The 55,624-nt window shown below is 73.4% G+C and carries 55 protein-coding genes (1 of these 55 cut by a window edge); 19 read left to right on the forward strand and 36 right to left on the reverse strand.

From position 1 onward, the window contains the following. Positions 1–68 precede the first annotated feature (68 nt). Positions 69–2,126: a phage holin family protein gene (locus tag AC3X7R_RS09430; protein WP_489965377.1), complete on the forward strand. Its 2,058-nt coding sequence runs from the start codon at positions 69–71 to the stop codon at positions 2,124–2,126. On the opposite strand, the gene AC3X7R_RS09435 is transcribed toward AC3X7R_RS09430, so the two are convergent. After that, positions 2,100–2,885, reverse strand: coding sequence for an MBL fold metallo-hydrolase (locus tag AC3X7R_RS09435; RefSeq protein WP_489965378.1), 786 nt, complete (start codon positions 2,883–2,885; stop codon positions 2,100–2,102). The two genes, AC3X7R_RS09430 and AC3X7R_RS09435, sit on opposite strands and share 27 nt — an antisense overlap. 17 nt (positions 2,886–2,902) lie before the next feature. Further along, the gene (locus AC3X7R_RS09440) at positions 2,903–3,238 is read right to left on the reverse strand and encodes a YnfA family protein (protein ID WP_489965379.1); all 336 of its coding nucleotides are present in this window, start codon (positions 3,236–3,238) and stop codon (positions 2,903–2,905) included. 53 nt (positions 3,239–3,291) lie between these two features. Between AC3X7R_RS09440 and AC3X7R_RS09445 the strand changes: the two genes are divergently transcribed. Beyond that, positions 3,292–3,816 carry a DUF2243 domain-containing protein gene (locus AC3X7R_RS09445; RefSeq protein WP_489965380.1) on the forward strand — a complete coding sequence of 175 codons (525 nt, stop codon included), beginning with the start codon at positions 3,292–3,294 and terminating at the stop codon, positions 3,814–3,816. Between the two features lie 164 nt (positions 3,817–3,980). On the opposite strand, the gene AC3X7R_RS09450 is transcribed toward AC3X7R_RS09445, so the two are convergent. Beyond that, positions 3,981–4,973 carry a DUF5926 family protein gene (locus AC3X7R_RS09450; protein ID WP_489965381.1) on the reverse strand — a complete coding sequence of 331 codons (993 nt, stop codon included), beginning with the start codon at positions 4,971–4,973 and terminating at the stop codon, positions 3,981–3,983. A gap of 10 nt (positions 4,974–4,983) precedes the next feature. Further along, on the reverse strand, positions 4,984–5,766 hold the full coding sequence (locus tag AC3X7R_RS09455) for a glycerophosphodiester phosphodiesterase (RefSeq protein WP_489965382.1): 783 nt from the start codon (positions 5,764–5,766) through the stop codon (positions 4,984–4,986). 134 nt (positions 5,767–5,900) lie between these two features. On the opposite strand from AC3X7R_RS09455, the gene AC3X7R_RS09460 reads away from it, so the two are divergent. The 3 genes from AC3X7R_RS09460 (at position 5,901) to AC3X7R_RS09470 (ending at position 8,056) form a co-directional block, all read left to right on the forward strand. Then, on the forward strand, positions 5,901–6,539 hold the full coding sequence (locus AC3X7R_RS09460) for a fasciclin domain-containing protein (RefSeq protein WP_489965383.1): 639 nt from the start codon (positions 5,901–5,903) through the stop codon (positions 6,537–6,539). A gap of 106 nt (positions 6,540–6,645) precedes the next feature. Next, the gene (locus AC3X7R_RS09465) at positions 6,646–7,245 is read left to right on the forward strand and encodes an RNA polymerase sigma factor (protein WP_489965914.1); all 600 of its coding nucleotides are present in this window, start codon (positions 6,646–6,648) and stop codon (positions 7,243–7,245) included. Continuing rightward, positions 7,232–8,056: an anti-sigma factor gene (locus tag AC3X7R_RS09470; RefSeq protein WP_489965384.1), complete on the forward strand. Its 825-nt coding sequence runs from the start codon at positions 7,232–7,234 to the stop codon at positions 8,054–8,056. Before AC3X7R_RS09465 ends, AC3X7R_RS09470 begins: the two co-directional genes overlap by 14 nt. Positions 8,057–8,063: 7 nt before the next feature. On the opposite strand, the gene AC3X7R_RS09475 is transcribed toward AC3X7R_RS09470, so the two are convergent. Next, a complete protein-coding gene (locus AC3X7R_RS09475) occupies positions 8,064–8,498 on the reverse strand; it encodes a hypothetical protein (protein ID WP_489965385.1) in 435 nt (144 codons plus the stop codon). Between the two features lie 101 nt (positions 8,499–8,599). Continuing rightward, positions 8,600–9,814, reverse strand: a complete 1,215-nt coding sequence (locus AC3X7R_RS09480; protein WP_489965386.1) for an ATP-binding protein — start codon at positions 9,812–9,814, stop codon at positions 8,600–8,602. Between the two features lie 96 nt (positions 9,815–9,910). On the opposite strand from AC3X7R_RS09480, the gene AC3X7R_RS09485 reads away from it, so the two are divergent. Continuing rightward, a complete protein-coding gene (locus tag AC3X7R_RS09485; protein ID WP_489965387.1) occupies positions 9,911–10,792 on the forward strand; it encodes an Fpg/Nei family DNA glycosylase in 882 nt (293 codons plus the stop codon). 18 nt (positions 10,793–10,810) lie between these two features. On the opposite strand, the gene AC3X7R_RS09490 is transcribed toward AC3X7R_RS09485, so the two are convergent. Together AC3X7R_RS09490 and aat are read right to left on the reverse strand one after the other, a co-directional pair. Then, positions 10,811–11,260 carry a hypothetical protein gene (locus AC3X7R_RS09490; protein WP_489965388.1) on the reverse strand — a complete coding sequence of 150 codons (450 nt, stop codon included), beginning with the start codon at positions 11,258–11,260 and terminating at the stop codon, positions 10,811–10,813. 83 nt (positions 11,261–11,343) lie between these two features. Next, complete coding sequence (gene aat, locus AC3X7R_RS09495; RefSeq protein ID WP_489965389.1) at positions 11,344–12,030, reverse strand: leucyl/phenylalanyl-tRNA--protein transferase; 687 nt, start codon at positions 12,028–12,030, stop codon at positions 11,344–11,346. Positions 12,031–12,085: 55 nt separating this feature from the next. On the opposite strand from aat, the gene AC3X7R_RS09500 reads away from it, so the two are divergent. After that, entirely contained in the window at positions 12,086–12,766 is a 681-nt protein-coding gene (locus tag AC3X7R_RS09500; protein WP_489965390.1) for an EcsC family protein, read from the forward strand. Here the strand turns inward: AC3X7R_RS09500 and AC3X7R_RS09505 are convergent. Genes AC3X7R_RS09505 through AC3X7R_RS09530 form a run of 6 tightly spaced genes read right to left on the reverse strand, consistent with a single transcriptional unit; the run spans position 12,727 to position 20,899 of the window. Then, positions 12,727–13,989, reverse strand: a complete 1,263-nt coding sequence (locus AC3X7R_RS09505) for a hypothetical protein (protein ID WP_489965391.1) — start codon at positions 13,987–13,989, stop codon at positions 12,727–12,729. The two genes, AC3X7R_RS09500 and AC3X7R_RS09505, sit on opposite strands and share 40 nt — an antisense overlap. Further along, positions 13,986–15,128, reverse strand: a complete 1,143-nt coding sequence (locus tag AC3X7R_RS09510; RefSeq protein ID WP_489965392.1) for a hypothetical protein — start codon at positions 15,126–15,128, stop codon at positions 13,986–13,988. Before AC3X7R_RS09510 ends, AC3X7R_RS09505 begins: the two co-directional genes overlap by 4 nt. Positions 15,129–15,136: 8 nt before the next feature. After that, complete coding sequence (locus AC3X7R_RS09515; RefSeq protein ID WP_489965394.1) at positions 15,137–16,222, reverse strand: hypothetical protein; 1,086 nt, start codon at positions 16,220–16,222, stop codon at positions 15,137–15,139. Then, positions 16,219–17,259 carry a hydroxymethylglutaryl-CoA lyase gene (locus AC3X7R_RS09520; RefSeq protein ID WP_489965395.1) on the reverse strand — a complete coding sequence of 347 codons (1,041 nt, stop codon included), beginning with the start codon at positions 17,257–17,259 and terminating at the stop codon, positions 16,219–16,221. Before AC3X7R_RS09520 ends, AC3X7R_RS09515 begins: the two co-directional genes overlap by 4 nt. After that, positions 17,256–19,295, reverse strand: a complete 2,040-nt coding sequence (locus AC3X7R_RS09525) for an acetyl/propionyl/methylcrotonyl-CoA carboxylase subunit alpha (protein ID WP_489965396.1) — start codon at positions 19,293–19,295, stop codon at positions 17,256–17,258. Before AC3X7R_RS09525 ends, AC3X7R_RS09520 begins: the two co-directional genes overlap by 4 nt. 5 nt (positions 19,296–19,300) lie before the next feature. Next, positions 19,301–20,899, reverse strand: coding sequence for a carboxyl transferase domain-containing protein (locus AC3X7R_RS09530; RefSeq protein ID WP_489965397.1), 1,599 nt, complete (start codon positions 20,897–20,899; stop codon positions 19,301–19,303). A 104-nt stretch (positions 20,900–21,003) separates the two neighbouring features. Here AC3X7R_RS09530 and AC3X7R_RS09535 point away from each other — a divergent pair, with 104 nt between their 5' ends. From AC3X7R_RS09535 to AC3X7R_RS09565, 7 genes are read left to right on the forward strand one after another with little or no spacing between them, the layout of a single operon-like run. After that, positions 21,004–21,726 carry an LbetaH domain-containing protein gene (locus AC3X7R_RS09535; RefSeq protein ID WP_489965398.1) on the forward strand — a complete coding sequence of 241 codons (723 nt, stop codon included), beginning with the start codon at positions 21,004–21,006 and terminating at the stop codon, positions 21,724–21,726. A 30-nt stretch (positions 21,727–21,756) separates the two neighbouring features. Next, the gene (locus AC3X7R_RS09540) at positions 21,757–23,403 is read left to right on the forward strand and encodes a DUF2142 domain-containing protein (RefSeq protein ID WP_489965399.1); all 1,647 of its coding nucleotides are present in this window, start codon (positions 21,757–21,759) and stop codon (positions 23,401–23,403) included. Continuing rightward, entirely contained in the window at positions 23,360–24,469 is a 1,110-nt protein-coding gene (locus tag AC3X7R_RS09545) for a DegT/DnrJ/EryC1/StrS family aminotransferase (RefSeq protein WP_489965400.1), read from the forward strand. The genes AC3X7R_RS09540 and AC3X7R_RS09545 overlap by 44 nt, the downstream gene beginning before the upstream one ends. A gap of 13 nt (positions 24,470–24,482) precedes the next feature. Continuing rightward, positions 24,483–25,724 carry a glycosyltransferase family 4 protein gene (locus AC3X7R_RS09550; RefSeq protein WP_489965401.1) on the forward strand — a complete coding sequence of 414 codons (1,242 nt, stop codon included), beginning with the start codon at positions 24,483–24,485 and terminating at the stop codon, positions 25,722–25,724. Beyond that, positions 25,721–26,860, forward strand: a complete 1,140-nt coding sequence (locus AC3X7R_RS09555) for a DegT/DnrJ/EryC1/StrS family aminotransferase (RefSeq protein ID WP_489965402.1) — start codon at positions 25,721–25,723, stop codon at positions 26,858–26,860. The genes AC3X7R_RS09550 and AC3X7R_RS09555 overlap by 4 nt, the downstream gene beginning before the upstream one ends. A 26-nt stretch (positions 26,861–26,886) precedes the next feature. Further along, positions 26,887–27,810, forward strand: a complete 924-nt coding sequence (locus AC3X7R_RS09560; protein ID WP_489965403.1) for an NAD-dependent epimerase/dehydratase family protein — start codon at positions 26,887–26,889, stop codon at positions 27,808–27,810. 5 nt (positions 27,811–27,815) lie between these two features. Beyond that, positions 27,816–28,271, forward strand: coding sequence for an acyltransferase (locus tag AC3X7R_RS09565; RefSeq protein ID WP_489965404.1), 456 nt, complete (start codon positions 27,816–27,818; stop codon positions 28,269–28,271). On the opposite strand, the gene AC3X7R_RS09570 is transcribed toward AC3X7R_RS09565, so the two are convergent. From AC3X7R_RS09570 to AC3X7R_RS09580, 3 genes are all read right to left on the reverse strand, one after another. Next, a complete protein-coding gene (locus AC3X7R_RS09570; protein ID WP_489965405.1) occupies positions 28,258–29,766 on the reverse strand; it encodes a hypothetical protein in 1,509 nt (502 codons plus the stop codon). The genes AC3X7R_RS09565 and AC3X7R_RS09570 overlap by 14 nt on opposite strands. Next, positions 29,759–30,712: a Gfo/Idh/MocA family protein gene (locus AC3X7R_RS09575; RefSeq protein WP_489965406.1), complete on the reverse strand. Its 954-nt coding sequence runs from the start codon at positions 30,710–30,712 to the stop codon at positions 29,759–29,761. The genes AC3X7R_RS09570 and AC3X7R_RS09575 overlap by 8 nt, the downstream gene beginning before the upstream one ends. A gap of 73 nt (positions 30,713–30,785) precedes the next feature. Then, positions 30,786–32,120, reverse strand: coding sequence for a hypothetical protein (locus AC3X7R_RS09580; protein ID WP_489965407.1), 1,335 nt, complete (start codon positions 32,118–32,120; stop codon positions 30,786–30,788). 35 nt (positions 32,121–32,155) lie between these two features. Between AC3X7R_RS09580 and AC3X7R_RS09585 the strand changes: the two genes are divergently transcribed. Beyond that, positions 32,156–33,061 (forward strand): glycosyltransferase family 2 protein, encoded by a 906-nt coding sequence (locus tag AC3X7R_RS09585; RefSeq protein WP_489965408.1) that lies wholly within the window; start codon positions 32,156–32,158, stop codon positions 33,059–33,061. Here AC3X7R_RS09585 and AC3X7R_RS09590 read toward each other — a convergent pair. From AC3X7R_RS09590 to AC3X7R_RS09605, 4 genes are read right to left on the reverse strand one after another with little or no spacing between them, the layout of a single operon-like run. After that, positions 33,044–34,333, reverse strand: coding sequence for a glycosyltransferase family 2 protein (locus AC3X7R_RS09590; protein WP_489965409.1), 1,290 nt, complete (start codon positions 34,331–34,333; stop codon positions 33,044–33,046). The genes AC3X7R_RS09585 and AC3X7R_RS09590 overlap by 18 nt on opposite strands. Before the next feature lie 22 nt (positions 34,334–34,355). Next, the gene (locus tag AC3X7R_RS09595) at positions 34,356–34,934 is read right to left on the reverse strand and encodes an SACE_7040 family transcriptional regulator (protein WP_489965411.1); all 579 of its coding nucleotides are present in this window, start codon (positions 34,932–34,934) and stop codon (positions 34,356–34,358) included. Positions 34,935–34,993: 59 nt separating this feature from the next. After that, on the reverse strand, positions 34,994–35,710 hold the full coding sequence (locus tag AC3X7R_RS09600; protein WP_489965412.1) for an SWIM zinc finger family protein: 717 nt from the start codon (positions 35,708–35,710) through the stop codon (positions 34,994–34,996). A 7-nt stretch (positions 35,711–35,717) separates the two neighbouring features. Then, on the reverse strand, positions 35,718–38,459 hold the full coding sequence (locus AC3X7R_RS09605; protein WP_489965413.1) for a DEAD/DEAH box helicase: 2,742 nt from the start codon (positions 38,457–38,459) through the stop codon (positions 35,718–35,720). Positions 38,460–38,509: 50 nt separating this feature from the next. Between AC3X7R_RS09605 and AC3X7R_RS09610 the strand changes: the two genes are divergently transcribed. Continuing rightward, a complete protein-coding gene (locus tag AC3X7R_RS09610) occupies positions 38,510–38,998 on the forward strand; it encodes a glutathione peroxidase (RefSeq protein ID WP_489965414.1) in 489 nt (162 codons plus the stop codon). Positions 38,999–39,060: 62 nt separating this feature from the next. Continuing rightward, positions 39,061–40,629, forward strand: coding sequence for a DHA2 family efflux MFS transporter permease subunit (locus tag AC3X7R_RS09615; RefSeq protein ID WP_489965415.1), 1,569 nt, complete (start codon positions 39,061–39,063; stop codon positions 40,627–40,629). Positions 40,630–40,635: 6 nt separating this feature from the next. Here the strand turns inward: AC3X7R_RS09615 and AC3X7R_RS09620 are convergent, their stop codons facing one another. From AC3X7R_RS09620 to AC3X7R_RS09630, 3 genes are read right to left on the reverse strand one after another with little or no spacing between them, the layout of a single operon-like run. Further along, complete coding sequence (locus AC3X7R_RS09620) at positions 40,636–41,496, reverse strand: hypothetical protein (RefSeq protein WP_489965416.1); 861 nt, start codon at positions 41,494–41,496, stop codon at positions 40,636–40,638. Further along, positions 41,493–41,810, reverse strand: a complete 318-nt coding sequence (locus AC3X7R_RS09625) for a type VII secretion target (protein WP_489965417.1) — start codon at positions 41,808–41,810, stop codon at positions 41,493–41,495. The genes AC3X7R_RS09620 and AC3X7R_RS09625 overlap by 4 nt, the downstream gene beginning before the upstream one ends. Beyond that, on the reverse strand, positions 41,807–42,193 hold the full coding sequence (locus tag AC3X7R_RS09630; protein ID WP_489965418.1) for a YbaB/EbfC family nucleoid-associated protein: 387 nt from the start codon (positions 42,191–42,193) through the stop codon (positions 41,807–41,809). The genes AC3X7R_RS09625 and AC3X7R_RS09630 overlap by 4 nt, the downstream gene beginning before the upstream one ends. A gap of 65 nt (positions 42,194–42,258) precedes the next feature. On the opposite strand from AC3X7R_RS09630, the gene AC3X7R_RS09635 reads away from it, so the two are divergent. Further along, complete coding sequence (locus AC3X7R_RS09635; protein ID WP_489965419.1) at positions 42,259–42,807, forward strand: hypothetical protein; 549 nt, start codon at positions 42,259–42,261, stop codon at positions 42,805–42,807. 12 nt (positions 42,808–42,819) lie between these two features. On the opposite strand, the gene AC3X7R_RS09640 is transcribed toward AC3X7R_RS09635, so the two are convergent. The 12 genes from AC3X7R_RS09640 to AC3X7R_RS09695 form a co-directional block, all read right to left on the reverse strand. Beyond that, positions 42,820–45,000, reverse strand: a complete 2,181-nt coding sequence (locus AC3X7R_RS09640) for a RecQ family ATP-dependent DNA helicase (protein WP_489965420.1) — start codon at positions 44,998–45,000, stop codon at positions 42,820–42,822. Then, the gene (locus AC3X7R_RS09645; protein ID WP_489965422.1) at positions 44,997–46,169 is read right to left on the reverse strand and encodes an LLM class flavin-dependent oxidoreductase; all 1,173 of its coding nucleotides are present in this window, start codon (positions 46,167–46,169) and stop codon (positions 44,997–44,999) included. The genes AC3X7R_RS09640 and AC3X7R_RS09645 overlap by 4 nt, the downstream gene beginning before the upstream one ends. Before the next feature lie 79 nt (positions 46,170–46,248). Beyond that, positions 46,249–46,728 (reverse strand): hypothetical protein, encoded by a 480-nt coding sequence (locus tag AC3X7R_RS09650; RefSeq protein ID WP_489965423.1) that lies wholly within the window; start codon positions 46,726–46,728, stop codon positions 46,249–46,251. 10 nt (positions 46,729–46,738) lie between these two features. After that, complete coding sequence (locus tag AC3X7R_RS09655; protein ID WP_489965424.1) at positions 46,739–47,989, reverse strand: MFS transporter; 1,251 nt, start codon at positions 47,987–47,989, stop codon at positions 46,739–46,741. Next, positions 47,986–49,323, reverse strand: a complete 1,338-nt coding sequence (locus AC3X7R_RS09660; protein WP_489965425.1) for an NtaA/DmoA family FMN-dependent monooxygenase — start codon at positions 49,321–49,323, stop codon at positions 47,986–47,988. Before AC3X7R_RS09660 ends, AC3X7R_RS09655 begins: the two co-directional genes overlap by 4 nt. Continuing rightward, the gene (locus AC3X7R_RS09665; protein WP_489965426.1) at positions 49,320–50,048 is read right to left on the reverse strand and encodes a cysteine hydrolase family protein; all 729 of its coding nucleotides are present in this window, start codon (positions 50,046–50,048) and stop codon (positions 49,320–49,322) included. Before AC3X7R_RS09665 ends, AC3X7R_RS09660 begins: the two co-directional genes overlap by 4 nt. Then, positions 50,041–51,126 carry an LLM class flavin-dependent oxidoreductase gene (locus AC3X7R_RS09670; RefSeq protein ID WP_489965427.1) on the reverse strand — a complete coding sequence of 362 codons (1,086 nt, stop codon included), beginning with the start codon at positions 51,124–51,126 and terminating at the stop codon, positions 50,041–50,043. Before AC3X7R_RS09670 ends, AC3X7R_RS09665 begins: the two co-directional genes overlap by 8 nt. Positions 51,127–51,155: 29 nt before the next feature. Further along, a complete protein-coding gene (locus tag AC3X7R_RS09675; protein WP_489965429.1) occupies positions 51,156–52,256 on the reverse strand; it encodes an ABC transporter substrate-binding protein in 1,101 nt (366 codons plus the stop codon). A gap of 25 nt (positions 52,257–52,281) precedes the next feature. Further along, positions 52,282–53,193 (reverse strand): ABC transporter permease, encoded by a 912-nt coding sequence (locus tag AC3X7R_RS09680; RefSeq protein WP_489965430.1) that lies wholly within the window; start codon positions 53,191–53,193, stop codon positions 52,282–52,284. Beyond that, positions 53,193–54,041, reverse strand: a complete 849-nt coding sequence (locus AC3X7R_RS09685; protein WP_489965431.1) for an ABC transporter ATP-binding protein — start codon at positions 54,039–54,041, stop codon at positions 53,193–53,195. The genes AC3X7R_RS09680 and AC3X7R_RS09685 overlap by 1 nt, the downstream gene beginning before the upstream one ends. An 11-nt stretch (positions 54,042–54,052) precedes the next feature. Next, complete coding sequence (locus AC3X7R_RS09690) at positions 54,053–54,544, reverse strand: flavin reductase family protein (RefSeq protein ID WP_489965432.1); 492 nt, start codon at positions 54,542–54,544, stop codon at positions 54,053–54,055. Beyond that, on the reverse strand, positions 54,541–55,074 hold the full coding sequence (locus AC3X7R_RS09695) for an NADPH-dependent FMN reductase (RefSeq protein ID WP_489965433.1): 534 nt from the start codon (positions 55,072–55,074) through the stop codon (positions 54,541–54,543). The genes AC3X7R_RS09690 and AC3X7R_RS09695 overlap by 4 nt, the downstream gene beginning before the upstream one ends. Positions 55,075–55,345: 271 nt before the next feature. On the opposite strand from AC3X7R_RS09695, the gene AC3X7R_RS09700 reads away from it, so the two are divergent. Continuing rightward, on the forward strand, positions 55,346–55,624 hold the 5' portion of the coding sequence (locus AC3X7R_RS09700) for a hypothetical protein (protein ID WP_489965434.1). Its footprint extends 222 nt past the window's final position; only the first 279 of its 501 coding nucleotides appear in the window; the start codon lies at positions 55,346–55,348; the stop codon falls past the right edge of the window.

The raw sequence follows: 55,624 nt of genomic DNA on the forward strand, positions 1-55,624 counted from the left end.
ACGGACGAGTCTCCGGAAGGGCGCGCCGGCGAGGGCGGGGCCGGTTCGTCCCGGCTGACCTCTGGCGGATGCTCGTCACCTGGCTCGCCTCCACGGGCATCCTGTGGCTGGTCGCCCTGCTGGTCCCCGGCCTCGAGGCGGCCTCCCTCGGGAGCCTGGCCGCGGTGACGGCGGTCAGCGGAGTCGCCGGCTTCCTGGTGCGGCCGCTGCTGGTGGAGGCCAGCGTCCGCCTCGGCTGGCTGACGGTGCTCCCCCTGGCCTTCGGCGGCCAGGGCGTCGTCATGCACCTCTCGATGCTCCTCGTCCCGGGGATCACCGCGACCTGGATGGACGCCTTCGTGGCCAGCTGGCTCTGCGCCGCCGGCAGCACCGCCGCGGCGTACGTCGTCACCGCCGGCACCGACGAGTCGCTCACCACCGCACTGGCCCGCCGGGGCCGGTCCGCCCGGGACGCCGAGCCGCCCGACCCGGAGGTCGACGGACTGCTCGTCGTCCAGCTCGACGGCGTGCCGTTCCCGGTGCTGCGCTGGGCCGTGCAGGCCGGCGGGGTGCCGACGATCCGCCGGTGGGTGAGCTCCGGCGCCTACCACCTCGGCGAGTGGACACCTCAGCTCCCCTGCACCACCCCCGCCAGCCAGCTCGGCCTCCTGCACGGCACCGTGGCCGGCATCCCGGGCTTCCGCTGGTACGACCGCGAGCTGGGCCGGGTGCTGGTCGCCAACCACCCCGCGGACGCGCGCCTCATCGAGGAGCGGGCCAGCGACGGTCGCGGCCTGCTCTGCGAGGACGGGGCGTCGATCTCGAACCTCTTCTCCGGGGATGCCGAGAACTCGCTCCTCACGATGAGCCGCGTGAGCGCCCGCCTGGGCTCCCGGCAGACCCGGAGGGCGCTGGCCTGGTTCATGCTCACCCCCACCGGCTTCGCCCGTAGCCTCACCCGCACGGTCGGCGAGGTGGTCAAGGAACGCTGGCAGGCCCGCGCCCAGGTACGCCACGAGCTGGAGCCACGCATCCACCGGAACTGGACCTTCGCCCTGCTCCGGTCCGTCACCAACGTCCTGCTCCGCGACCTCAACACCGCCCTGGTGGCCGAGGAGATGCAGCGCGGTCGCAAGGTGATCTACGTCGACTACGTCGACTACGACGAGATCGCCCACCACGCGGGCCTCTTCCGGCATGAGTCGCTCGCTGCGCTCGAGGGCCTCGACCGGGTGCTGGCCCAGCTGGAGCTGCTCGCCGAGCAGGCTCCCCGGCACTACCGCCTCGTGGTGGTCTCCGACCACGGCCAGTCGCAGGGGGAGCCGTTCGCCGACCGTTACGGCCACGAGCTCTCCGCGCTCTGCACCGAGCTGATGGGCGAGGGGGTCCACGACTACGGGGAGACCGACGAGGGCTGGAGCCGGGCCCACGCGCTGGTCGAGGACATCGGGCAGGAGGGCGTCGCGGGTCGGCTCGCAGGCCCGGCCCGCCGCCGGGTCGATCGCGAGCTCGCGGACGGCGTGGACGGCGGCCACCGCGGCGGCCGCGGCGGCCGCGGCGAGGGTGCTGCTGCCGACCGCGCCGTCGTCCTCGGCTCGGGCAACCTGGGGCTCCTCTACGTCCCCGGGAAGACCCGCCTGAGCCTGGACGCGCTGGCTCTCCGCTGGCCGAGGCTGCTGACCGGGCTCTGCGAGCACCCGGGCGTGGGGTTCGTCGCGGGGATCGACGAGTCGGGGGTGGCGTGGGCCCACGGGGACCAGGGCCGCGTCGACCTCGCCTCCGGGGCCGTCACCGGCACCGACCCCCTGGCCCGTTTCGGCGAGCACGCCCGGCGGCTGCTGCTCCGCGCGGTGCTGGACCCGAAGGCCCCCGACCTCTACCTCAACAGCGCCGTGGACGAGCACACCCTCGACATCGCGGCCTTCGAGGAGCTGGTCGGCGCCCACGGCGGCCTGGGCGGCTGGCAGGACCGCGCGGTGCTGCTGGTGCCGCAGGACCTGGCCGGCTCCGTGCCGGAGCGGGTGGAGGGGGCCGACCAGCTCCACCAGGTGCTGCTGGGGTTCCTCCGGCAGTCCGGGCAGCGCCTGGACTCCGGGACACCCGACGCCGGTGCCCCCGAGTCAGGTGCGCCCGTCGTCTCCCGGTGACCAGGTGCCGCCGGGAGGGATCGCGATCACCTGGCAGTCCGGCGCCACCGCGGAGACCTCCGACTCGAAGACGCCGAGGGGACGCTCGAACCAGTCGCCGACCCTGGCCATCAGGGGCGCGTGCAGGGTGCCCCAGTGCACCGGCAGGGCGTAGCGCGCCCCGGTCGCGGCGCACGCCCGCGCCGCCTGCGCCGGCCCCATGTGGTGGTGGGCCGGGAGCCGGGGACCCCAGCCGCCGATCGGCACGATCGCCACGTCCAGCCGCGGAGCCCCCGCCAGGGCGGGCAGGTCGGCGATCTCGTCGTACCAGGCGGTGTCGCCGGCGAACCACAGCGTGCTGGCGCCCGACCGCACCAGATGCCCGTGGGCCTCCCCGGGACGGCCCGGCAGCGGGCGGCCGCGGTGGTCGGCCCGGACCAGCCGCACCTGCACGGCGCCCACGTCGGTCCACTCCTCCGCGGCCCGGCCGGCCAGGCCCTTGCTGCGCGCCCAGGCGGCGTTGCGCCGGCCGGTCAGGACCGGCACCCCCGGGAGCATCCGCAGGGACCGGAGCTCGGCATGGTCGAGGTGCAGGTGGGAGAGGAGCACCGCGTCGGGCTCGGCCCACTGGTCGCGGCGCGGTCTGGGCCCCTGGCGGCGCAGCACGTTGTTGTGGGGCCGCAGCAGCGGATCGGTCAGCAGCCGGGAGCCGGCCAGCTCGATCACCACCGTCGAGTGACCCAGCCACGTCAGCCTCAGCCGGCCGTCGGGGGCGCGCACGTGATCGAGGGTAGCCCTCAGGTCGCCCGCGGGGCACACATGATGACGGCGACCCCGACGAGGCAGAGCAGCGCGCCGGTGACGTCGTAGCGGTCCGGCCGGAAGCCGTCGACGAACATCCCCCAGGCCAGGGAGCCGGCGACGAAGACGCCCCCGTAGGCGGCCAGGATCCGGCCGAAGTTCGCGTCCGGCTGCAGGGTGGCGACGAAGCCGTAGAGGCCCAGGGCGATCACCCCGGCGCCCGCCCAGAGCCAGCCGCGGTGCTCACGGACCCCCTGCCACACCAGCCAGGCCCCGCCGATCTCCGCGACCGCGGCGACCAGGAAGAGCAGGACGGAGCGGGTGATCGTCATGGGAGAAGAGTGCCGCACGGGTGCGGTCGCGGTGGTGCGGGTACCGGACCGGCATGGACGAGAGAGCGACCGCGCACACGACGGACGGGACCGCGGCCTCAGCGGCGGCCGAGCCGCCGTCCCGAGGCCCGGGCCTGATGCTCGGCCTGGGGCTGGGCGGCTTCATCGACGGGATCGTGCTCCACCAGATCCTGCAGTGGCACCACATGATCAGCGACGTGGAGCCGGTCGACACCGTCGCCGGGCTCGAGCTCAACACGCTCGCCGACGGGTTCTTCCACCTCGGGACCTGGTTCCTGGTGGTCGGCGGCACCGTCGCGATGATCGCGACCTGGCGGCAGGGGCGGATGGCGCCGAGCTGGGGGTTCCAGCTCGGCCTGGTGGTCGCCGGGTGGGGGATCTTCAACCTGGTGGAGGGCCTGGTCAACCACCAGCTGCTCGGCGTCCACCACGTGCGCGACGACCTGGGCGCGCCGCTCTCCTGGGACCTGGGCTTCCTGGCCTCGGGAGTCGTGCTGGTGCTGGCCGGATGGCTCTGGCACCGCCGCGGGCTCGACGCCATGGGCGCCGGGAAATGAAGGTGCCCGGCCGTTGTTGACGGGGGATACAACAACGACCGGGCTGTCACAACTTACGCCACAACCGACGGGATCTCCAACCCCCTGAGCGTGATTTCCCGACTGGTGAGAGACACCTCTCACCGGTCTCGGCCGAAGACGGCTGAGCGGACGTCAGCGGACGGTCAGCGGATGGTCACCTGGCGGTTGGCCAGGCCCGCACGAGCCGAGCGCTGCTCCGTGGTGAGCTCGCTGGTGTCGGCCAGCGCCGTCTCCAGGGCAGCCGCGAAACGGGCCGCCGGCTCCTCCAGGACCTCGGCCCCGGTGCCCACCGGGAGGTCCCAGACCGGGGCCAGCAGACCGTGCGCCCGGAACATGCCCACCAGGCGGGAGCCCTCGGCGACCGAGTCCTCGCCGGCCGCGTGGAGCCGGGCCAGCGCGGTGAGCAGGGCGTCCTCGTCGTGCGGCATCACCCAGCGCAGGTGCTCCTTGGGTCCCACGTTGGTCCAGTACGCCGCCTCGACGCTGCTCAGGCGCACCGTGGGGTTCGCGGAGGCGTTGGCCTGCTCCAGGGCCGCCTCCATGGCGGCGTCCCGCTCGGGGACGTCGTCGATCCAGTAGCCGAACCCGTCGTGGACCGTGATCTCCAGCGGCTCGTCGACGACGAGGTCCTGGAGCCGCGGCCCGCTGCCGGGGTCGGTGGTCACCCCGACCACGCCGCTCTCGCCGGCCGCCGCCCGCGCGAGCGCCTGCTCCAGCACGGCGGCCAGGTCGCGGGACGGGTCGCCGAACTGGTGCTGGACCTGCAGGCCCAGCCACACGTCACCGGAGTCGCGGACCATCGCGGGGGCGGCCATCGGCAGCAGCGAGCAGAGCCGTACCGAGCCGCTCCACCCCTCCGGGGCCACCCGGTCGCGGAGCCGCAGCGGCGCGGTGGCCGCGGGCACCAGCTCGCGCAGCGCGATCAGGTCGCACTCGCTGGTGAATCCCTCGAAGGGCCGGGCCACGAACGGGGTCGCCGCCCCGCCGGCCGCGCCGTGGCACGCCTTGTAGCGCTTGCCCGAGCCGCAGGGGCACGGCTGGCGGGGACCGACGGCACCCTCCGTCCCGGCGGCGGACCCGCTCTGCTGGGAGGTGCCCTGGGCGTCTCGTGACTTGGTGCGCGACTTCTTGGCCATGCGCGAGAACCTACCTGCCGTCCAGCAGCTCCAGCATGTAGGCCGGGCGGTCGCTGATCACCGCACGGACCCCCAGCTCCAGGCAGAGGTCGAGGTCGGCCTCGTTGTTGACCGTCCAGACGTGGATGTCCCGCCCGCTTCCCACCAGCCGCCGGGCCAGGCCCGGGTGCTCGCGCAGCTCCTCGACGCCGGGCCCGACCTTCCACTCCGGGCCGATCACCCGGCGCAGCATCGGCCAGTGGTGGGCCTTGTCGATCAGCATCACCAGGTCCAGCGAGGGGGCGTGGCGCTCGACGCGCTGCAGGGCCGCCCAGGAGAAGCTCATCACCCGGACCGGCGACCCCGCCCCCGCCCAGCCGAAGTCGGTGAGGGTCTCCACCAGCCGACGCTCCACCAACCCGCCGTACCTCACCGGGTGCTTGGTCTCGATCGCGACCTGCACCGGCCGCTCGTAGTCGCGGACCATCTCGAGAAGACGCCGCAGGGTGAGCACCTTGCGGTAGGAGTCGTCGAGCTCGAGGCCCTCCTCGTCCAGCTCGGCCCAGGGGTTCTTCCAGCTCGCGAAGTCGAGCTCGTCGAGCTCCGCCAGGCTCATGGTCGAGACCAGTCCCGGGCTCGACGCCGTACGCCGCAGGGTGCGGTCGTGCACGCAGACGAGGTGGCCGTCGGAGGTCAGGCGCACGTCGCACTCCAGGGCCTCGGCCCCCGCGTCCAGCGCGGCCACGTAGGCCGCCAGGGTGTGCTCCGCCTTCTCGTGGCTGGCCCCCCGATGGGCGACCACCTGGGGTCTCATACAGGGAAGTGTGCAGCACGAGGCACCCGACGAAAAACTCTGCGTCCAGGTGCATCCGCCGACGCCACTTCTCCGGAGAAGAGGACAACAGGCGCGTCGACCGAGACGCCCGACGCATTGAGAGGAACAGTTTGATGAAGCGACTCACCGGATCTCTGGCCGCACTTGCCACCGCCGCGACCGTCTTCGGCGCCGCGATGCCCGCCGAGGCTGCGAAGGCCCCGAAGGAGAAGGCCCTCGTCTCGGTCCTGACCTCGGACGGCAACAAGTTCGACAACAACAAGAAGGACTTCGACATCGTCACCGAGGCCGCTCTCGCCGTGGTGGGCGCCAAGCCCGACTCGCCGGTGGCGCTGCTCGCCGACGGCACCACCCGCCTGACCGCCTTCGCCCCGACCGACCAGGCCTTCCGCCTGCTCGCCAAGGACCTGACCGGCAAGAACGTCAGGAGCGAGGAGAAGATCTTCAACACCCTCGTCGAGGTGGCCGGCGTGGACACCATCGAGACCATCCTGCTCTACCACGTGGTCCCGGGCGCCACCCTGACCAGCGGCAAGGTGCTGAAGTCCGACAAGGCCAAGCTCACCACCGCCCAGGGCGGCACGGTCAAGGTCAAGGTCGCCATGAACAAGAAGAAGACGGTCATCACCCTCGTCGACCGCGACCGCAACGCCAAGGACGCCCGCGTCGTGCTCAAGGCGCTCGACATCAACAAGGGCAACAAGCAGGTCGCCCACGGCATCGACCGGGTGCTCCGCCCGATCGACCTGTGAGCCCGGCCTGAGGAAGGCTCGCTCGGGACCTTCCTCTCCACACGCCCGGGCACGGTGGGCACTCCCCCAGACCCACCGTGCTCGGGGTAGCGTGATCGCCGTGACCATGACCGCCGGGCCGGAGCCGACGGCCCTCGAGGTCGCCCACGGCCTCGGTGCCGGTGACGGCGAGATGCTGGCGGTGGCCTACCGCCGGTGGTCCTCCCTCGTCCACACGGTGGCCCTGCGGGCGCTCGGCAACCACCACGAGGCCGAGGACGTCACCCAGCAGGTCTTCGTCTCCGCCTGGCGCAGCCGCCACACCCTGGTCCCCACCGAGCACGCCCTGCCGGCCTGGCTGATCGGGATCACCCGGCACCGCATCGCGGACCGCAGGGCCGAGCGGGCCCGCGACGCGCACCGGGTCGCCGCCGCCGCGGCGCAGGCCCCCGACGAGCAGGCCCAGCTCACCGGGGCCGCCGTCGGCCGCGGAGGCGGCCCCGATCCGGAAGCCGGTCTAGTCGACCGCTTGGTCGTCGCTCAACAACTTGAGAGCCTCGGGGATCCCCGCCGCACCATCCTGCGACTCGCCTTCCACGAGGACCTCACGCACGAGCAGGTCGCCGCCCGTCTGGGGCTCCCGCTCGGCACCGTCAAGAGCCACGTGAGACGCGGACTGGCCCAGCTCCGCAAGACCCTCGAGGAGGTGCACCGTGCAACCGCATGACGACCGGGACCAGCACGTCGACGACCAGCTCCTCGCCGCCCTCGCGCTCGACGAGGCCGGGCACGACCCGGCCGGCGACGACGAGGCCGGGAGCGACGAGCTGGCGCAGGCCCGGGCCCACGTGGACTCCTGCACGGAGTGCGGCGACGAGGTCGCGGCGCTGCACGACATCCTGGGCGTCGCCTCCGCCGCCCGCGACGAGGCCCTGGTGACGCCGCCGCCGTCGGTCTGGGCCGCGATCTCCGCCGAGCTCGCGCAGACCCCGCAGGAGCCGGCGACCGGCAGCACCGGCAGCACCGGCGGCACCGGCGGGACCGGCGGCACCGGCGGCGTGGTCGCGCTCGACTCCCGCCGCCGCGGCGTCCCGGCCTGGCTGGCGGCCACCGCGGCCGCGGTCACCCTGGTCGTCGGGCTCGGCGGCGGCGTGCTGATCGCCGGCGGCGACGACGAGCAGCCCGAGGCCCGACCGGAGCCCACGGTGGTGAGCAGCGCCCGGCTCGCCTCGCTCGACGCCGACGCCAAGGACCGCGGCCGGGCGCAGGTGCGCCGCGACGCCGACCGCGTCGTGCTCCACGTGGAGGCCCAGGAGCTCGAGGGCCCCGACGGCATCCGCGAGGTCTGGCTGATCAACGTCGACGGCACCCGGATGGTCTCCCTGGGGCTGCTCGCCGACGGCGTGGCCGGGGACTTCGAGTTCCCCGAGGAGCTGCTCGACGAGGGCTACCGGATCGTCGACATCTCCTACGAGCCCGGCGACGGCGACCCGACCCACTCGGGCGAGAGCCTCGCCCGGGGGACGCTCGACGGCTGAGCGCGCTTCAGGCGGTGGCGGCGGAGTCCTGCAGGCCGAGGTGCTGCTCCCAGCTGGTGCGGACGGCGTCGAACATCCGGTCGCAGAGGATGCGGTCGACCTCGGTCTTGTGCTGCGGGAAGAGGTAGACGTCGACCGGTCGGCCGTTCTCCTCCGTGACCAGGCGGAAGGCGTGGAACATCGCCACCCGCGAGGGGCGCTCGACGTCCATCAGCTCCGGGAAGCGGATCTCGAAGGCGGAGCCCTCGGGCATCCGCGGGTCGATCGTGCGCCAGATGACCTGGTGGGTGGTGACGAAGAGGGTGCCGGAGTAGTCCTGCGCCCCCTGGACGCAACGCAGGTGGGCCAGGTGGACGGCCTTCTCGTGGGGGAGCATCACGGGTCGCACCAGGCCCCAGTAGGGACCCGCGGCCACACGCTCGGCCAGATTGCCATTCGCCATGGGCGACAGGCTAGGGCTGGGACCCCCGCCCCACCCCCCGAACCGTCAGGTCTTTACCTACCGCATGAGCCGGGTCACACCGTGCGCGCACGGCGCCGGCGTCACCCGCGCTCGCGCAGGTAGCGCCCGAAGTGCGGCACGGTGAAGGCGATCCGCCCCCGCTCACCCGAGTAGATCAGCCCCTTCTTGAGGAGCGCGTCCCGCGCCGGGGAGAGCGACTGCGGCTTCTTGTCCAGCATGGCCGCGACCTCCGCGGTCGGGACCGAGGCGATGTCGTCGAGCTCCTCCTCGCCCGACTCGGCGATCGCCACGGCGGCGTCCGCCATCGCGCGCAGGTACTCGCGCTCGCCCGGCGTCGCCCGCTCGTAGCGGGAGCCGAAGAAGCCGACCGCGAGCTCCGCCTCGGCCTCGGGAGCGGCGACCGCGACGTCGTCGACGGTGATGGGCGAGCGCGGGGCCAGGTCCCAGACGGCCTTGCCGTAGGCCTGGATGAAGTACGGGTAGCCGCCGGTGGCGGCATACATGGCCGCCAGCGCGTCCTCGGTGAAGCAGGCGTCCTCGTCCTCGGCGGGGGCGGCGAGCGCCCGGTCGGCCGCCTCACGGGAGAGCCGGTCGATCCGCTGGTAGCGGAAGAGCCGCTCGGAGTAGGACTTGCTCGCCGAGAGCACCGCCGGCAGGTGCGGCAGGCCGGCCCCCACCACGATCATCGGCAGCCCGCTCTGGCTCATCTCGTGACAGGCCGCGCAGAGCGCGGAGACGTCCTCGGGCCCGAGGTCCTGCATCTCGTCGATGAAGACCGCCACCCCCTTGCCGACGTCGGCGGCCAGCCCTCCGACGTCGGTGAAGAGCTCGACCAGGTCGATCTCCACGTCCCCGGAGTCGGCGCGGCCACGGACGACGGGGGCCTCGATGCCGGGGTTCCACTGGTCCTTGAGCTTGGCCCCGGCGCCCGCCTCGCGCTGGGCGAAGGACCGGATCACCCCCAGCACGTGATCGGCGTCCTCGGCCCGCGGATGCCCCAGCTCGCGGACCGCCTGGTGCAGGGCACTCGACAGCGGGCGGCGCAGCCCCTGCTCGGGCCGGGCCTCGAGCTTGCCGGTCCCCCACCGCTTGCGCACCGCGGCCGAGCGCAGCGCGTTGAGCAGCACCGTCTTGCCCACCCCCCGCAGCCCGGTCAGCACCAGCGAGCGCTCGGGGCGCCCGGCGGCGACGCGCTCCAGCACCACGTCGAAGGCGCGCAGCTGCTCGTCGCGGCCGGCCAGCTCGGGAGGGCGCTGGCCGGCGCCCGGGGCATAGGGGTTGGTGATGGGATCCACGATGCGACAGTATCGGCGTCTCTAGGCATCCCCCTAGATCCGGCTAGCGACCCGCAGAGGGATCTCACCCCGGCCGACCGGCGCTAGGCTCGGCCCATGCCCGAGCTGCCCGAGGTCGAGGCGCTTGCCCACGACCTCGACCGCCGCCTCCGCGACCGGCCGATCACCCGGATCGACCTGGCCGCGTTCAACGCCCTCAAGACCTTCGACCCGCCCCTCAGCGCGCTCCACGGCACCCTGATCGACCGGGTGGGACGGCACGGGAAGTTCCTCGACATCGAGGCCGGCGGCCTCCACCTGATCGTCCACCTGGCCCGCGCCGGGTGGATCCGCTGGCGCGAGGAGGTGCCGGCGCTGCCCGCCAAGCCCAGCTCCAAGAGCCCGCTCGCCCTGCGGATCCTCCTCGACGAGGACGACGCGGGCCACACCAACGGGCTCGACGTCACCGAGGCCGGCACCAAGAAGAGCCTCGCCGCCTACGTGGTCCGCGACCCGCAGGACGTCGAGGGCATCGCCCGGCTCGGACCGGACCCGCTGGTCGACGAGTTCACCCCGCAGGCGCTCCGCGAGATCCTCGACGCCGCCGGGCGGTCCCAGCTCAAGGGGGTGCTGCGCCACCAGGGGACGATCGCGGGGATCGGCAACGCCTACTCCGACGAGATCCTGCACGCCGCGCGGATGTCGCCGTTCAAGCCGGCCAACAGCCTCACCGACGACGAGCTGGCGGTGCTGCACGACGCCATCAAGGTCACCCTCGGCGACGCCGTGGCGCGCAGCAGCGGGCTGGCGGCCAGCGAGCTGAAGGGCGAGAAGAAGTCGCACATGGCCGTGCACGGCCGCACCGGCCAGCCGTGCCCCGCCTGCGGGGACACCGTGCGCGAGGTCAGCTTCGCCGACTCGAGCCTGCAGTACTGCGCCACCTGCCAGACCGGGGGCAAGCCGCTCGCCGACCGGAGGATGAGCAGACTGCTCAAGTGAGGCCGGGCGGCAGGCCGCTCACTCGGTCGGGGTCTCGGTCTCCTGCGGCACTCCCGAGCGCTGGCTGCCCAGGCAGGTGGAGTCGTTGTAGGCGAAGAACTCCTCCACCTCCCCCAGCTGCTGCTCGGTGAGCTCGCGCTCCAGCGCGACCACGTCGTCCTGCTGGGCGTCGTCCTCGACCTGACCGATCAGCTCGCTCCAGATCTGGTGGCCGTTGCGCCCCGCCTCCGACATGCTGTCGGGCACCCCGATCTCGACCATCTGCCGCCCCCACTCCTTCAGGGTGGCCACCACCTCGGCGTCGGTGGTCTCCAGGTCCTGCTCGGCGCGCTCGTTGAAGAAGTCGCGGTAGGCCGCGCAGTACCGCTCCTCGGTGCTGGCCTCCTCGGCCGGCTCCGCGTCGTCGCCGCAGCCGAGCGCCGCGAACCCGACCAGGAGCAGGACGCAGGCGAGGCGCGCGGACTTCATGAGCACAGGGTGCCGCATCCAGGCCAGCGCGCGCACCGGTGGGTCTCATGTGAGATACGACTCACTGCGGGCGCCGGCGCCGTTCAGCGGGCGAAGGGCGCCGGCAGCGGCAGGTCCAGGGCGGTCCGCAGCCGGGTCGCGTACTCGCGCCGGTTGAGCTCGACCACGCCCAGCGAGGCCAGGTGGTCGGTGCTCCACTGCACGTCGAGCAGGCGCCGGTCGGCGTGGTCGTCGCGCAGCATCCCGACCAGGGCCATGAGTGCGACCTTCGAGGCGTCGGTCGCCCGGTGGAACATCGACTCACCGGCGAAGAGCCCGCCGATCGCGACGCCGTACAGGCCCCCGACCAGCCGGCCGCCCTGCCAGCTCTCCACCGAGTGCGCCCAGCCGAGCCGGTGCAGCTCCCCGTAGGCGCGTCGGATGTCGACGTCGATCCAGCCGTCCCGGCGGCCCGGGTCGCCGCACGCCTCGACCACCTCGTCGAAGACGGTGTCCACCCGGATCTCGAACTCCCGCGCGGAGCGTCGCATCGACCGGGAGACCCGCAGGCCGTCCAGCGGCAGCACGCCGCGCCGGACCGGGCAGAACCAGTACGGCGGGTCGCCGGGGCTCCCCGAGGGCATCGGGAAGAGCCCGTGCCGGTAGGCGGCCAGGAGGGTGCCCGGGGCCAGGTCGGCGCCGATGGCGACCAGGTCCTCCTCAGGATCCATCCGGCCCGGGGCCCCCAGCATCTCGAAGGCCCAGGGGGAGGGCGCGGGCTCCACAGGCACCCCCACAACCTAACGCTCGGGCGAAGGTTGCGCGCTCCGGCCTACGCTGGGCGACATGGGGATCTCAGGCTCGATCGGCAAGCGGCTCGCACCCAAGGTGGGCGACCTCGCCCCCGGCTACACCAGCCGGGCGGTGCTGGAGGCGTTCCGCCGCGCGGTGGACGGCGTCGGGCCGCTGCCTCCGGCCGCCCAGGCGGCCGAGAAGCAGCTCGCCGAGCAGCGCGGCGACGTCGACAAGGCGATCCACGAGGTGATCGAGAACCACGTCCGCCTCGCCGGCGCCCAGGGCTTCGCCACCAACCTCGGCGGGCTGGTCACGATGGCGGTGACGATGCCGGCCAACATCACCGGCCTGGCCCTGATCCAGTGCCGGATGATCGCCGGCATCGCCCACCTGCGCGGCCACGACCTCGCCGACCCCCGGGTGCGCAACGCGGTGCTCGCGGTGCTGCTCGGTGACGAGGTCGTCGCCGACCTGGTCAAGAGCCGCAAGATCCCCGGCACCCCGATGGCGCTGGCCACGGCCGCGGCGCACAGCGAGGTGCTGACCACCGTGCTCGCCGCCGAGGTGGCGCGCGTCCTGATCGGCAAGGTGGCCGGGAAGCGGCTCGCGACCGTCGCCGGGCGTCGCATCCCGGTGGTCGGCGGGCTGGTCGGCGCGAGCGCCGACGGCTACGCCACCTGGCGGATCGGCCGCTACGCCGACAAGGAGCTCCTGCCCCGGGCCCGTCGGTAGACCAGCAGCGCACCGCGGCCCACCCTGCTCTCCTCCATCAGCCGGACCAGCCGCTCGCGCAGCCGGTAGGTGGGGCGCAGGTAGGAGCGTTCCAGCGCGGCCCGGGTCTCGTGGAGCTGGTGCGCGAGGTCGGCCTCCACGTGCCGGAGCCGGGCGCCCTCGACCAGCAAGGCCGAGATCGCGTCGACCGCGGCCCGCGAGACGGCGGCCTCCTCCGGCTGGTCGGGGTCGGCCCAGGGCCCCGGCGCCCCGGCGCCCAGCAGGTCCTGGAGGTCGCCGACGACGTCGTAGCCGCGCCGTTCGATCTCCTCCACCCAGGTGGCCGAGAGGCTGCGGGCCCAGGCGTGCAGGTCGGGCGGGAGCGCCAGCCGGGGCGACCCCTCGCGGCGCGAGAGCGTCTGGTGGGCGAGGAGCTCGCGGACCAGCGGCCGGTAGTCGGCCGGGTCGACGGTCTTGACCACCTGGCGGTTGATGCGGCGCAGCAGGGCGGTCTCGGCGACCCCCAGCGACGGGTTGGCCCGCTCGGGGGTGAGGTCGAGCTCGATCCCGTCGAGCCCGAAGGCGGCGCTGAACCGCCGCCACAGCTCGTCGCGCGGGGCGCCCGGGGCCGGCACGGTGACCAGGTGGATCCGCTCGGGCGGGATGGTCGCCCCCCAGCGGTTGATGATGTCGGGCAGCTCCTGCACGCCCCAGAACCAGGAGCCGATCCGGCTGTTCCGCTCCGGGTCGACGATCTGCTCCAGGAACTTCGCATAGCTGATCGTGCTGCGGTGCTTGACGTTCTCCTGCCACTCCGCCGGGATCTGCCGCACCAGGTCGCGGACCGAGAGGACGAGGTGGACCTCGGCGTCGGCGCCGTCCTCGCCGGCCAGCGAGGTGAGGGCGCGGTCGACCTGCATCCGCGAGGCGGTGGCCAGGATCTCGTGGCTGACGACCGAGGTGCCCGGCCACTCCCGCACCTGCTCGGCGAGGCGGTCCCAGGCGCCGACCGCCTCCAGCTCCAGGCCGCCCCAGGTGAGCTTCATCAGGTCGAGCGCGGCGAGGAAGTGGGCGTCGAACCGCTCGGCCGGGTAGGAGATGCCGTGCTCGCGCAGCACCTCGGCGTTGCGGAAGAGCACGTCCTGCAGGTGCGAGGTGCCGGTCTTGGGGGTGCCGACGTGGATCAGCACCCGCCGGCGCGCGGGGATCCCCGCGCCCGTCTCGGCTCCTGCCACGCCCGTCACACCCGTTCCTTCCAGCCGCCCAGGAGCATCCGCACCGCAAGGGAGAGTACGCCGTCCCGTCCGGGGGCCGACTCGCCGTCCCGTCGGGCCGGGTCGGCCGCGGGGGCGGGCACCAGGTCGACAGGGTAGCCAGCGCGGGTGAGCCGCCGGCTCATCCGCCCGGCCCTCCGCTCCACCCACTCGCGGTGCTCGGCGGTGACGGCGGGCAGCGCGGCCTCGCCACGGGCACCCGAGCCCTGCGGGACGAAGACGTCGGCGGGGAGCCGGGGCAGCAGTCCGTCGCGGAGCAGCACCGTGCGGCGCGCCGGGGTCACCATCAGCCCCAGCACGGAGGCCAGCCGCCGGGCCAGCTCGGCGGCCTCCTCGCCGGGCCTCGGCGGCGCCGGCAGCCGGCGTACCCCGACCAGCCGGGGCAGCCGCGCCCACCCGGGCGTCCCCTCGAGCAGCAGGTGCACGTGCGCGTGGCCGCGGCGCTGCTCCCAGGTGCGCACCACCCGGGGCAGGTCGACCCGGGGCGGCACCTGGTTGCGCCGCTGCCAGGTCTCCAGCCAGGAGGCCCAGCTGCCGACACCGTGGTCGAAGCAGTTCGCCGTCCAGGCGTCGGCGAGCATCCGGCCCAGGTCGGCGCCGACCACCACGATCTCGCCGCCGGGGCGCGGCGCCCGCCCGCGAGCCACCAGGTCGCGACGGACCGGGTCGGCCAGCAGCGGGTCACCGACCAGGCGGTAGCGGCGCCGCCACGGCCGCGGGACCGCGTCCGGCCGGCGCGGCACCGGGCCGAGGGCGACCAGGTCCTCGGTCAGCAGGTGGGTGGCGACCCGGAGCAGCTCCTCCTCCGGCAGGGCGCTGGGGTCCACCGGGCGGGCCCCGAAGCGGGAGTCCTGGACGGCGCCCTCGAGCTCCAGGTCGGGTCGACCCCGACCGGGTGCGCTGGCCTCCAGCACCCGGCGGGCGAGCGCGGGCGGGACCTCGAGGCCGGTCTGGTTGAGGCGGCGCAGCAGCTCGAGCTGCTGGGCGCCGGGCACCACCCGGCCGACGGGCTCGGCCTCGCTCTGCCACTCGCCCCACGCCGTGGTGCCGCCGTCGAGCAGGTGCCGGACCCACCCCCAGGCGCGGCGCCTGCCACTCTCGCCAGACACGGGAGGCCTCACTTGCCGAGCAGCTGCTGGGTCCGGGTGCGGACCAGGCCGGTGACGCCCGGCTTGTCGGCGCGGGCGGCGGCCTCGTGGGTCATGGCGGTGAGGGCGTCCATCGCGGCGGCCAGCTGGGGCCTGGCCCGCACCTTGTCGGGGTTGAGCCACTTGGCGTCGGGGTCGGGCCGGCGGGGCCGGAGGTCCTCCACGTCACCGATCACGTCGATGCCGGAGGAGGCGACCCAGTCGATCCACGCGGTGGCCTGCTGGTCGGCCCAGTCGTAGCGGTCCGGCGGGAGGGTCACCGGCTGCGACTCGCGGTTGGCCAGCTCGCCCTGGGCGAGCATCTGGCGCACCAGGACGTCGTACGTCGGCTCGGTGCGCAGGTCGAGGCCCAGGCGCCGGTTGAGCTTGCGCAGCAGCTGCACCTCCGCGATGCCGAGCGACCGGTTGGCGCGCTCGCTGTCGAGCGGCGCCCAGGAGGGGTCGATGCCGAAGGCCTGGGAGAAGCGCTGCCACAGCACGTCGCCGCCGCGCCCGTGCGGGACGGTGACCAGGTGGACGCGCTCGGGGGGCAGCCTGGCACCCCACCGGGAGAGCACCGTGGGCAGGTCGAACGCCTTGGCGAACCAGGTCTCGCCGCGCTCCATCCGGGTGAGGAACCGGCGGAAGGTCCACCGCCGGCCCTGCTTGATGGTCTCCTGCCAGGCGGCGGGCAGCTGGCGGCCGAGGTCGCGGGCCGAGTAGACGACGTGGACCTCGAGGCCGGCCAGGTCGTTCATCGCCTTGGCGATCTTATCCGGCTTGGCCGCGGCCAGGATCTCGTGGCTGACGATCACCTGGCCCTTGGCCCGGCGCGCCTTGGCGACCAGGGCCTCCCAGTGGCCGTCCATGTGGCCGGGGCGCCCGCCCCAGTCCTGCTCGAGCAGGTCGAGCGCGGCGCGGAACTGGAAGAGGTCGGCGGGGATGAAGCGGTTCTTGGTGGGGATGGTGACCCCGTGCCGCGCGAGCTCGGCGGCGTTGCGGGTCAGCCGGTCCTGCAGGTAGGTGGTCCCGGTCTTCGGGGCACCGATGTGCAGGTAGACGACCGGGGTGCTCATGCCTCGGATTCTGCCAGCCCGCCGGAGCCGGCGAGCGCGCGCACCACCGCGGAGGGGCTGCTGCGTCCCAGCTGTCCGGCCATCCAGGCGCTGGTGGCGACCACGGCGTCGAGGTCGACGCCGGTGCCGATCCCGAGGCCCCGCAGCATCCACAGCAGGTCCTCGGTGGCCAGGTTGCCGGTGGCGCTCCCGGCGTAGGGGCAGCCGCCCAGGCCGCCGGCGCTGGCGTCGAAGGTGGTGATCCCCTCCTGGAGGGCCGCCAGGGTGTTGGCGAGCGCCTGGCCGTAGGTGTCGTGGAAGTGCATCGCCAGCCGGTCGACGCCGACCCCGGCCTCGGCGAAGGCGGCGACCAGGGCCTTCACGTGGCCGGCGGTGGCCACCCCGATGGTGTCGCCCAGGCTGAGCTGGCCGGCTCCCATCTCCAGCAGGCGTACGCCGGCGCGCACCACCTGCTCGGGCGGCACGGCGCCCTCCCACGGGTCGCCGAAGCACATCGACAGGTAGCCGCGCACCTCCAGGCCGGCGTCTCGGGCACGTCGTACGGTCGGCTCGAACATCGCGAACTGCTCGTCGTAGCTGCGGTTGAGGTTCTTGCGGGCGAAGGTCTCGGTCGCCGAGCCGAAGACGGCGACGTGCTCGAGGCCGAGGTCGAGGGCGCGGTCGAGCCCGCGCTCGTTGGGCACCAGGACGGGCATCCGGCGCGCGGCGTCCCCCAGCCGCTCGATGAGCAGCCCCATCAGCTCGGCGGCGTCGGCGAGCTGCGGCACCCATCGGGGGTGGACGAAGCTGGTCGCCTCGATGACCGGCAGGCCGGCCTCGTGGAGCCGGGTGACCATCTCGGCCTTGACCTCGACCGGCACCACGGTCTGCTCGTTCTGCAGGCCGTCGCGGGCGCCGACCTCGTAGACCGTCACCTGCGCCGGCAGCCCCTCGGCGCCGAACGTCATCGGCAGCGGCCGCTCCGACGACCCCTCGTGATGACGTCCCGCGGGTCCCGCGGCGGCGGCGGCAGCGGCAGCGGCGGTGGCGCCGCTCACGGCGCGACCTCCTCGACGACGAAGAGGGGGGCACCCATCGACACCTGCCCGCCGGCGGCGGCGGAGACCGCGGTGACCCGGCCCGCGAAGGGCGCCTTCAGCGAGAGCTCCATCTTCATGGCCTCCATCATGCCCAGCACCTGGCCCTCGGCGACCTCGTCGCCCACGGCGACCGTCACCTCGAGCACCGTGCCGGGCATCGGCGCGGTGAGGGTGCCGTCGCCGACGACCGCGGCCTGGGCGCCGAAGACGTCCGGCCGGGCGAAGAGGTGGCGGTGGCCCCGGTGGACCACCTCCACCGCGTGCGGCGCCACGTGGACGACCGCGCGGTGGCGGCGGCCGTCGACCCGCAGCACCACGACGTGGCGGGCCACCTCGAGCTCCTCGACGGCGTACAGGCGCCCCTCGTCGCCGCCCTCGTGGACCACGCCGCGGCGCCGGTCGACGGCGAGGGTCCGCACCTCGCCGTCGTGCTCCAGCTCGACCAGCACCGGGGCGGCGTCGCCGGCCAGGCGCCAGCCGTCCGTGGCGAACGGGTCGCCGGCCGGGCCGCCGGTGACGCGGGCGTCGAGCAGGGCCGCCTCGGTCCAGGCGGCGATCGCCAGCGGCAGCTCCGTGTCCGGCGCGTCGAGCGTGACCCGGTCCAGCCAGGCGGTGTCGATGTCGGTGTCCCGGAAGGAGTCGGAGGCGACCAGCGCCCGGAGGAAGCCGGTGTTGGTGGTCAGGCCGAGGATCGCGGTGCGGTCCAGGGCGGCGACCAGGCCGAGGCGGGCGGACTCGCGGTCGGGACCGTGGACGACGACCTTGCCGAGCATCGGGTCGTAGGAGGTGCTGACCACCTGCCCGCTCTCCAGGGCGTGGTCCACCCGGACGCCGGGACCCTCGGGCCAGCGGACCAGCGTGGCGGTGCCGGCCTGCGGCAGGAAGCCGCCGAAGGAGTCCTCGGCGTAGACCCGCGCCTCGATGGCGTGGCCGGAGAGGTGGAGCTCCTCCTGGCGCAGGGCGAGCGGCTCCCCGGCGGCGACGCGGATCTGGTGCTCGACCAGGTCGACGCTGCCCGGGCCCCAGCCCCCGCCGGCCGCACCGGTGGAGACCACCGCCTCGGTGACCGGGTGCTCGACCTGGAGGCGGGTGTTCATCTCCAGGAAGTAGAAGTCGCCGGTGGCGTCGTCGAGCAGGAACTCCACCGTCCCGGCGCCGCGGTAGCCGACCTGCCGGGCGAGCGCCACGGCGGACGACGTGATCTCGGCGCGCTGCTCGGGGGTGATCGTGGGCGCCGGCGCCTCCTCGAGCACCTTCTGGTGGCGCCGCTGGGTGGAGCAGTCGCGCTCGAAGAGGTGGACGACGTTCCCGTGGGCGTCGGCCATCACCTGGACCTCGACGTGGCGACCGGACTCGACGTACTTCTCGATCAGCAGGGTGTCGTCGCCGAAGGCGCTGCCGGCCTCGCGGCGGGCGGCGGCCACGCCGGCGTCGTACTCGTCGGGGTGGCGGACCACCCGCATCCCCTTGCCGCCGCCGCCGGCGGCCGCCTTGACCAGCACCGGCCAGGCGAAGGCGTCCGGGTCGTCGTCGATCCCGTAGGAGGGCACCACCGGGACGCCGGCGGCGAGCGCGACCTCGCGGGCCCGGTCCTTACGGCCCATCAGGTCCATCACCTCGGCGGTGGGACCGACCAGCGTGACGCCGGCGGCCTCCAGGGCGCGGGCGAAGGCGGCGCGCTCGCTGAGGAAGCCGTACCCGGGGTGGACCGCGTCGGCCTCCGACCGCAGGGCGGCCTCGACCACCGCGTCGATGTCGAGGTAGCTGTCGACGTGGACCGAGTCGTCGGCGGCGCGCACGTGCGGGGCGTGGCGGTCGGTCTCGGTGTGCAGGGCGACGGTGCGGATGCCGAGGCGGGCGCAGGTGCGCATCACCCGGAGCGCGATCTCGCCGCGGTTGGCGACCAGCAGCGTCCGGATCGCGCCGTCGCCCGGTGGGCGGCGCGCCGGAGGGAAGGAGTCGGCCGGGTGCTGGTCGTGGGGGAGCTGGGACATCGCCGTCACATCCGGAAGACGCCGTAGGAGGGCGCCGGGGTCGGGGCGTTCGCGGCGACCGCGAGGCCCATGCCGAGGACCCGGCGGGTGTCGGCGGGGTCGATGATCCCGTCGTCCCAGAGCCGGGCGGTGGAGTAGTAGGGCGAGCCCTGGGTCTCGTACTGGTCGCGGATCGGCGCCTTGAACGCCTCCTCGTCCTCGGCCGACCACTCGCCGCCGCGCGCCTCGATGCCGTCGCGGCGCACCGTGGAGAGCACCGAGGCGGCCTGCTCGCCGCCCATCACCGAGATCCGGGCGTTGGGCCACATCCACAGGAAGCGCGGGTCGTAGGCCCGCCCGCACATGCCGTAGTTGCCGGCGCCGAAGGAGCCGCCGATCACCACGGTGAACTTCGGCACCACGCTGGTGGCGACCGCGGTGACCAGCTTGGCGCCGTCGCGGGCGATGCCGCGGTTCTCGTACTCCCGGCCGACCATGAAGCCGGTGATGTTCTGCAGGAAGACCAGCGGGATCCCGCGCTGGTTGCACAGCTCGATGAAGTGGGCGCCCTTGAGCGCCGACTCGCTGAAGAGGATGCCGTTGTTGGCCACGATCCCGACCGGGTGGCCGTGGATGTGCGCGAACCCGCAGACCAGGGTCTCGCCGTAGAGCCGCTTGAACTCGTGGAACCGGCTGCCGTCGACGATCCGGCGGACCACCTCGCGGACGTCGTACGGCGTGCGGGTGTCGGCGGGCACCACGTCGGCCAGGGTGGCCGGGTCCTCCAGCGGCTCCTCGGGCTCACGCAGGTCGTACGCCGGCCGGCCGGGCGCGCCGGCCGCGGCCCCGTAGCCGACGGTGCGGGGCAGGGTGTCGACGATGGAGCGGACGATCGCCAGCGCGTGCGCGTCGTCGTCGGCGAGGTGGTCGACCACCCCGGAGGTGCGGGCGTGGACGTCGCCGCCGCCCAGCTCCTCGGCGGTGACGACCTCGCCGGTGGCGGCCTTCACCAGCGGCGGGCCGCCGAGGAAGATCGTGCCCTGCTCCCGGACGATCACCGTCTCGTCCGACATCGCCGGCACGTAGGCGCCGCCGGCGGTGCAGGAGCCCATCACGCTGGCGATCTGCGGGATGCCGCGCGCCGACATCTGCGCCTGGTTGAAGAAGATCCGCCCGAAGTGCTCCCGGTCGGGGAAGACCTCGTCCTGCATGGGCAGGAAGGCGCCGCCGGAGTCGACGAGGTAGAGGCAGGGCAGGTTGTTCTCCGCGGCGACCGTCTGGGCGCGCAGGTGCTTCTTGACCGTCAGCGGGTAGTAGGTCCCGCCCTTCACGGTGGCGTCGTTGGCGACCACCATCACCTCGCGGCCGTGGACCCGGCCGATGCCGGCGACCAGGCTCGCGGACGGCACGGCGTTGAGGTCGTCGGCGTCACGGCCGTACATCCCCCAGGCGGCCAGCGGCGCCAGCTCGAGGAAGGGGCTGCCGGGGTCCAGCAGCCGGTCGACCCGGTCGCGGACCAGCAGCTTGCCGCGGTCGGTGTGCTTGCGGCGGGCGCTCTCCGCGCCGCCCTGTCGGACCAGGGCGAGACGCTCGCGCAGCTCGGCGGTCAGGTCGTGCAGGCTCATGGCGTCAGGTTAACGGTCATTAACCAACCCGTCGAGACGCCGGGTCCCAGGCGCCGAGGTCGGGCCACCGGGTCCGGGCCCGGGGCGTGGCAGGCTGTGCGCCCATGACGTCGCGTGCGCACGAGGAGAACCGGATCCACCCCACCGCCGTCCTGGGCCCCGAGGTGACGCTGGGCCGGGGCAACGTCATCGGTCCCTACGCCGTGCTCCAGGGTCCGGTCACGCTCGGCGACGACAACTTCGTCTCCGCCCACGTCTCGATCGGCGCCGCCGCCGACGTCCGCGGCCACCACCTGGACGCGAGCTGGGAGGAGCCGAGCCGCGACAGCGGCGTGGTGATCGGCTCCCGCAACGTCTTCAAGGAGTTCACCTCCGTCACCCAGGGGTGGGCGCACGAGACCCGCCTGGGCGACGACGCCTTCCTGATGGGCAAGGCCCACGTCAGCCACGACTGCACCGTCGGCGACGGGGTCACGATGGCCCACGGCGTGGTGCTGGCCGGCCACGTCACCGTCGGCGAGGGGGCCAACCTGGGGATGGGCACGGTGGTGCACCAGCGCGCCTGGATCGGCGCCGGCGCCATGGTCGGCATGCAGTCGGCCGTGCGTCACGACCTCCCGCCGTACGCCGTGAGCCTGGGCGTCCCGGCCCGTCCCACCCGCCTCAACACCCACCGCCTGGCCCGCCTGGGCGTCGGCGACGACGCCGTCGACGCGCTCGCGGCGCTGGAGGAGGCCGTGCTGCGCGGCGGCAGCGCCCTCGATGACGTGCCGGACGACCTGCGCCCCGCGCTCACCGAGTGGCTGGCGCGCCGGACGGCGTCCTGAGCGTCGGAGCGGGCCGATATCCTCCGGCGCATGCCGCTCCCGACCGCCCCGTGGCGACGCACCGACCTCGGTGACGACCGTCCCGAGGCCACGCCCCGCCGCTCGCTGCTGACCCGCACGCTCGTCGCGTGGGTCTGGGTCTTCGGCTGCTTCATGACCTGGTCGCTGGCCACCCCGATCTTCAGCTCCCCCGACGCGCCGGCCCACGACCTGATGGCCTGGCACGTCGCGCACGGCAACCTGCTCCCCGAGCAGACCGACGTCCTCAACGCCGGGGTCACCTCCAACGCGGTCACCCCGGCGCCCAAGGGGCTGGTCGAGACGGCCGACTCCATCGAGTGCCTGCGGCACAAGCCGGAGAAGCCGGCCTCCTGCCTCAAGCCGGTGACGGAGGAGTCGGAGCTGGTCGACTTCATCAACCCGGCCGGGCGCAACTTCCCCACCTACTACCTGGCGACCGGGTGGCCCTCGCTCTTCACCGACGGCGCCACCGCGATCTTCGCCATGCGGACGGCCGCCGCCGCGCTGGCCGCCCTCTTCGTCGCCTGGGCCTTCAGCGCGGCCACCACCCGCGCCCGGCCGATGACCGCGGTCGCGGGGATCGTGGTCGCCCTGCCGCCGATGACGATGTACCTCGGCGGCGCGGTCAACCCCAACTCCCTCGAGATCACCGCGGCGATGGCGCTGGCCGCCTGCTCGGTGGTCTTCCTCCGGGAGCCGGAGACCTGGCTCGGCCGGGTGATGTACCGCCGGATGATGATCGCGGCCGCGGTGATGGTGACCATCCGGCTGCTGGCGCCGGTCTGGGTGCTGGTCTGGGTCGTCGCCTTCGCCCTGCTCGCCGACCGCCGGGTGTGGAGCCGGGTGCTGACCCGGCGCGGCCTGGCCTGGGCGGCGCTGCCCTTCCTGGGCGCGGTCTTCAACGTGGTGTGGACCTACACCGCCGGGCTCACCGACTACCAGGCCGAGCCCAAGCACGACCTGAGCCTGCTGGAGGCCTTCTGGGCCAGCAAGTCGTTCATCGACGAGTGGGGCAGCGTGACCTCCAGCGTCGGCAACTTCGGCTGGCTCGACACCACCCTGGCGCCCGCGCAGTACTACTACTACTCGTTCACGGTCGTCTTCGTGGTCGCCGTCGCCTGGATCTTCCTGCGGGGCCGGGAGAGCCTGGTCACCGCCTGGCTGCTGGTCGCCGCCTACCTGGTGCCCGTGGTGCTGCAGGCCGCCCAGTGGAACACCAACGGCGGCGTCTGGCAGGGCCGCTACACCCTGCCGCTGACCGTGATGATCCCGATCATGACGCTGATGCTGGCCTCCGACCGGCTGGCCGAGCCGCGGCTCTCCCCGCTCGCCGCCCGCTACTCCCGGGTCCTGCCGGTCGCCCTCCTGCTGCTGCTCTGGGTGCACGTGGTGGCGATGCAGACCCAGCTGCGCCGCAACATCGCCGGCATCGACGGCACGGTGCCGGAGCAGGACCGGTGGGCACCGCCGGTGCCGGCCGAGCTGCTCAGCGGTGGACTCTTCCTGGCCCTCGCCCTGGCCTGGCTCGCCTTCGCCGTCGCCTCCTGGAAGGAGGCATCGGGCGCGGAGACCGATAGGGTGCCTCGACCCGCCCAAGAGCCTGGAAAGAACCATGACGACGTCATTCATCCCAGCCGCCAAGCCGATCATCGGTGACGAGGAGCGCGCCGCGGTCGACCGCGTGATGCGCTCCGGCATGATCGCCCAGGGCCCCGAGGTCGCCGCCTTCGAGAGCGAGTTCGCCGAGCGGCTAACCGCCGGCCGCACCTGCGTCGCCGTCAGCTCCGGCACCTCGGGCCTCCACCTCGGGCTGCTCGCCGCCGGGGTCGGCCCGGGCGACGAGGTGATCGTGCCCTCGTTCACCTTCGCCGCGACCGGCAACGCGGTGGCGCTCACCGGCGCCACCCCGGTCTTCGCCGACATCGACCCGGCGACCTTCTGCCTCGACGCGCAGAGCGTCAAGGCCGCGATCACCGACCGCACCAAGGGCGTCATGCCGGTCCACCTCTACGGGCACCCGGCCGACATGGACGCCTTCGCCGACCTGGCCGCCGAGACCGGGATCCGGGTCTTCGAGGACGCCGCGCAGGCCCACGGCGCCACCTGGCGCGGAGCGCCCGTCGGCACCTTCGGCGACTTCGCCATGTTCAGCCTCTACCCCACCAAGAACATGACCTCCGGCGAGGGCGGCATGGTCTCGGTCGCCACCGACGAGATCGCCCGCCGGCTCCGCCTGCTGCGCAACCAGGGGATGGAGCGGCAGTACGCCAACGAGGTGGTCGGCTTCAACGCCCGGATGACCGACATCCACGCCGCGATCGGCCGGGTGCAGCTGACCAAGGTGGAGGGGTGGACCGAGCAGCGCCGCAACAACGCGGCGTACCTCGACGCCCACCTCGAGGGGGTGCGGGTGCCGGGCGTGCACGAGAGCGCCACGCACGTCTACCACCAGTACACGGTCCGGGTCGCCGGCGGCGGCGCGGAGCGCGACCGGATGGTCGCCGCGCTGCGCGAGGAGCACCAGGTCGGCTCGGGCGTCTACTACCCGATCCCCAACCACCGTCTCGACTCGCTGGCCGGCTACGCCGCCGGCGTGGAGCTGCCCGAGACCGAGCTCGCCGCCACCGAGGTGATCAGCCTGCCGGTCCACCCGTCGCTGACCGAGGCCGACCTGGAGCGCGTCGTCACCGGCATGAACGCGGTCGTCCGGGCCGGGGCCTGAGGAGACCGCTGCCGTGCGCATCGTCGTCGTCAACAACTTCTTCCCCCCGCGGGTCGGGGGCAGCTCCCACCTCTCCGACGCGCTCGCGCAGGGGTACGCCGCCCGCGGCCACGAGGTGCTGGTGGTCACCGCGGCCTACGGGGACGCCCCGGCCACCGAGGTGCGCGACGGGCTGCGGATCGTCCGGCTGCCGGCGGTGATGCTGCCCGAGACCCGGCTGGCGGTCAGCTTCGACCTCTCCTTCGCCACCCGCCCCTCGCTGCGCCGCCGGCTCGCCCGGCTGCTCGACGACTTCGCCCCCGACGTCATCCACCAGCACGGCCAGATGATGGACCTCACCTGGGCCACCGGCGCCTACGCCCGACGCCGCGGGATCCCCACCCTGCTGAGCATCCACACCCGGCTGGAGAACCCGTCGGCCCACTACCGCCGGGCCTTCCGGGGTCTCGACGCCACCCTGGTCCACCCGCGGCTGCGCCGCTACCAGCCGCGCATCGTGGTGATGGACCGCTACATGGACGAGTACATCCACCAGCGCTACCCCCGCGGGTTCCGCGACCTGGTGCCGATCCCGGTCGGGGTCAACGCCGACTGGGTGCGCGGTGGCTCCCGCACGGAGGGCCGCGCCCTGCTCGGCGTCGACGAGGGCGTCCCGCTGATCCTCTCGGTGGGCCACGTCATCCCGCTGCGCGACCGGGTCGGCCTGGTCGAGGCGATGCCGGCCGTGCTGGAGCGGCACCCCGACGCCGTCCTGGCCGTGGTCGGCCGGGTCTACTACGACGTCTTCGCCCAGCGCGCCGAGGAGCTCGGCATCAGCCACGCCGTCCGCAGCGTCGGCGCGATGCCCAAGCCCACCATCCCCCACCTGCTGGCCGCCGCCGACGTGGAGGCCCACGAGCAGGGCGACGGGCTCGGCACCGCCACCCTCGAGGCGATGGCCGCCGGCGTCCCGGTGGTCGGGTGGGGCCGCGTCGACAACTTCCCCGGCGTCGACCTGGTCGACGGCCGCGAGATCCTGCTCTGCCCCCGCCACGACGTGGCCGGGCTCTCCGAGCGGCTGGTCCGGGTGCTCGACGACCCGGCCGAGGGGCGGGCGCTGGGCGCCCGCGGCCGGGAGGTCTTCGACCGGCACTTCACCCTGGAGCGGGTGCTCGACCAGCACCTGGAGACCCTCGCCGACCTGACCGGACGACCGGCTCCCGGCGAGCAGCAGGTTGCTAGCATCGCCCGCGAACAAGGAGGCCCCGCCGCATGACCCGCTCCGTCGCCCTGGGCGAGCCCACCGTCGGCGAGCCGGAGCTCGCCGCGGTCGCAGCGGTCTTCGAGTCGGGCTGGCTCTCCGGCGCCGGGCCCTCGTGCCTGGCCCTGGAGTCCGAGCTGGCGCAGGCCGTCGGCACCGCCCACGCGCTGGCCACCTCCAACTGCGGCTCCGCGCTCCACCTCGGGCTCCAGGTGCTCGGGTCGGGGCCGGGCGACGAGGTGATCGTCGCCGACTACACCTTCCCGGCCACCGGTCACGCGGTCGCCTGGACCGGCGCCACCCCCGTCTTCGCCGACGTGCGCCCCGACATCTGGTCGGCCGACCCGGCGAGCGTCGCCTCCCTGGTCACCGAGCGCACCGTCGGCATCCTGGCGGTCGACCCCTTCGGCCAGCCGGCCGACTACGACGAGCTGCGCGCGGTCGCCCAGCGGCACGGCCTGTGGCTGATGGAGGACGCCGCCTGCGCCGCGGGCGCCACCTACCGCGGGCGCCCGGCCGGCAGCCTCGCCGACCTGGCCGCCTTCAGCTTCCACGGCCGCAAGGGCATCACCGCCGGCGAGGGCGGCGCCCTGGTCGGCGACGACGCCGAGCGGATGGGCACCGCCCGCAAGCTGCACACCTACGGGATCGCGCCGGCCATCACCCGCGAGGGGGCCGCGACCCTGCCGGTCCCCAGCTTCGACGTGGCCGGCTACAACTACCGGCTCTCCGACGTGGCCGCGGCGATCATGCGCGTCCAGCTGACCCGCCTGCCCGACCTGCTCGCCGCCCGCGGCCGGGCCGCCGACGGGTATGCCGAGCAGCTCGGCGACCTCGAGCAGCTGGCGCTGCCGGTGGTGGCCGAGGGCCGCACCCACGCCTGGCAGTCCTACGTGGTGGCGATCTCCCCCGAGCTCGACCGGGGCGCCGTGGCGCTGGCCCTGCGCGAGCGCGGGGTGGGCTGCAACTTCGGCACCTACGCCTCCCACCTGCAGCCGGTCTACGGCTCCCGGGAGCAGTGCCCGATCTCCGCGGACCTCTTCGCCCGCCACCTGGCCATCCCCATGCATGCCAACCTGGAGCCCGACGACGTCGCCTACGTCGCCGAGACGCTGCGCGAGGTCGCCTCGTCGGCCGCCGTGCGTCGCTGACCCACCTCGAAAGGAACCCCCTCCCGATGTCCAAAGAGACCGTCTTCTTCACCGGTGGTGCCGGCTTCATCGGCCTGCACGTGGTGCCGATGCTGCTGGAGAAGGACTACAAGGTCCGGATCTTCGACAACATGTTCCGGGGCGACCGCGAGGCCGTGGCCGCCCTCGGCGACGACGTCGAGCTGATCGACCAGGACGTGCGCTACGGCGGCGCGGTGCACCAGGCGATGAAGGGCTGCACCAAGGTCATCCACGCGGCCGCGGTGTCGATCAACAAGAGCCAGTCCGACCCGTACGAGTCGATGGACATCAACATGATCGGCAACCACAACGTCTTCGCGGCCGCCGCGGACCACGGCGTGGAGCGACTGGTCTACTGCTCGTCGGCCTCGGTCTACGGCGACCCCGAGCGGCTGCCCATGCACGAGGACGACCGGCTCTCGCCGCAGACGCCGTACTGCATCTCCAAGCGCGCCGGCGAGGACCTCCTCGGCTTCTACCAGCGCCGCGCCGGCCTCTCCTGGATCGGGCTGCGGTTCTTCAACGTCTACGGCCCCGGCCAGAAGACGACCGCCTACTACACCTCGGTGATCAACCACTTCGTCAACCGGATCCGCAACGGCGAGCCCCCGGTGATCGACGGCAAGGGCGAGCAGTCGATGGACTTCATCCACGTCCACGACATCGCCCGCTCGGTGGTGCTGGCCCTGGACTGCGAGAAGGACAACGTGCCGGTCAACATCGGCACCGGGATCGACACCTCGATCGCCGAGCTGGCCGACATCCTGATCGAGGCCGTCAACGCCGACGTGAAGCCCATCTTCAACGAGCGCGACGTGATCGCCTCGCGGCGCGCGGCCGACATCACCCGGGCCAAGGAGGTGCTCGGCTTCGAGCCGACCATCGAGGTCCGCCAGGGCATGATCGACCTGATCCGCGCGGGCGGCTGAGGGTCATGACCGCGCCGCGACCGGCGTCGCTGCCCCCGAACCCGTGGAACGAGCACGCGTGGGTGGTCGGCGAGCCGGTCGTCGGCGAGGGCACCTGGATCGGTGCCTTCACCGTGATCGACGGCTCCGGCGGCCTGCGGATCGGCCGGGGGTGCGACATCTCCTCCGGGGTGCAGATCTACACCCACTCCTCGGCCCGGCGCTGCGTCAGCGGCCGGAGCTACGACCGGGTGGACCACGCGCCGGTGACCATCGGTGACCGGGTCTTCCTCGGTGCCGGGGCGATCGTCAACATGGGCGTCACCATCGGGGACGAGGCGGTGGTCGCCGCCGGCGCCGTGGTGACCTCCGACGTGGCGCCGCGCACCATCGTCGGCGGGGTGCCGGCCCGGGTGATCGGCCGGGTCGACCTCGACGAGCGCGACGCCGACGGCGGCCCGCGCTTCGTCACCACGCAGTGACGCAGACCCCCACCACGGTGGTGACCGCGAGCAGCGCCAGCAGCCGCGGCACCGCCTCCCCGCGGACGGCGCGCAGGGCGAGCAGCACCGCGAGCGGCGCCAGGGAGATCATGTAGCGCGGCACGATCGGGAAGTCGAAGCCGAAGTTGGCGGTGTTGCTCATCCGCAGGAACGGCGGGAACGCGAACATCACGAGCAGCAGCGAGGCGACCAGCAGCCGGTCCTCGCGCAGCCAGCCGGGCCAGTGGGTGGCGACCCGGCGGCTCAGGCGACCCGCGCGCGGGCCGCCGGCTGCCGCGGCGCCTGCCTCGGGACCGTCAGCGCCGTCGGGGGCGCCCCGTCGGCGGAGCTCACCGAGCAGGGCCAGGGCGAGCACCCCGAAGACCACGACCGAGATCAGGTAGGGGAAGCCGTAGCCGAAGCCGCGGAGCACCGTCGCCCACAGGTCGCCGTCGAGCACCGGGAGGGCGTTGACGTCGTTCCACGGGGTGTGCAGGGACGAGGCCTCGGTGACCGCGCCGGCCAGCAGGGTGCGCAGGCTGCCGTCGGGCACCGCTGAGTAGACCACCGAGTTGGGCTCGGTCGCGCGGGCCTCGATGACCAGGTCCCAGAGGACGACGGGGCCGAGGAAGACCAGCGCCTGCAGGCCCAGGTGCCACCAGGTGACCCGCCATCCGGCCACCGCCTCGACCCCCGCGCGGGCGGCCAGCCACACCAGGCCGCTGGCCACCAGCACCACCGCCACGGTGAGCGAGGAGGTGGCCGCCACCCAGGAGGCGAACGCCGCGGCCGCCAGGTAGCCCCAGAACCACCGCGGCGACCGCAGCCACGCCAGCGCGCCCAGCGCCACCAGGGCGCCGCAGAGCGTGGCCGCCGACCCCGGGTTGACCATCGGGCCGTAGTAGAGGATCCCCGGGGCCGCCACCGGGGTGAAGGTGAGGGCCACCCGGCGGGCGCCGCTCATCCCGGCCGACCTGGCCAGCAGCCAGCAGACGACGATCCCGGCGATCAGCACCAGGGTGGAGCTGAGCCGCACCGCGTCGATCAGGTCGACCTCGGCGGCGGCCTGCACCACCCGGGCGCCGCCCAGGACCGCGGCGAAGTAGGTCGGGTAGTGGATGTAGCTGGTCGTGTACTGCGTCATCGGCAGGTAGATCGGGCTCAGCTGGGGGTTGCCGCACTCGTAGGCCAGCGGGCCGGTGTCGTGGCCCACCCCGCACGTCCACTCCTCCACGATGGCGTCGGTGTAGATCGACCCGCGGTGCGGGTAGGTCCCGGCGTCCATCTGGAGCACGTTGTCGAAGTGGGTGACCTCGTCGACGTGCGACATCGGCCGGCCCTGGAGCGCGATGGTCGAGAGCGCCACCACCGCCAGCAGCAGCACCAGGGCGGTGAGCACGTCGCCGGCGCGCCGGTGGGTCAGCAGCTCCCGGACGCGGGGCCGCGCGGGGCGCGGGGCCACCCGGGTGCCCGCGGCCCGCGAGGGCTCAGACACGGCCGGCGAGGACCTGGTCGACCACGTGGTGCGCGGGCAGGATCGAGTCGCGCTCGGCGTCGACGTCGCCCTCGCCGCGCACCAGCGAGACGAAGTGGGCCAGCTGGCTGGCCAGCGGCTCGGCGCCGATCACCTCCGGCACCTCGATCTCGGTCATCTGGCGGAAGCCGTCCCGGCCCGGGTCGCCGGCGATCGAGGAGTGCCGGTAGGCGGTGACGCCGCGGCGCAGCAGGTCGACCTCGATCATCCGGTCGATCTCCTGGATGAGGAGCTGGCGCACCTTGCGCTGCCCGAGCCGGCTGGCCGAGACCGAGGCGATGCCGCCGTCGTCGAAGCGCAAGGTGGCCTCCACGATGTCCTCGGCCCCCGCCACCGAGTCGGGGTGGAAGTGCCCGACCTGCACGTCCGCGCGGCCGGGGCGGCCGCCGCCGAAGGCGCGCACCACCAGGTCGACGTCGTGGACCAGCAGGTCCCAGGCGACCCCGGTGGCGATCCGCGGCACGTAGGGCGAGTGCCGCTCGGCCCGCACGTAGAGCGGCGCCTCCATCATCTTCATCGCCACCACCACCGCGGGGTTGAAGCGCTCCAGCAGGCCGCACATCAACGGGGTCCCCGCGCGCCGGGAGGCCGCCACCACCTCCTCGGTCTGCTCCAGGGAGGGGCAGACCGGCTTCTCCACCAGGAGCGGCAGCCCGGCCCCGATGATCTGCAGGGCCAGCGCGTGGTGCTGCTCGGTGGGCGCGGCGATCACGGCCGCGTCGACGTCGCCGAGGCCGTCGAGGTCGCGCGCCCACCGGGCGCCGTGGGCGTCGGCCACCTTGCGGCCGTTCTCCTCCAGCGGGTCGACGACGACGGCCAGCTCGGTGTCGAGGCCGGCCGAGATGGTGCGGGCGTGGTTCAGCCCCATCGAGCCGGAGCCCACCAGGGCGAGACGCAGGACGGACAACGGAGACTCCTCGGTCTGGGCGACAGCGGACACAGACTAGGTGCTCAGGCCGCGGCGCGCTCCGCGAGGCGGCTCACAGGGCGAGCGACTGGGCGAGGCTGACCGACCAGGCGACCGCCGCCAGGGCGGCCAGCGACCACTGCACCACCCGTCCGCGGCCCAGAGCCAGGGCGAGCGGGGCCAGCAGGATCACCATCAGCGGCAGCCCGTAGCGCGGCTGCGTACCGGTGGCGCCGTGGACGACGAAGAAGGCGGTCGGCAGCAGCACCACGGTGAGCAGCCAGGCGCCCAGCCCGGTGATCGCGAGCACCCGCACCGGGGAGGTCAGCGGCCAGCGCGACGAGAGGGCGACCAGCGCGGCGGCGCCGAGGACGAAGATCTGCAGCCCGGAGGCGAGCGTGGCGAGGAAGGGGGAGGAGTTGAAGGAGAAGAAGGTCAGCGGGGCCATCAGCGCCTGGGCCGCGCCCAGGATCTCGCCCCACAGCGTGCTCTGCGAGGCCAGCGACTCACCCATCCCCCCGTCGGCGGAGGCCCCGGCGGGCAGGCTCGCCGAGCGCCACTCGTTGACCCCCAGGGTGGCCACCGCGAGGAGCACGGCCGCGCCGGCCAGCAGCGCCGTACGGCGCAGCAGCAGGCCGCGGTCCAGGTCGCGGGGGGCCCAGGGGCGGTCCACGCCGGGCCAGACGGCGGCCAGCAGCAGCACGTAGCAGGCGGCCGGGACGTAGCTGAGCTTCACCTGGGCGATGACCAGCGCGAGGCCCAGCGCCCACGCCATCCGCCGCCGCCACGACCCGGCGACCCACGGGTGCCGCACGGTGACCAGGAGCAGCCCGGCCGCGCCGACCAGCAGGGCGGCGCCGTCCGGGGTGACCGTGGCCCCCTGCCACAGGACCGCCGGCACGCTGGCCAGCAGCACCGGCAGCGCCACCGAGAGCGGGCCGGGAACGCCGAAGCGGCGCAGCGCCAGCGTGGTGGCCGCCGCCCCCAGGGCGAAGAGGAGCGCGATGCTGAGCCGGGCCGACTCGAAGAGCGAGAGCGGGGAGAGCGCCTCGACGACCAGCGCGCTCCCCGCCAGGCCGGCGTAGAAGAGCGGGGAGTAGCTGAGCACGTAGGAGACGCCGGCAGGCGCGATCTCCCGGACGTCGCGCAGCTCGGGGCAGACCGGGTCGAGCCCGGCCTCGGGCAGGTAGAGCCCGCGGCACGACATCTCCCGGACCGTCTCGCGGCCGTAGAGGTCGCCCACCCTGGGCAGGTCGCCCGAGCGGGCGATCCGCGCGCTGTAGTCGAAGTGCGCCTGCTCGTCGTACGGCGAGACCGGCTCGAAGGAGAGCGCCGTGACGGCGGCCAGCACCAGGCTCGCCACGAGGGTGAGCAGGCAGGCGACCGCCGTGCCGCCCCTCGTTCGCATGGGGGGAGCCTAACGACGCTGGATAGGGTGCGGCCATGCCGGTCCCACCCCTCAGCTTCGCGATCCCCTACTACTCCGGCCGGGACTACCTGCGCGAGGCGATCGAGTCGGTGCTGGCCCAGACCTGCGACGACTGGGAGCTGCTCGTCGTCGACGACCGGGGCCCCGAGCCGGCCGCCGACCTGGTGGCCGGGTACGCCGACCCGCGGATCCGCTACGTGCTCAACGAGGAGAACCTCGGGCTGGCCGGCAACTGGAACGAGTGCGTCCGGCTGGCCCGCGCTCCGTGGGTCACCCTGCTGCACGGCGACGACCGCCTGCTGCCGGAGTACGCCGAGCGGGTGCTGGCCGCGACCGCCCGGGTCGGGGACGACGTCTCGGTGGTCTTCACCGACGCCGCCATCATCGGCGAGGACGGCGCCCCGACCAGCACCCCCGCCGACGTGGCCAAGACCGTGCTGCGCGGGCGCGGCGGCGACCACGACGTGCGCGGCGACGCGGGCCTGGCCGGCCTGCTGCGGGGCAACTACATCGTCTGCCCGACGATGTGCCTGCGCCGGTCACTGCTCGGCGACGCGCCCTTCACCACCCGGTGGCGGTTCGTGCCGGACTGGGAGCTCACCTGCCGCCAGCTCCTCGAGGGACACGCCCTGCACAGCATCCGCACCCCGCTGCTGGAGTACCGCCGGCACCGGGGCAGCCAGACCTCCCTGCTGACCGCCGACGCCTCGCGGTTCGCCGAGGAGCTGGGGTTCCTCGAGGAGATGGCCGACGCCGCGGCCCGGCGCGGGTGGCGCCGCTCGGAGCGTGCCGCCCGTCGCCGGCCGGTCACCCGGGCGCACCTGGCGCTGCAGGCGCTGGTCGACCTGGTCCGCGGCCGGGTGGCGGCCGGCCGCGAGAAGGCCGCGATGCTGCTCGCGGACCTACGCGGTCGTCGCTGACCCGGTCGCTGAGCCGGTCGCTGACCCGGTCTGGCCGGCGCCGACGGGGGTGCCGCCGACGGGGGTGGGACTGGTCGGGCTGGGACGCGAGATGCGGATCCGGAGCAGCGAGATGAAGAGCCCCGCCATCATCGTCTGCGCGCCCACCACCAGCCCGAGCACGGCGGGCACGCTGAGCCGCACCGAGGTGGAGGTGTCGAGCCGGCCGAAGCCCGCGTCGCCCCAGTTGAGGACGGCGACCAGGGTCATCGCGACGCCGGCGACGAAGAGGGCGAGGCCGACGACGATGCCGGTCTCGAAGTTGAGCCGCTGCTCGAAGGCGCGGAAGCGTCGGCTGCCCGGGGGCAGCAGTCCTTCCGCGGCGGCGTAGACCCGGGAGAGCACCGAGAAGATCACCCCCTGGTAGCCGACGATCGCGGCTCCCATCCCGAAGAGCAGGGTGCCGACGTCGAGCCCGATCCCGCCGATCCGGACGCTGCCGGTGAGGAGCACGGCGGTGGTGAGCAGGCCGAGGAGCGCCAGCGCCATGCCGGGGTAGAAGAAGAGCCAGCGCGGGCTGTAGAGGAGCAGGAAGCGCAGGTGCCGCCACCCGTCGCGCCAGCTGCGCAGGTGCGGCGGGCGGCTGCGGCCGTCGGGGCGCAGCGTGGTGGGCGCCTCGCTGACCTTCAGGTCGGCCAAGCTCGCCTTGACCACCATCTCGGAGGCGAACTCCATCCCCGTGGTCCGCAGGTCGAGCGCCAGGATCGAGGCCCGGTTGAAGGCCCGCAGCCCGCAGTGGAAGTCCCGCGAGGGGGTGCGGAAGAAGAGCCGGCCCACGAAGGTCAGTACCGGGTTGCCCAGGTAGCGGTGGAGCGGTGGCATCGCGCCCTCGGCGATCCCGCCCAGGAAGCGGTTGCCCATCACCAGGTCGTCGCCCGCGCGGAGCCGCTCCAGGAACGGCATCAGCGTGCCGAAGTCGTAGGAGTCGTCGGCGTCGCCCATCGCGACGAACCGGCCCCGGGCGGCGGTGATGCCACCGATGAGCGCGGCGCCGTACCCCTTCTCGGGCACCTCGACGACCCGGGCGCCGTTCTCCAGGGCGATCTGCTGGGAGCCGTCGGTGCTGCCGTTGTCGGCGATCAGCACCTCCCCCACCACGCCGTGGTCGTCGAGGAAGGCACGGGCCTGCCGGATGCACGTCTCCAGGGTCTCGGCCTCGTTGAGGCACGGCATCACGATGCTCAGCTCGACGGGCGCGGTCTCGGCGGGCTCCGGCTGGGAGGGGGCGGTCACGGCTGGCATTGTAGGCGTCCGCTCACTCCCGGCCCGGCGGCCGTGAGGTCGCCGCGCGCAGGCCCAGCGCGCCGTGGGCCATCCGCACCAGCAGGGCGCGCATCTCGTCGTCGGGGAGCAGCCGGCTGTGCGGGGTCGAGTTGAGCAGGCCGAACGTCGCGTGCGCCATCGACCGGGCGCGGTCGAGGCCCAGGTCGGGGTGGTGGCGGCGCAGCTGGTCGGCCCACAGGTCGACGTAGGAGCGCTGCAGCGTGCGGACCCGCTCGCGCGCCTCGGGCGGCAGGGACTCCCAGTCTCGATCCTGGACGACGATCAGCGCCTGGTGCCGCAGCGCGAAGTCGGTGTGCCACTCCACCAGGGCGGCCACGGCGTCCTCGGGTCCCTCGGCCTCCGCGACGCGCTGGTGGCCGACGGCGAGGAGCTCCTCGCTGATCCGGACCAGCATCTCGGCGAGCATCGCGTCCTTGGACGGGAAGTGCTTGTAGAGCGCCGGCCCGCTGATCCCGCAGGCGGCACCCAGCTCGGCCACCGAGACCCCGTGGAAGCCGCGGGCGGCGAAGAGCCCGGCGGCGGTCTCGAGGATCTGCTCGCGACGGGTCACCGACCCAGGTTAGCGCCCGCTAACCCCTCGCCACCCCGGCTCACCCCTGCTAGCCCCTGCTAACCCCTGGCGAGCCACTCCGCGAGCGCGGCCTGGGCCCGCAGGGCCGCGTCGGCGCCGGTCTCGAGGTCGCTCTCGAGCTCGTCGGGGATCCCGTGCTCGGGGCCGGACCCGTCCACCGGGCCGTCTCCCCGGCCCGCTCCCGCCGCCCCCAGCGTCAAGGCGTGGACCTCCGCGAGCAGCTCCTCGCGGGGCACCCCGCGCAGGTGGAGCAGGACCAGCGGGTCGGCGTCGAGCAGCCAGCCGACCTGCGCGGCGACGGCGACGGCGTGCCGGCAGGGGTCGACCCAGTGGTCGCAGCTGCAGCTCCAGGCGAGGTCGCCGGCATACGGGACCAGCTCGACGCCGACCTCCTCGCAGTCCTCGACGACCTCCAGGGGCAGGTCGCCCGAGAGCAGCGCCGGGATCCGTCCCGCGCTGCCGGCCACGACCTCGGCGAAGAGGCGCCGGCTGGCCTCCTCCAGCACCTCCACGGTGCCGGTGACGGTCCAGGCGTCGTCGCGCTCCGAGACCGCGGCCAGGTAGCCGCCCACGCGGACCGAGATCGAGCCCACCGCGCCGTCGCGGGCCAGGCGGCGGCCGCTCGTGAGGTCCTGCTCGCCGTACGCCGCCTCCTCGAGGCTGCGCGCCCACGCCTTGCCCCACCAGGTGCCGGTCGCGCCACTGCGCCGCGGCGCCAGCCGCGGGAAGGTCACCGGTGACGCGGGCGCCGTCATCGCCGGCTCACCTCAGGGCCACCAGGTCGCGCAGCTCGGCGTCGCCCAGCTCGGAGAGCGCCGTCTCCCCGCGGGCCAGCACGGAGTCGGCGACCCCGCGCTTGCGGGCGAGCAGCTCCGCGACCCGCTCCTCGACGGTCCCCTGGGTGACCATCCGGTGCACCTGGACCGGCCGGGTCTGGCCGATCCGGTGCGCGCGGTCGGTGGCCTGGTCCTCCACCGCGGGGTTCCACCACCGGTCGAAGTGGACCACGTGGTCGGCGCGGGTCAGGTTGAGCCCGGTGCCGCCGGCCTTGAGGGAGAGCAGGAAGACCGGCACGTGCCCCGGGTCGTCGGGCCCGGCCTGGAAGCGCCGCACCATCTCCTCCCGCTGGGCCACCGGGGTGCCGCCGTGCAGGAACTGGTGGGGGATGCCGGAGCGGGACAGGTGCTGCTCCAGCAGCCGGGCCATCGCCACGAACTGGGTGAAGACCAGGACCGCGCCGTCCTCGGCGAGCACGGTGCCGATCAGCTCGTCGAGCAGGTCGACCTTCTCCGACCGCCCGACCAGGCTGGTCGCCGGCTGCTTGAGGAAGTGCGCCGGGTGGTTGCAGATCTGCTTGAGGCCGGTGAGCATCGCCAGCACCAGCCCGCGCCGCGCCTCGACGTCGGCCCGCTCGATCCGCTCCATCCGGTCCCGGACGAACGCCTCGTAGAGGACCGCCTGCTCCCGGGTCAGCCCCAGGAGGTGGTCGGTCTCGGTCTTGGGCGGCAGCTCGGGGGCGATCCCGGGGTCGGACTTGCGACGCCGCAGCAGGAACGGCGCCACCAGGTCGGCGAAGCGGGCGGTGAGCGCGGGGTCCACGCCCGCCTCGATCGGGGAGGCCCAGGTGCGGCGGAAGGCCAGCCGGCTGCCCAGCAGCCCGGGGATCGCCCAGTCGAGGATCGCCCAGAGCTCGGTGAGGTTGTTCTCCACCGGGGTGCCGGTCAACGCGACCCGGGCGCGGCTGTCGATGGTGCGGAGCGCCTTGGCGGTGCCCGACCGGGCGTTCTTCACGTGCTGCGCCTCGTCGGCGACGACGAGGTCCCAGTCGACGCCGGCCAGCACCTCCGCGTCGTTGCGCATCGTGCCGTAGGTGGTGAGCACGAAGCCGCCCTCGAGCCCCTCCAGCGACCTGGCGCCGCCGTGGAACCTGCGGACCGGGACGCCGGGGGCGAACCGGTGCACCTCGGCCTCCCAGTTGCCCAGCAGGGAGGCGGGGCAGACCACCAGCGTCGGCCCCCCGACGCCTCCGCCCCCGGCCGTGGCGCCGGCCGCCTGCCCGGTCTCGGCCCGGTGCAGGTGGAGCGCGATCAGGGTCACGGTCTTGCCCAGTCCCATGTCGTCGGCCAGGCAGGCCCCGAGGCCCAGCGAGGTGAGCTCGGCCAGCCAGGTGAGGCCGTGGCGCTGGTAGTCGCGCAGGGTCGCCTTCAGCGAGGCGGGCACGGGGACGGGCTCACGGGTGGCGGCGGCGCGCAGCCGCTCCCGGACCTTCAGCAGGGAGGCGCCCACCACCACCTCGACGTCCGGCGAGCCGCCCTCGGTGCCCGGCTCCACCTGGGTCACCCCGGTGAGCGCCGCGGCCAGGGCCTGGGCGGGCTTCACCGTCCGGATCAGCCGTTTGCGCGCCCGGTCGGCGGTCTCGGGATCGACCACCACCCAGCTGTCGCGCAGCCGCACCACCGAGGCCGCCGACTCCGCGAGCAGCGCCATCTCATCCTCGGTCAGGGGGTCGCCGTGCAGCGAGACCTGCCACCGGAAGGCGAAGAGGGCCTCGGCCCCCAGCGTGGAGCTCTGCAGCGGCTCGTCGGGCGAGAGGCGCGGCGAGGTCCCCTCCAGCACCGCGCGGGAGGTGAGGTCGCGGCCCAGCTCGCGGGGCCAGTGCACCTCGACGCCGATCCCCTGCAGCGCGCCGAGCCCGCCCGAGAGCAGGTCGACGACCTCGTCGGCGTCCAGGGTGATCCGGTCGGGCACCCGGGCGTCGAGCAGCCGCTCCAGCACCGGCCACGCGTCGGCCGCCTGGCGCAGCGCGAGCCCGGCGTGCACCCGCGCCCGGTCCCCGAAGCCGTGGCTCGCCTCGGGCCCGGCCTCCAGCCACAGCTCGGCGGCGTCCGCGACCAGGTGGACGCCGCCCTCGGCGTGCACCTGGGGCACCAGCCGCAGCTCCCCGGCGTAGAGCTCCTCCTCGGCCGCCTCGACCCGCAGCGAGAGCCGCACCAGCTGCGGCCGGTCGTCGGTGACGGTCTCCTGCTTCATCCGGGCCAGCCGCTCCTGGAGCCGGCTGGGATAGCTGGGCACCGCGACCGGCCGGGTGGGGGTGCGCCGCGGCATCGCGTCGACCACGGCCTCCAGGACGGCGCGGACGATGCCCTCCGCGCCGGCGGCGTCGAGGTCGCCGTGGGCATGGGAGCGGGCGAGCTGCTCGATCCGGTCGTTGGCGGCCTCGTCGAGCGGGGCGACCTGCCACCAGGGTTGGGTGGGGTGCGGCTCGAAGCGGCCCTCGGCGACGAGCCGGAGCCCCAGGTGGGCCGCGCCGGCGAGGAGGGCGACGCTCGGGTGGACCGGGCGTCCCTCGGTGGCGCCGAGCTCGCGCTGGGCGCGGGCCAGCACCGGCATGGCGGCCGAGATCGGCATCGAGACCGACCGGCCCCCGGTGAACTCGACGGTCGACCGGCGCGGCGGTCTGCCGGCGCGGAAGGTCGCTGGGCCGGTGATGGGGACGAAGCTCACCCCCCGACGCTAGCCCGCCCCTCCCACACGGCTGCGGCTAGTGTGCTCGGGTGAGCATCCTCGACGCGTCCCTGGCCCGGCTCGACGGCACCCCGGGCACCCTCCGCGACCTGACCGGCGGCCGCCCGGCCCTGCTGGTCAACGTGGCCAGCCGGTGCGGGCTGACCCCGCAGTACGCCAAGCTCGAGGAGCTCCACGCGCGGTACGCCGAGCGCGGCTTCACCGTCGTCGGGCTGCCCTGCAACCAGTTCCTCGGCCAGGAGCCGGGCACCGCGGAGGAGATCGCGGAGTTCTGCTCCGCCACCTACGGCGTCACGTTCCCGATGGCCGAGAAGATCGAGGTCAACGGCGAGGACCGGCACCCGGTGCTGGCGCCGCTGGTGGAGCTGGCCGACGAGAAGGGGCACACCGGGGACGTGCAGTGGAACTTCGAGAAGTTCCTGGTCGACGCCGAGGGGCGGCCGGCCGCACGGTTCAGCCCCACCACCGAGCCCGACGACCCGGCCCTGGTGGGCGCGGTCGAGCAGCTGCTCGGCTAGGTGACGCAGCACACCTGCTTATTCGGGTGATCGTTGACCGTGGCAACCACTAGCCTTCCCCGGTGAGCACCCAGACAGAGGCAACGAACCCGGAGCAGCCCTCCCCCGCCGCGGACGACCGGCTCGACAAGAACGTCCTCCTCATCGCCGGCGTGGTGGTGCTGGGCGCGATCATGTCGATCCTCGACATCACCGTCGTCTCGGTGGCGCTGGAGACCTTCCAGAACGAGTTCGAGGCGACCTCCGCGGAGGTCGCCTGGACGATGACCGGCTACACGCTGGCCCTCGCCTCGGTGATCCCGCTGACCGGGTGGGCGGCCGACCGGTTCGGCACCAAGCGGCTCTACCTGCTGGCGGTCGGCCTCTTCACCGCCGGCTCGGTGCTCTGCGCGGTGGCCGACAGTCTCCAGACGCTGGTGATCTTCCGGGTCCTGCAGGGTCTCGGCGGCGGCATGCTGATGCCGCTCGGCATGACGATCCTGACCCGCGCCGCCGGCCCGCACCGGATCGGTCGGGTGATGGCGGTGCTCGGCATCCCGATGCTGCTGGGCCCGATCTTCGGTCCCATCGTCGGCGGCTACCTGATCGAGGCGGCCTCCTGGCACTGGATCTTCCTGATCAACCTGCCCATCGGCATCCTGGCGCTCGTCTACGCCGTCATCGTGCTGCCCAAGGACCACGTCGAGCCGTCGGAGACCTTCGACTGGGTCGGCATGCTGCTGCTCTCCCCCGGCCTGGCCCTCTTCCTCTACGGCGTCTCCTCGATCCCCGAGCACGGCACCTTCTTCCACGCCGAGGTCGGCGTCACCTCGACGCTCGGCCTGCTGCTGGTCGCCGCCTTCGTCCCGTGGGCGCTCAACCGGAAGAACGAGCACCCGCTGGTCGAGCTGCGCCTCTTCTCCAACATGAAGATGACCGTCGCGGTGATCGCGATGGCCTTTTTCGCCGTCGCCTTCTTCGGCGCCTCGCTGCTCTTCCCGCTCTACTTCCAGCAGGTCCGCGGCGAGGACGCCCTCGGTGCCGGGCTGCTGCTGGCCCCGCAGGGGATCGGCGCCATGGTCACCATGCCCATCGCGGGCTTCTTCGCCGACAAGAAGGGCCCCGGCAAGGTGGTGCTGGTCGGCATCTCGCTGGTCACCCTGGGCATGGCGATGTTCACCCAGCTGGAGGCCGACACCTCCTACCCGTTCCTCCTGGGCTCGCTCTTCGTGATGGGCCTCGGGATGGGCGCGACCATGATGCCGATCATGAGCTCCGCGCTGCAGACGCTGACCGACCACAACATCGCCCGCGGCTCCACGCTGATGAACATCACCCAGCAGGTCGCCGCCTCGATGGGCACGGCGCTCTTCTCGGTGATCCTGACCAACCAGATCAAGGCCTCCGACTCCGCCGGCGCCTACCTGGGCCTGAAGGGGATGCTCTCCCAGGCCGGCGGTGCCGAGGCCGCCGAGCTGAAGGCGAAGGTGGACGCGCTCGCGCCGGCCGCCCTGCCGGAGCTGGCCGACTCGTTCGCCACCGTCTTCGTGGTCGGCACCCTCCTGGTCGGCTGCGTGCTCATCCCGGCGTTCTTCCTGCCCCGCAAGCCCCCGGAGCAGCCGGTCGACCCCACCGCGATGATGGGCCACTGACCCGGGTCACTGGTCGTCGTGGCCTCCGGCCGCCTTGGACATCGAGACGATCAGGTTGAGCTCGTGCTGCTTCATCCCGGAGGCGTGGCGAGCCATCGCGGCACCGGTCGACGTCGCGGTCTCGAGCGCAGGGCTGATCTGGGCGAGCAGGTCGGCCATCCGGTCGAGCGAGCGGGCGAGGTCGTCCATCAGCGTGCGGGCCTTCTGGATCAGGTTCCTGGCCTTGTTGGCCAGGCTCGCCAGCGCCGCGGGGGCCGCGATGCCCAGGGTCAGCGCCGACTGGGCCGCGGCACCGATCGCCTCACCCACGAAGTCGCTGACGAAGCCGACGATGAAGTCGCGGACCCCGGCCAGCAGCGTGCCGGCCACCTCGATGCCCCCGGCCACGCCGTTGGCGACCTTGGCGAGCTCGCGCATCAGGTCGGCCGACAGGTCGGCGTAGGAGTTGTAGGCGTCCATCGCCAGGCCCGTGTAGCCACTGGTGTCGCCGTGCGCGCGGGAGCGGTAGTCCGCACTCACCCCCGTGAGGTGCTCGTTGATGTTGCGCCAGCTCTGGGCGCCCGCCCGGATGGCGGCCGGGTCGCCGAGCATCTCGTCCAGGAAGTCCTGCACCGGGCCGATGTGCTCGATCAACCAACCGACGACCATGGAGCCGGCGGCGCCGAACGGGTTGAGCATCGCGCCGACGACGTCCAGCCCCGCGCTGAGGCCGTTGACGGAGCCCTGGATGAAGTCCCCCCGCCGGAAGGCCTCACCGGCGTCCACCGCGCCGTCGATCATCTTCAGCCCGTTGGTCCACTCCCCTGCGGACCCGTGGTTGGCCACCCACCCGTGGTCGGAGCCACCCTCGACGACGAGCGAGCTCACAGCTTCCCCTTCACCCAGTTGAAGACGTCGACGACCGCTTCCTCGACGGCGTCGTAGGAGTCGGCCAGCTCCTTGACCCCCTCGGCGGTCTCGGAGAGCATCTCCTTGACCGCCTCGGTGGAGAGCACACCCGCACCCTGCAGCGGAGCCATCAGCGGGAAGACCAGCATCTGCCCGATCTGGCCGTACATCGCCGGCCCGAAGTTGACCTGGTTGGCAGCGCTGACGGCAGTCTGCGCCTGTGCCGCGAGACCCTGCACGTTGGCAGCATGGCTGCGCATCGCATCGGTGTCGACGTGGAATCCCCCGCTCATCGCCCGTCCTCCTCCTCGTAGCCGAACTGGTCGCGATAGCTCTGCGCGAACCGCTGCGCGGTCGGCGACCCCGGGCCGTAGATGTCCTCGCCGAGCTTCTCGATCGCGAAGCTGAGTCGCCGCTTCGCCTGGGCGTGCGCCTCGAGCACGGCCGCCGAGAGCTGCGGACCGGAGAGCTCGACGAACCGCTCGCCGAACGCGAGGTCCACCATCTGTCCCACCCCGTCCACCGTGACGGTCACGTCGCCGTCGGCGGACTGGCCGCTGACCCGCAGATCCTGGCTCTGACGGGCGAACTGCTCGGCCTTGTCGAGCTGGTCCAGGGCGGCGTTCGCCTTCTCCTCGTGCAGGGCGAGGACGGCTTCGAGGCGGGAGCTCGACACGATGGTCTTCCTAACGTCGGGGGCGCTGCCGAGCAGAGAATCCCCCGTGTCCCTATGCTCCAAACATGGATGCGACCCTCGGGACAGAGCTCCCTCAGCGCGGTGTCTACGTGTGGGGCGGCGTGACGATCGCCCTCGTCATGCTCGTGCCGACGGTGAGGACCTTCCGCAGGGCAGCCGGCGAGCAGGACCAGGTGGTGCTCGCCTGGGCGATCGCGCTGGTGATGGGGCTGGTGCTGGTCCTGGTCCCGGCCGTCACCGCGTGGGTGCACGCACGCAAGCACGTCTTCGTCTCCGAGGAGGCGGTGACCGTGACCGCCGGCGACAAGGTGCGCCACCAGATCCGCTTCGAGGACGCCACCGAGGTCCGGGTGCTGATCGACGGAGGCATGGGCTCGATCACCCCCGAGTTCTGGAACCAGGCGGTGGCCCTGCGCGGGCCCGACCAGGACGGCAGGACGCGATGGGTCAAGGTCTCCCGCACCTTCGTGACCACCCTGGAGCCGCTGCTGCAGCGAGTCGAGGAGGAGGTACGACGCCGCCCCGAGCTGATCGCGCACGAGGAGGAGCGTGCGCTCCTCGGCGAGTTCCTGGCCGGCACGGCCGGGGAGTAGCCGCCCGGCGGCTCAGCCGTTGACCGCCAGGGTGAGCGGCAGCACCTCGGTGGCGCCGGCCGCCCTGATCGCCCGGGCCGCGAGGGTCAGGGACCACCCCGTGACGACCAGGTCGTCGACGAGCAGCACCGGCCCGGCCGGTACGTCGGCCTGCAGCCCGGAGCGCCTCCCGACGGCCGCGACCCGCTGGGCGGAGTTGGCGGCCCCCTTCTCCGGCGGCACCTCCGGGTCGACGATCGCCCAGGTGCCGACGACGGGCACCTTGAGGTAGCGCGACAGTCCCTCGGCGAGGTCCCTGGTCAGCGTGGGCCGTCGCGCCGACTCGGCATAGACGATCGCCTCCACCCGGGGCCGCCAGTCGCCGAGGACCTCGACGACGGCGCGGACCAGGGGCACCGGGACCGGTCCGTCCAGGGCCTCGCCCTCCGGGCCGGTGCGGAAGAGGTCGCGCAGCTGAGAGCCGTAGCCGAGGTCGGTGAGCCGGTTGACGGCCCGCCCCTCGGCGGCGCCGTCGGCGATCTTGCCCTTGAGGTCGATCCCGAGGTTGGCCAACCCGGTGGGCCACATCTTGCGGGGCTCGACCACCACGCCGGGGCGGGCCAGACGCTCGTGCGCGGCCTCCACCGACTGCTCGGAGACCGACGTCGAGAGCTGGAGCCCGCCGCAGTTGTCGCAGCGCCCGCACCGCGCGCTCACGTCGGGGTCGTCGAGCTGGTCGCGCAGGAACCACATCCGGCAGGCGTCGGTCTCGAGGTAGTCGAGCATCGCCTGCTGCTCGCGCTGCCGGGCGGCCGCGACCCGGGCGTAGCGCTCGGCGTCGTAGCTCCAGGGTCGGCCGGTGGCGGTCCACCCGCCCTGCACGCGGCGCACCGCGCCGTCGACGTCGAGCACCTTGAGCATCTGCTCGAGCCGCGACCTGTTGAGCTCGACGTAGGTCTCCAGGACCGCCGTGCTCAGCGGCTTGCCGGCGCCGGCCAGCACCTCCAGGGTCTGGCGCACCAGCTCCTCGCGGGGGAAGGAGAGGGAGGCGAAGTAGGCCCAGATGTCGCGGTCCTCGGTGGCGGGGAGCAGCACCACGGTCGCCTCGTCGGTGCCACGCCCGGCACGGCCCACCTGCTGGTAGTACGCCACCGGCGAGGCGGGGGCGCCCATGTTGACCACGAAGCCGAGCTTGGCGTCGAAGCCCATCCCCAGGGCGCTGGTGGCCACCAGCGCCTTCACCCGCCCGGCGACCAGGTCCTCCTCGAGGGCCTGGCGCTCGCTCGCCTCGGTCTGCCCCGAGTACGCCGCGACCTGGAGGCCGCGGGAGCGCAGGTAGTCGGCGATCTCCTGGGTGGCGGCGACCGTGAGGCAGTAGACGATGCCGGAGCCGGGCTGCTCGGCCAGGTGGTCGGCCAGCCACGCCATCCGCTGCTCGGCCGTCTTGAGCCGGACGACCCCCAGCCTCAACGACTCGCGGTCGAGCGAGCCACGGAGCACCAGCACCCCGCCGTCGGCCGGGCGCTCCTGGCCCGCGGAGCCGGAGACCTCCAGCTGCTCGGCGACGTCGCCGGTGACCCGCGCGTTGGCGGTCGCGGTGGTCGCCAGCACCGGGATCCCCGGGGGCAGCTCTCCGAGCAGGGTCCTGATCCGCCGGTAGTCGGGCCGGAAGTCGTGGCCCCAGTCGGAGATGCAGTGGGCCTCGTCGATCACCAGCAGGCCCGCGGAGGCGGCCAGCCGGGGCAGCACCTCGTCGCGGAAGCCGGGGTTGTTGAGACGCTCGGGGCTCACCAGCAGGACGTCGACCTCGCCGGCGTGGATCGCGTCGTGGATCGGCTGCCACTGCTCGATGTTGGTGGAGTTGATGGTGACCGCCCGGATGCCGGCCCGCTCGGCGGCGGCGATCTGGTTGCGCATCAGCGCCAGCAGCGGGGAGACGATCACCGTCGGGCCGGCGCCCTGGGCGCGCAGCAGCAGGGTGGCGACGAAGTAGACCGCCGACTTGCCCCACCCGGTGCGCTGGACCACCAGCGCCCGGCGCCGGTCGACGGCCAGCGCCTCGATCGCGGACCACTGGTCCTCGCGCAGCACGACGTCGTCGCTGCCGACCAGGGCCCGCAGGTGGCGCTCGGCCTCCGCACGGACACCGCGGCGCACCTCGTCGGAGGCGGACGGGGCGGCGGTGCTTCCGGCGGTGCTTCCGGTGGGGCTCATGCCCCCTGTCTAGCAAGCGTCGCCGACACGCGAGCACCCGCGTCAGGGGCGCCGCCCGCGTCGAGGGCGTCGAGGCGGCGCAGCTCGGGCAGGACGGTCTCACCGAAGAGCACCATGTCCCGGTCGAACTCGGGGAAGATCAGCATCAGCCCGTCGAGCCCGGTCGCGCCCAGCACGTGCCGGATGTGCGAGACGACGGTCTCCGCCGACCCGGCCACGTAGGCGGTCTGGAAGGCGCCCTCCGCCCCGGCGCCGTTGGCCCAGTTGAGCGCCTGGTCGGCCGGGATCCCCCACGACTCCCGCATCCTGGCCACCGCCGGCCGGTCGATCCCGCGGCCGTACTCGGCGACCATCGCCTGCGCCTCCTCGTCGGTCTCCCCCTGGACGACGGTCAGCATCGCGTAGGTCCGGCAGGTCCGCCCGAAGGCGGCGGCACGGGTCTTCACGTCGTCGGACTGGGCCCGCATCGACTCCAGGTCGTTGGCCGCCATGAACGCCCCGTCGCACCACTGGGCCTGGAAGGCCCGGGCCTGGGGGGAGCTGCCCGCGGAGATGATCGTGGGCCGCACCTGCGGGTGCGGCCGCGACTCGCAGTCGGCCAGGGTGAAGAAGTCCGACTCCATGGTCACGCTGGGCTCCGACCAGAGGCGGCTCACCGCCTCGCACCACTCCTCGGTCATCCGGTACTTGTCCTGCTGGGTCCGCTCGTGGTCCCACAGGCCCATCTGGGTGAACTCGCCCGGGTAGGCGCCGTTGACGATGTTCATCCCGGCCCGGCCGCCCGCGATCTGCTGGAGGGTGGTGTACATCTTGGCCGCGACCGCCGGGTGGTGGACGTTGGCGTGCATGGTCGCCCAGATCTTGACCCGCTCGGTGGCCTCGGCGAGCCCCGACATCAGGGTCATCGACTCCAGGGTGCGTCCCCAGTAGTCGGAGTCACCGCCGAAGCCGCGCCACTTCGCCATCGTCATCACGAAGTCGAGTCCCATGGCCTCGGCATGCAGCGCGGCGCGCTTGTTGTACTCGTAGTCGGCGAGCGGGCGGGGGGAGGTGGTGGACATGATCCACCCGCCGTCGCCGATCGGCAGGAAGACGCCGTACTCCCTCCCGGAGTCGGCGGCGGCGCCTGGGACGGCGACGGGGGCGGGGGCGTCAGGGGTCGAGAACATGGCGATTCCTCTCAGCAGCAGGGCAGGGCGGAGCGGGGAGACAGGGCAAGCAGGCGGGCAGGGACGTCGCGGGGGTGACTCAGGCCTGGACCCGGGTCACCCGGCCGTCCGCGGAGACCACGTAGAGGGTGAGGTCGAGCTCGACCGCGGCCAGGAAGGTCCAGGAGCGTGGCTTGACGGCCTCCGCCGTGGTCTCGCTGAGCACGATCCCCACCTGCGCCGACGGGAACCGGGTGGTGCGCAGCCACAGCAGCTTGAACATGTCGGCCTGGACCTTGTTGCGCTGCGCCGAGGTGAAGGCCCCGCGGTTGACCACCACCTGGAAGAGGTAGCGGTCCTGCGGATCGACCCCCTCGACCTCGAACGTGGTGCCCGGGCGGACCTCGACGGCGCGGGGACGCAGGTCGACCCCGAGCTCGGCGGAGACCGCCAGCAGCGCCGCGCGCTCCGGCGACTGGGGGCCGAACCGCCGCCACACGTTCTCGACCTCGCCGCTGCCCGGCGGTCCTCCCGGGGCCGCGGACGCAGGCGCGACCATAGGCGCGACCCGGGGATCCATGAGTGCCAGCCTAGGCAAGGGCCATCTCCTCTCGGACGGTTTCTCGTCGGACGTGGCGTGCGAGGTGGGCCACCGAGGCGAGCAGGAGCAGCGCCATCAGCGCGCAGGCGGCCAGCCACGACCACCGCTCGACGACCCAGAAGACCACCAGGGGACCCGCGGCCGCCCCCACGTCGCCGACCGTGCGGGTCAGCCCGATCACCGCCCCGGACTCCCGCGGACCCCAGCTCTCGCCGGCGACCACGCCGGGGACGACGTTGAGCGCGGTGGTGGCGGCGAAGTAGGCGACCAGCGCCAGCGAGAAGAGCACCGGGGAGCCGAGGACCGGCAGCACCAGCACGGCGGCGGCACCCAGGGTGCCGGTGACCAGCAGCACCGGGCGCCGGACGCCCCGGTCGACCAGGCGTCCCACGACCGGGGCGAGGAGGAGGCTCGCGACGGTGCCGGCGGCGATCGCCAGCGAGAGCGTGACCGGCCGCATCCCCGCCCCCTCGTAGGCCATCACGGGCACCAGCCCCTGCTCGCCGGCGAAGCGGACGAAGAAGGTCGCGAAGGAGACCCCGCACAGGGCCGCGACCAGCCCGTGCCGCCCGCCGGCCCGAGCCTGCTCGACCGCCGCGAGACGAGCCTCCCCAGCGGGCGCGACGGCCGCGACGGCAGCGACGGCGTCCGGCCGGGGGGCGGCGTAGGCCTCCCAGTAGTGGGTCGCCGGGCGCAGCGCCTCCCAGGCCAGGGCCAGGAGCAGCGGGACCGCGGCGGCCACGAAGGTGGCCGGCACACCCCACCGCTCCACCACCAGCCCGCCCAGCAGGGAGCCGACGGCCACCGCTCCCGTCATCGCCATCATCGAGTGGGCCACCACCCGGCCCCGCTGCCCGGCCGGGGCGGCGGTGACCAGCACGGAGAAGGCCACGGTGACCGCCGCGCCGCCGAAGACGCCGGCCACGAAGCGGAGCACCACCACCGAGCCGGTGCTGGTGGCCAGCCCGGTCAGGGCGGTGACGGCCACCAGGGCGAGCGCCACGACCCAGAGGTAGGGCCGCGGCCGCCACCACCGCAGCACCAGGCCCGCCGGGGCGTTGACCAGCGCCCGGCCGATCGCGAACGCCGCCAGGATCGGCCCCAGCGCGCCGATCGCCAGCCCGTGGTCGGCGACGTAGAGCGGCAGCGCCGGCACGATCGCCCCCCACGTCATCTGGACCGTGCCGATCAGCACGCAGAGCAGCAGGGTCTGCTCGCGCACCGACGGCGCGGAGCTCACTCGCACAGGACCTGACGCAGGGTCTGGGGCCCGGGACGCCGCTCGGCGAGCGCACCGCGCCGGGCCAGCTCCGGCGCCAGCAGCTCGCCCACCGCGGCATACCCCGACGGGAAGGCGAGCGGGCTGGAGATCATGAATCCGCCCCGGGACCCGGTGGCGGCGAAGGTCTCCTCCAGGTGGTCGGCGATCCGGGACGCCGACCCCACGAGCATGTGGTCGACGCCGGTGGCCGAGCGCCACCCGCGCTCGAAGAACTCCGCGCGGGTCATCAGGTGGTCCTCGCCGAGCTCGGCGACGAGCTGCCCGACGAGCCCGGCCGGCGACGCCTGCGCGGCGAGGATGCGCTCGCGCAGGTCGCCCAGGCGGAACTTCTCGGGCAGCGTGGAGAAGTCGTAGCCGGCGTTGTGCGAGAGCGAGACCGCCACCATCTCGTCGGTCCACGCCTCCAGCACCGACTCCTTGCGGGTCCGGGCCTCGTCGTCGGTGGCCCCGATGATCGCCTGCAGGTCCCACAGGATGCCGACCTTGCCGGGGTCGCGGCCGCGGGCGGCGAGCTCCTCGTCGAGCAGCGACCGGTGCCGTTGCATGCCGGCGGTGGAGGAGCCGAAGCCGAAGACCAGGTCGGCGAAGGAGGCCGACGCCTGGATCCCGCGGGGGCTCGCGCCGGCCTGCACCAGCACCGGCTCGATCTGCGGGCTCGGCACCGACGCCAGCGGTCCGGCGACGTCGAAGAACCGGCCGTGGTGGTCGATCGGGTGCACCCGGGACGGGTCGGCGAAGCGGCGGGTCTCCCGGTCCCGGAGGATCGCCTCGGGCTCGACCGAGCGCCACAGCGCCTTGCAGACGGAGATGAACTCCTCCATCCGCTCGTAGCGCAGGTCGTGCTCGAGCAGCTCGTCGAAGCCGTAGTTGCGGGCGTCCGCGACCCGGGTGGAGGCCACCACGTTGAAGGCGATCCGCCCCCCGGAGACGTGGTCGAGGCTGTTGAGCAGCCGGGCCACGTAGAACGGGTGCATGAAGGTGGAGGAGTAGGTGAGCCCGAACCCGACGCGCTCGGTGACCGTGGACATGGCGGCGATCACCGGGCTCATGTCGTGCCGCGGCCACTGCACGCCCCACTCGACCGCCCCGTCGCGGGACCCCTGCCAGGTGCTGGGGATGCCCGAGCCGTCCCCGAAGAAGAGCAGGTCGATGCCGCCGCGGTCGGCCATCTGGGCCAGCTCCATGTAGGCGCGGACGTCGGGGAACTCCTTGCCGACCCAGGAACCGGGCAGCGCCCACCGCCCCTCGGTGTGGGCGAAGGAGAGGTCGAGGGCCAGGTGCATGCCGCTCATCCGGTCACCGCCGCCGGGGCCCGCATCGCCTCCAGCTGCTCCACCACGACGTCGGTGGTGGTGACCATCGAGGAGTTGAGCGCCAGGATGGCCAGGGCCGACTCGTGGAAGGCGGCGCCGTAGGACGCGCAGGCGTCCGAGGGCACCACGACGGGGAAGTCGTGCTGCATGGCGTCGTTGGCGGTGGAGAAGACGCAGCACTCGGTCGTCAGGCCGGTGACGATCAGCCAGTCCACGCCGGCGTCGGCCAGCTCGTCGGCCAGCGTGGTGCCGATGAAGCCGGAGTAGGAGTCCTTGCTGACCACGATCTCGTCGGCGCGGGGCTCCAGGCCGCCGTACCACTGCGCCCCCGGGGTACCGGCGAGACAGGGGTTGCGATCCCCCAGGGGGATCTCCCGGGAGCCGTTGCGCAGCCAGTTGTTGACCGTCCACGTGTCGTGGCTGGTCTCGAGCTGGACCCAGGCCACCGGCACGCCGGCGTCGCGGGCGGCGTCGACGAGACGGCTCACCTGGGTGACCGCCTGGGCCACGTTCTCCAGGTCCTGAGGGGTCTCGCACATGTGGCCGATCGCCTCGGGGGCGGCGAAGTCGTGCTGCACGTCGACGACCACCACGGCCGGGGTGAGGCCCCGCAGCGCCCCGAGCCGGGCCGCGTCGAGCTCCTCGAGGGAGTCGGCGGCGCTGCGGAAGGCGGCGGAGGACGAAGGGGGTGCGAGGTCAGACATGGGCGAGCTCCTCAACGGGGGTCGGGTCCGGCGCCTCGGCGGCGCGCAGCAGGGGCAGCACCGAGCGCCCGAACTCCGGGAGGTCGGCGTGGTAGTCGGGGAAGATGAGCATCAGGCCGTCGAGCTCGGCCGCCTCGACCAGCCGCAGGATGGCCGCCGCGACCGTCTCGGCCGAGCCGGCGACGTACTGCACCTGGAAGGCCTCCTCGCCGGTGGCCTCCTCGGCCCAGGCCCGCGCCCGGTCCAGCGGCACCCCCCAGGCCAGGCTCATGTTGAGCAGCGCCTCCTTGTCGACACCGCGGCCGTACTCCGCGACGCGCTCCCGGGCCGCCTCGTCGGTCTCGCCCAGCACCACCGTCATCATCGAGTAGGTGCGGCACTCGCGGCCGAGCTCGCGGGCCCGGGCGTGGACGTACGCCGACTTCTCCACCATCTCCTCGAAGGTGTCGGCGCCCAGGAAGGCGCCGTCGGCGTAGCGGGCCTGGAACTCCATCCCCGGCTGCGAGGTGCCGGCGTTGATGATGGTGGGCCGCGGGTCGGGGTGCGGCCGTGACTCGCAGTCGTCGAGGGTGAAGAACTCCGACTCCATGGTGACCCGGTCCTCGGTCCAGAGCCGGACCACCGCCTGGCACCACTCCTCGGTCATCCGGTAGCGGTCGGTCTTGGACATCTCCTGCCACAGACCCATCTGGCTGAACTCGTCGGGGTAGGAGCCGTTGACGATGTTCATGCCCGCCCGGCCACCCGAGATCTGCTGCAGCGTGGTGTACATCTTGGCTGCCACGGCCGGGTGGTGGATGTTGGCGTGCATCGTCGCCCAGATCTTGACCCGCTCGGTGCACTCGGCGAGCCCCGACATCATGGTCATCGACTCCAGGGTCTCGCCCCAGTGGTCCGTGGTGCCCCCGAAGCCCTTCCACTTGGCCATCGTCATGAGGAAGTCGAGGCCCGCCTCCTCGGCGTCCAGCGCGACGCGCCGGTTGTAGGCGTAGCTGGCCTCCGGGTGCGGGGCGGTGGTGGAGACCATCCATCCCCCGTTGCCGATCGGGAGGAAGACTCCGTACTCCTTGGCGGTCATCGCCGCTCCTTTCGTGGGTCGGTGAGAGATCAGGGGGCGGGCCAGACGACGGAGCCGTCGTCGGCGACGACCTCGTCGGCGAACGAGCCGTCGAACCAGGCGACGGCCTCCTCGCCGGTGACCTCCATGCCCAGGTAGGTCGCGACGTGCTCGGCGAGGGACTTCACGTTGTCGAGGTCGACCGAGCCGAACTTGCCGGGCAGCGGGTTCTCGGCGACGACCGACTTCTCGGTGGTCCACACCTCGGTCTCGTGGGCGGGGTCGGACTCCGCGCCGGCCTGGTCGGCCTGGTAGCCGAGGCACTCCTCCACGTGGGCGTCGTCGCTGCAGTACTGGAACGCCTTGAAGGTGGCGCGCAGGAAGTCGGCCACCGCGGTGGGGTGCTCCTCGGCGAACGCCGGGTTCACCGCGATCGCCCCGAGGGAGGCGGGGATGTCGTAGTCCTTGGGCTCCCAGACGGTGACCTCGTGGTCGGCGCGCGCCAGCTGGTTGGGCTCGTTGGAGATGAAGGCGGTCAGCGCGTCGACCTGGCCCCGCGGCAGGATCGAGGGGTCGTAGCCCACCTTCACCTGGTCGACCGCCCCGTCGGCGAGGCCCGCCTCGGCCAGCATGGCGGTGACGCTCATCGGCAGCCACCCCTTGTGCCCCAGGGTCTTGCCCTCGAGCTCGGTGAGGTCGGTGATCTCGGGGCCGGTCAGCAGCACCTCCAGGCCGGCGTTGGAGTAGGAGGAGATCCCGGTGATCTCCAGCCCGTTGAGCCGCGAGGTGATCACGTCCTGTCCGGAGAGCGGGGTGATCTGCACCTGGCCGGCGGCGAGCAGCTTGGCGTTCTGCGAGGTGTCACCCGGCCCGGGCTGCATCTCCACCTCCAGGCAGAGGTCCTCGAAGTAGCCGAGCCGGTCGGCGGCGATCACCTCGAGGATGGAGGCCGAGGCCTGCCAGTAGTAGCCGGACATGTAGGTGACCTTGCCCGCCTCCTCGTTGGCCGAGCAGCGCTCGGCGCTGATCGCCGAGCCGTGCTCCCCGGTCGCGGAGCTCTCCGCGTCACCGCCGCACGCGGCCAGGGTGAGCAGGGCGGCGGTCGCGCCGACGGCGGTCACGGCGGACCTCAGGCTGGGTCGAACGGTCATGGCAAGCTCCTCGGAGTCTCGGGATTCACTTCTGCTTGGACTCGTGCCAGTGCAGAACCTTGCGTTCGACGACGGTGACGAACAGCAGCAGCAGGGCGCCCATCAGGGCGAGGACGAAGATCGCGGCCCAGACCATGGCCATCCGGTTCATGGAGGTGGCGACCTGGATCGTGGTGCCGAGCCCCGCCGCGGACCCTGCGGCGGAGAGCTCGGCGACGACCGCTCCCACCACCGAGAGCGGGAAGACGATCTGGAGCGAGGCGAAGACGTAGGGCAGCGCGCCGGGGATCCGGAGGTGGCGCAGCACCTCCCACCGCGAGGCGTTGACGGTCTGGAAGACCTGGAGCACCTGCCGCGGCACCGACTGCAGGCCGACCGCGGTGTTGATCAGGATCGGGAAGAAGCAGATCAACGAGGTGAGGATGAGCTTGGGCGCCGCACCGAAGCCGAAGGCGACGACCAGCGCCGGGGCGATCGCCACCAGCGGGGTGACGTTGAGGACGACGGCCACCGGCATGACGGCCCGGCGGGCCAGCGGGGACTCGCTGATCAGCACCGCGAGCACGACGGCGACGGTGAACCCGATGGCGAGCCCCGCCAGCGCCTCGCCGAGCGTCACCCAGGCGTTCTCCAGGAAGTAGTCCGGCTGGTCCCGGATGGCGCCCAGCACGTCCTGCAGGGGCGGCAGCAGGTAGGGCATCCGGTCGGCGCCGACGTTCCAGAGCCAGCCCAGGAGCACCAGCATCAGCCCGAAGGGGGCCCAGTACGCCGGGCGCAGCACGGCGAGGCGCTGCTGGGTCTTCTTGCGCCGGATCTCGGTGGCGGTGGCGGCCACGACGGAGGCCGGGGGCGAGCCCGGGCCGGGGTCGCCCGCCGGCAGCGCGGTCGCTCCCGACGTCGTCGGGCCCTGCTGGGAGATCAGCTCGGTCGCGGGCATCACACACGTCCCTTCGCGGTCGCCGGGTGCGGGGCCTGGTCCAAGGTGGCGCGCAGCCGCTCCCGGACCTCGTCCTCGTAGCGGTGGAACTGCCGGGACCGGAGCACCTCCGGGTCTCGGGGCCGGGGCAGGTCGATGTCGAGGACGTCCACGACGCGGCCGGGCTTGGGGGCCATCACCACCACCCGGTCGGAGAGCCGCACCGCCTCGCTGATCGAGTGGGTCACGAAGACCACGGTGGAGCGGGTCTCGGCCCACAGGTCCAGCAGCTGGGTCTGCAGGGACTCGCGGGTGAACTCGTCCAGGGCGGAGAACGGCTCGTCCATCAGCATCACGTCGGGCCGGAGCCCGAAGGCCCGCACGATCGCGGCCCGCTGCTGCATCCCGCCGGAGAGCTGGACCGGCAGCTTGTGCATCGCGTCGCCGAGACCAGCCTTCACCAGCAGCGCCTCCATGTCGGGCAGCGGGGTGCGGTTGTGGCGCCGGTTGACCCGGGCCGGCAGCGTGACGTTCTTCAGCACGCTCAACCAGGGCAGCAGGGCCGGGGTCTGCGGCACCAGGCCGAGCGCCTTGGCGGCCGCGGCCTCCCGCGGGCTCACCCCGCAGACGGTCACCTCGCCCTCGTCGAGCTCCTCCAGACCGCCGATGATCCGCAGCAGCGTCGACTTGCCGCACCCCGAGGGCCCGATGACGCTGACGAACGAGCCGGACTCGATGGTCAGGTCGACGTCGTGCAGCGCGACGAGGTGGGAGAAGTCGGCGAGCTCGTAGGTCCGGCGGGCCCCGGTGACGGAGATCGAGGCCTCCAGCAGGCCGGAACCCAGCTTGGAGGGGGCGGCAAGGCTCATGGGGATGCTCCTCAGGCAGACGGCAGGTGGCGGAAGTCGCGCTGGTGGTAGATCAGGGGCGAGGGCCGGGGAGCCGTGCACAGCGTCGGCGTGACCAGCAGCAGGACGTGGTCGCCCAGCACGGTCCGCTCCACCACCGGGCCCACGAAGGTGACCAGGGTGCCGGTCAGGACCGGGGCGGTCGTCACCTCCGGGTCGAGCTCGAGCCCGGCGAACTTGTCGATCCCGCTGGTGGCGAACTGCTTGGCCACACCCGCCTGGTCGGCGGCGAGGACGTTGAAGGCCACCGCCGTGGTGCGCATGAAGGCGTCGTACGCCGACGCGGTCTCGGCCAGGTAGACGCCCAGCATCGGCGGCTCCATCGAGACGCTGGTGAAGCTGTTGGCGGTGAAGCCGTAGCGGCTCCCGTCGAGCTCGGTGGTCACGACCACCACGGGCGTGGCCATGCTGGCCAGCCCCTGCTTGAGCGCCTGGGGGTCGAGGCGGTCCTGGGTCACGGTCATCGGTGGCTCTCCTCTCGGACGCAGGTCAGCAGTGCTCGGCGGTCGTGGATCCAGGCGTCGACGTGCGAGGCCCTGGCCGCCGGGTCGGCGGCGACCTTGTCGGGCACGTGGAGCGTCCCGCCCGGGATCAGGCAGCCGAGCTCGCGGAGCACGGGCTCGAGGTGGGACGGCCCGGCCAGCGAGTGGGCGGGCGAGGCCGCGACGGTGAGGGGGACCACGAGGGTGCCGCGGAGCTCCCCGCCCTCGAAGCCGTCGAGGAACGCCTTCAGCAGACCGGTGTAGGCCCCCTTGTAGACGGGGGTCGCGACCACGAGGAGGCCGGCGGAGCGGAGCGCCGCCCGGGCGTCGCCGACCTCAGGGTCCTGCCACGCCAGCACCCGCTCCCCGTGCGTGGAGAGGTCGACGACCCGGGTGGTGGCACCGGGCAGGAGGGAGGCGAGGGTGGCGACCACCTCGGTGGTCAGGGCGAGCGTCTTGGAGCGGGGCGCGGGATTCCCGCAGACACCGACGACGGTGGGCGAAGTGGACACGACAGACTCCTGGAAAACGAGGGAGATTCGTTTCGGTAGGAGAGCGTGCGGGCGAAACAGGGTGTCCTGAGTGATCCGCGGATCTTCCGATGCTGAGAAAACTAGGCGCGGGATATTTCGCCGGTCCGCCCGCCGGATTACGCGTCAGTTAATTTCCGCACCCGACGCGAGGCTGTGCCGTGGCGTGCGGGACGGGGCGAAACGGCCACGCGCGAGGCGGCCGCGGAGTAGACAGGGGGCGCCAGCCCCGCCCTCCCAGGAAGCCGCCGCCATGACCGCCCTGCCCACGCTCCGCCGCAGCCTGCCCACCGTCGCCGTCGCCGGCGCCCTGCTCGCCCTCTCCGCCACCACCGGGGCCAGCGCCGCGCTGGTCGTCACCGGCCAGCAGATCAAGGACGGGAGCGTCACCACCAAGGACGTCAGGGACGGGTCGCTGACCACCAAGGACCTCAACCGGCGCAGCGTGGCCGCCCTGCGGGGTCGCCAGGGCCCGGGCGGGCCCGTGGGGCCGGCCGGGACACCCGGCATCACCGGCTACGAGGTGGTCACC

The organism is Nocardioides sp. Z22_16 (assembly GCF_058134365.1).

Coding starts and splice junctions, on each gene's coding strand:
- AC3X7R_RS09430 (WP_489965377.1), top strand. CDS start 69: ATGCTCGTCACCTGGCTCGCCTCCACGGGCATCCTGTGGCTGGTCGCC.
- AC3X7R_RS09440 (WP_489965379.1), bottom strand. CDS start 3,238: ATGACGATCACCCGCTCCGTCCTGCTCTTCCTGGTCGCCGCGGTCGCG.
- AC3X7R_RS09445 (WP_489965380.1), top strand. CDS start 3,292: ATGGACGAGAGAGCGACCGCGCACACGACGGACGGGACCGCGGCCTCA.
- AC3X7R_RS09450 (WP_489965381.1), bottom strand. CDS start 4,973: ATGGCCAAGAAGTCGCGCACCAAGTCACGAGACGCCCAGGGCACCTCC.
- AC3X7R_RS09455 (WP_489965382.1), bottom strand. CDS start 5,766: ATGAGACCCCAGGTGGTCGCCCATCGGGGGGCCAGCCACGAGAAGGCG.
- AC3X7R_RS09460 (WP_489965383.1), top strand. CDS start 5,901: ATGAAGCGACTCACCGGATCTCTGGCCGCACTTGCCACCGCCGCGACC.
- AC3X7R_RS09465 (WP_489965914.1), top strand. CDS start 6,646: ATGACCGCCGGGCCGGAGCCGACGGCCCTCGAGGTCGCCCACGGCCTC.
- AC3X7R_RS09475 (WP_489965385.1), bottom strand. CDS start 8,498: ATGGCGAATGGCAATCTGGCCGAGCGTGTGGCCGCGGGTCCCTACTGG.
- AC3X7R_RS09485 (WP_489965387.1), top strand. CDS start 9,911: ATGCCCGAGCTGCCCGAGGTCGAGGCGCTTGCCCACGACCTCGACCGC.
- AC3X7R_RS09490 (WP_489965388.1), bottom strand. CDS start 11,260: ATGAAGTCCGCGCGCCTCGCCTGCGTCCTGCTCCTGGTCGGGTTCGCG.
- AC3X7R_RS09500 (WP_489965390.1), top strand. CDS start 12,086: ATGGGGATCTCAGGCTCGATCGGCAAGCGGCTCGCACCCAAGGTGGGC.
- AC3X7R_RS09515 (WP_489965394.1), bottom strand. CDS start 16,222: ATGAGCACCCCGGTCGTCTACCTGCACATCGGTGCCCCGAAGACCGGG.
- AC3X7R_RS09525 (WP_489965396.1), bottom strand. CDS start 19,295: ATGTCCCAGCTCCCCCACGACCAGCACCCGGCCGACTCCTTCCCTCCG.
- AC3X7R_RS09530 (WP_489965397.1), bottom strand. CDS start 20,899: ATGAGCCTGCACGACCTGACCGCCGAGCTGCGCGAGCGTCTCGCCCTG.
- AC3X7R_RS09535 (WP_489965398.1), top strand. CDS start 21,004: ATGACGTCGCGTGCGCACGAGGAGAACCGGATCCACCCCACCGCCGTC.
- AC3X7R_RS09540 (WP_489965399.1), top strand. CDS start 21,757: ATGCCGCTCCCGACCGCCCCGTGGCGACGCACCGACCTCGGTGACGAC.
- AC3X7R_RS09545 (WP_489965400.1), top strand. CDS start 23,360: ATGACGACGTCATTCATCCCAGCCGCCAAGCCGATCATCGGTGACGAG.
- AC3X7R_RS09555 (WP_489965402.1), top strand. CDS start 25,721: ATGACCCGCTCCGTCGCCCTGGGCGAGCCCACCGTCGGCGAGCCGGAG.
- AC3X7R_RS09560 (WP_489965403.1), top strand. CDS start 26,887: ATGTCCAAAGAGACCGTCTTCTTCACCGGTGGTGCCGGCTTCATCGGC.
- AC3X7R_RS09565 (WP_489965404.1), top strand. CDS start 27,816: ATGACCGCGCCGCGACCGGCGTCGCTGCCCCCGAACCCGTGGAACGAG.
- AC3X7R_RS09580 (WP_489965407.1), bottom strand. CDS start 32,120: ATGCGAACGAGGGGCGGCACGGCGGTCGCCTGCCTGCTCACCCTCGTG.
- AC3X7R_RS09585 (WP_489965408.1), top strand. CDS start 32,156: ATGCCGGTCCCACCCCTCAGCTTCGCGATCCCCTACTACTCCGGCCGG.
- AC3X7R_RS09600 (WP_489965412.1), bottom strand. CDS start 35,710: ATGACGGCGCCCGCGTCACCGGTGACCTTCCCGCGGCTGGCGCCGCGG.
- AC3X7R_RS09625 (WP_489965417.1), bottom strand. CDS start 41,810: ATGAGCGGGGGATTCCACGTCGACACCGATGCGATGCGCAGCCATGCT.
- AC3X7R_RS09635 (WP_489965419.1), top strand. CDS start 42,259: ATGGATGCGACCCTCGGGACAGAGCTCCCTCAGCGCGGTGTCTACGTG.
- AC3X7R_RS09640 (WP_489965420.1), bottom strand. CDS start 45,000: ATGAGCCCCACCGGAAGCACCGCCGGAAGCACCGCCGCCCCGTCCGCC.
- AC3X7R_RS09645 (WP_489965422.1), bottom strand. CDS start 46,169: ATGTTCTCGACCCCTGACGCCCCCGCCCCCGTCGCCGTCCCAGGCGCC.
- AC3X7R_RS09650 (WP_489965423.1), bottom strand. CDS start 46,728: ATGGATCCCCGGGTCGCGCCTATGGTCGCGCCTGCGTCCGCGGCCCCG.
- AC3X7R_RS09660 (WP_489965425.1), bottom strand. CDS start 49,323: ATGAGCGGCATGCACCTGGCCCTCGACCTCTCCTTCGCCCACACCGAG.
- AC3X7R_RS09665 (WP_489965426.1), bottom strand. CDS start 50,048: ATGTCTGACCTCGCACCCCCTTCGTCCTCCGCCGCCTTCCGCAGCGCC.
- AC3X7R_RS09670 (WP_489965427.1), bottom strand. CDS start 51,126: ATGACCGCCAAGGAGTACGGAGTCTTCCTCCCGATCGGCAACGGGGGA.
- AC3X7R_RS09675 (WP_489965429.1), bottom strand. CDS start 52,256: ATGACCGTTCGACCCAGCCTGAGGTCCGCCGTGACCGCCGTCGGCGCG.
- AC3X7R_RS09680 (WP_489965430.1), bottom strand. CDS start 53,193: ATGCCCGCGACCGAGCTGATCTCCCAGCAGGGCCCGACGACGTCGGGA.
- AC3X7R_RS09685 (WP_489965431.1), bottom strand. CDS start 54,041: ATGAGCCTTGCCGCCCCCTCCAAGCTGGGTTCCGGCCTGCTGGAGGCC.
- AC3X7R_RS09690 (WP_489965432.1), bottom strand. CDS start 54,544: ATGACCGTGACCCAGGACCGCCTCGACCCCCAGGCGCTCAAGCAGGGG.